57 protein-coding genes (2 of these 57 cut by a window edge) are annotated in these 55,308 nt (G+C 64.6%); 31 read left to right on the top strand and 26 right to left on the bottom strand.

From position 1 onward, the window contains the following. The 7 genes from BKY26_RS05930 to BKY26_RS05900 form a co-directional block, all read right to left on the bottom strand. A protein-coding gene (locus BKY26_RS05930) for a GcvT family protein (RefSeq protein ID WP_071689471.1) crosses the window boundary here: on the bottom strand, positions 1-1,545 show its 5' portion. 903 nt of this gene lie to the left of the window's left edge; 1,545 of the gene's 2,448 nt are visible here — the first part of the coding sequence; the start codon lies at positions 1,543-1,545; the stop codon falls past the left edge of the window. An 11-nt stretch (positions 1,546-1,556) separates the two neighbouring features. Further along, positions 1,557-2,111, bottom strand: a complete 555-nt coding sequence (locus tag BKY26_RS05925) for a helix-turn-helix domain-containing protein (RefSeq protein WP_071689470.1) — start codon at positions 2,109-2,111, stop codon at positions 1,557-1,559. A gap of 147 nt (positions 2,112-2,258) precedes the next feature. Further along, positions 2,259-3,323 (bottom strand): AbrB family transcriptional regulator, encoded by a 1,065-nt coding sequence (locus BKY26_RS05920; protein WP_227434947.1) that lies wholly within the window; start codon positions 3,321-3,323, stop codon positions 2,259-2,261. Beyond that, positions 3,320-4,231, bottom strand: a complete 912-nt coding sequence (gene trhO, locus BKY26_RS05915) for an oxygen-dependent tRNA uridine(34) hydroxylase TrhO (protein ID WP_071689469.1) — start codon at positions 4,229-4,231, stop codon at positions 3,320-3,322. Before trhO ends, BKY26_RS05920 begins: the two co-directional genes overlap by 4 nt. A gap of 73 nt (positions 4,232-4,304) precedes the next feature. Continuing rightward, positions 4,305-5,501: an alpha/beta hydrolase gene (locus BKY26_RS05910; RefSeq protein ID WP_071689468.1), complete on the bottom strand. Its 1,197-nt coding sequence runs from the start codon at positions 5,499-5,501 to the stop codon at positions 4,305-4,307. Between the two features lie 74 nt (positions 5,502-5,575). Continuing rightward, entirely contained in the window at positions 5,576-6,892 is a 1,317-nt protein-coding gene (locus BKY26_RS05905) for an NAD(P)/FAD-dependent oxidoreductase (RefSeq protein WP_245764428.1), read from the bottom strand. A 33-nt stretch (positions 6,893-6,925) separates the two neighbouring features. Continuing rightward, a complete protein-coding gene (locus BKY26_RS05900) occupies positions 6,926-8,455 on the bottom strand; it encodes a glutamate synthase-related protein (protein WP_071689466.1) in 1,530 nt (509 codons plus the stop codon). Between the two features lie 165 nt (positions 8,456-8,620). Here BKY26_RS05900 and pncA point away from each other — a divergent pair, with 165 nt between their 5' ends. Next, positions 8,621-9,211: a bifunctional nicotinamidase/pyrazinamidase gene (gene pncA, locus BKY26_RS05895; RefSeq protein ID WP_071689465.1), complete on the top strand. Its 591-nt coding sequence runs from the start codon at positions 8,621-8,623 to the stop codon at positions 9,209-9,211. Here pncA and BKY26_RS05890 read toward each other — a convergent pair. From BKY26_RS05890 to mutL, 4 genes are all read right to left on the bottom strand, one after another. After that, entirely contained in the window at positions 9,198-9,347 is a 150-nt protein-coding gene (locus BKY26_RS05890; RefSeq protein WP_071689464.1) for a DUF2256 domain-containing protein, read from the bottom strand. The genes pncA and BKY26_RS05890 overlap by 14 nt on opposite strands. A 62-nt stretch (positions 9,348-9,409) precedes the next feature. Beyond that, positions 9,410-9,607 carry a helix-turn-helix domain-containing protein gene (locus BKY26_RS20860; RefSeq protein WP_071689463.1) on the bottom strand — a complete coding sequence of 66 codons (198 nt, stop codon included), beginning with the start codon at positions 9,605-9,607 and terminating at the stop codon, positions 9,410-9,412. 84 nt (positions 9,608-9,691) lie between these two features. Continuing rightward, positions 9,692-10,858: a DNA recombination protein RmuC gene (locus BKY26_RS05880; protein WP_071689462.1), complete on the bottom strand. Its 1,167-nt coding sequence runs from the start codon at positions 10,856-10,858 to the stop codon at positions 9,692-9,694. Next, on the bottom strand, positions 10,855-12,705 hold the full coding sequence (mutL, locus tag BKY26_RS05875) for a DNA mismatch repair endonuclease MutL (RefSeq protein ID WP_071689461.1): 1,851 nt from the start codon (positions 12,703-12,705) through the stop codon (positions 10,855-10,857). The genes BKY26_RS05880 and mutL overlap by 4 nt, the downstream gene beginning before the upstream one ends. Positions 12,706-12,894: 189 nt before the next feature. Here mutL and BKY26_RS05870 point away from each other — a divergent pair, with 189 nt between their 5' ends. From BKY26_RS05870 to BKY26_RS05855, 4 genes are all read left to right on the top strand, one after another. Continuing rightward, positions 12,895-13,320, top strand: coding sequence for a BrnA antitoxin family protein (locus BKY26_RS05870; RefSeq protein WP_071689460.1), 426 nt, complete (start codon positions 12,895-12,897; stop codon positions 13,318-13,320). Between the two features lie 296 nt (positions 13,321-13,616). Further along, positions 13,617-14,498: a Hint domain-containing protein gene (locus tag BKY26_RS05865; protein ID WP_131541779.1), complete on the top strand. Its 882-nt coding sequence runs from the start codon at positions 13,617-13,619 to the stop codon at positions 14,496-14,498. 453 nt (positions 14,499-14,951) lie between these two features. Next, positions 14,952-15,188, top strand: a complete 237-nt coding sequence (locus BKY26_RS05860) for a hypothetical protein (protein WP_245764427.1) — start codon at positions 14,952-14,954, stop codon at positions 15,186-15,188. A 23-nt stretch (positions 15,189-15,211) separates the two neighbouring features. Next, complete coding sequence (locus BKY26_RS05855; RefSeq protein WP_071689457.1) at positions 15,212-15,910, top strand: nucleotidyl transferase AbiEii/AbiGii toxin family protein; 699 nt, start codon at positions 15,212-15,214, stop codon at positions 15,908-15,910. Between the two features lie 197 nt (positions 15,911-16,107). On the opposite strand, the gene ahcY is transcribed toward BKY26_RS05855, so the two are convergent. Both ahcY and BKY26_RS20185 read right to left on the bottom strand, forming a co-directional pair. Next, a complete protein-coding gene (gene ahcY / locus BKY26_RS05850) occupies positions 16,108-17,499 on the bottom strand; it encodes an adenosylhomocysteinase (protein ID WP_071689456.1) in 1,392 nt (463 codons plus the stop codon). A gap of 147 nt (positions 17,500-17,646) precedes the next feature. Beyond that, positions 17,647-17,799 carry a hypothetical protein gene (locus BKY26_RS20185; protein ID WP_158514305.1) on the bottom strand — a complete coding sequence of 51 codons (153 nt, stop codon included), beginning with the start codon at positions 17,797-17,799 and terminating at the stop codon, positions 17,647-17,649. Between the two features lie 192 nt (positions 17,800-17,991). Here BKY26_RS20185 and BKY26_RS05845 point away from each other — a divergent pair, with 192 nt between their 5' ends. Both BKY26_RS05845 and BKY26_RS05840 read left to right on the top strand, forming a co-directional pair. Beyond that, on the top strand, positions 17,992-18,588 hold the full coding sequence (locus tag BKY26_RS05845) for an HD domain-containing protein (protein WP_071689455.1): 597 nt from the start codon (positions 17,992-17,994) through the stop codon (positions 18,586-18,588). After that, complete coding sequence (locus BKY26_RS05840) at positions 18,585-19,076, top strand: GNAT family N-acetyltransferase (RefSeq protein WP_071689454.1); 492 nt, start codon at positions 18,585-18,587, stop codon at positions 19,074-19,076. Before BKY26_RS05845 ends, BKY26_RS05840 begins: the two co-directional genes overlap by 4 nt. 54 nt (positions 19,077-19,130) lie before the next feature. Here the strand turns inward: BKY26_RS05840 and BKY26_RS20180 are convergent, their stop codons facing one another. Then, entirely contained in the window at positions 19,131-19,298 is a 168-nt protein-coding gene (locus BKY26_RS20180) for a hypothetical protein (protein WP_158514304.1), read from the bottom strand. Positions 19,299-19,380: 82 nt separating this feature from the next. Between BKY26_RS20180 and BKY26_RS05835 the strand changes: the two genes are divergently transcribed. Beyond that, positions 19,381-20,286, top strand: a complete 906-nt coding sequence (locus BKY26_RS05835) for a LysR family transcriptional regulator (RefSeq protein ID WP_131541778.1) — start codon at positions 19,381-19,383, stop codon at positions 20,284-20,286. Here the strand turns inward: BKY26_RS05835 and BKY26_RS05830 are convergent. The 3 genes from BKY26_RS05830 to BKY26_RS05820 form a co-directional block, all read right to left on the bottom strand. Continuing rightward, complete coding sequence (locus tag BKY26_RS05830; RefSeq protein WP_071689452.1) at positions 20,283-20,771, bottom strand: hypothetical protein; 489 nt, start codon at positions 20,769-20,771, stop codon at positions 20,283-20,285. The genes BKY26_RS05835 and BKY26_RS05830 overlap by 4 nt on opposite strands. Positions 20,772-20,775: 4 nt before the next feature. Then, on the bottom strand, positions 20,776-21,333 hold the full coding sequence (locus BKY26_RS05825) for an ActR/PrrA/RegA family redox response regulator transcription factor (RefSeq protein ID WP_071689451.1): 558 nt from the start codon (positions 21,331-21,333) through the stop codon (positions 20,776-20,778). Positions 21,334-21,402: 69 nt separating this feature from the next. Beyond that, entirely contained in the window at positions 21,403-22,038 is a 636-nt protein-coding gene (locus tag BKY26_RS05820) for an SCO family protein (RefSeq protein WP_071689450.1), read from the bottom strand. Positions 22,039-22,138: 100 nt separating this feature from the next. Here BKY26_RS05820 and regB point away from each other — a divergent pair, with 100 nt between their 5' ends. From regB to trxA, 8 genes are all read left to right on the top strand, one after another. Next, on the top strand, positions 22,139-23,554 hold the full coding sequence (regB, locus tag BKY26_RS05815; protein ID WP_083431335.1) for a sensor histidine kinase RegB: 1,416 nt from the start codon (positions 22,139-22,141) through the stop codon (positions 23,552-23,554). A gap of 57 nt (positions 23,555-23,611) precedes the next feature. Continuing rightward, positions 23,612-25,183 (top strand): PAS-domain containing protein, encoded by a 1,572-nt coding sequence (locus tag BKY26_RS05810; RefSeq protein ID WP_083431334.1) that lies wholly within the window; start codon positions 23,612-23,614, stop codon positions 25,181-25,183. Between the two features lie 49 nt (positions 25,184-25,232). Then, complete coding sequence (gene tsaE, locus BKY26_RS05805; RefSeq protein ID WP_071689447.1) at positions 25,233-25,736, top strand: tRNA (adenosine(37)-N6)-threonylcarbamoyltransferase complex ATPase subunit type 1 TsaE; 504 nt, start codon at positions 25,233-25,235, stop codon at positions 25,734-25,736. Beyond that, positions 25,733-26,656 (top strand): aminoglycoside phosphotransferase family protein, encoded by a 924-nt coding sequence (locus tag BKY26_RS05800; RefSeq protein WP_071689446.1) that lies wholly within the window; start codon positions 25,733-25,735, stop codon positions 26,654-26,656. Before tsaE ends, BKY26_RS05800 begins: the two co-directional genes overlap by 4 nt. Beyond that, entirely contained in the window at positions 26,653-27,339 is a 687-nt protein-coding gene (locus BKY26_RS05795; protein ID WP_321184864.1) for a nucleotidyltransferase family protein, read from the top strand. The genes BKY26_RS05800 and BKY26_RS05795 overlap by 4 nt, the downstream gene beginning before the upstream one ends. Then, positions 27,332-30,286 (top strand): double-strand break repair protein AddB, encoded by a 2,955-nt coding sequence (gene addB, locus BKY26_RS05790; RefSeq protein WP_071689445.1) that lies wholly within the window; start codon positions 27,332-27,334, stop codon positions 30,284-30,286. The genes BKY26_RS05795 and addB overlap by 8 nt, the downstream gene beginning before the upstream one ends. Next, positions 30,283-33,666, top strand: coding sequence for a double-strand break repair helicase AddA (gene addA / locus BKY26_RS05785; protein ID WP_071689444.1), 3,384 nt, complete (start codon positions 30,283-30,285; stop codon positions 33,664-33,666). The genes addB and addA overlap by 4 nt, the downstream gene beginning before the upstream one ends. A gap of 413 nt (positions 33,667-34,079) precedes the next feature. Continuing rightward, positions 34,080-34,400 (top strand): thioredoxin, encoded by a 321-nt coding sequence (gene trxA / locus BKY26_RS05780; protein WP_071689443.1) that lies wholly within the window; start codon positions 34,080-34,082, stop codon positions 34,398-34,400. A gap of 161 nt (positions 34,401-34,561) precedes the next feature. On the opposite strand, the gene BKY26_RS05775 is transcribed toward trxA, so the two are convergent. Both BKY26_RS05775 and BKY26_RS05770 read right to left on the bottom strand, forming a co-directional pair. Further along, entirely contained in the window at positions 34,562-35,926 is a 1,365-nt protein-coding gene (locus tag BKY26_RS05775) for an ammonium transporter (RefSeq protein WP_131541776.1), read from the bottom strand. Positions 35,927-35,954: 28 nt separating this feature from the next. Next, positions 35,955-36,293 carry a P-II family nitrogen regulator gene (locus tag BKY26_RS05770; protein WP_071689442.1) on the bottom strand — a complete coding sequence of 113 codons (339 nt, stop codon included), beginning with the start codon at positions 36,291-36,293 and terminating at the stop codon, positions 35,955-35,957. Between the two features lie 244 nt (positions 36,294-36,537). Between BKY26_RS05770 and BKY26_RS05765 the strand changes: the two genes are divergently transcribed. Beyond that, positions 36,538-38,718 (top strand): transglycosylase domain-containing protein, encoded by a 2,181-nt coding sequence (locus BKY26_RS05765; protein ID WP_071689441.1) that lies wholly within the window; start codon positions 36,538-36,540, stop codon positions 38,716-38,718. A gap of 46 nt (positions 38,719-38,764) precedes the next feature. Here BKY26_RS05765 and BKY26_RS05760 read toward each other — a convergent pair whose 3' ends face one another. Both BKY26_RS05760 and BKY26_RS05755 read right to left on the bottom strand, forming a co-directional pair. Beyond that, on the bottom strand, positions 38,765-39,376 hold the full coding sequence (locus BKY26_RS05760; RefSeq protein WP_071689440.1) for an MlaC/ttg2D family ABC transporter substrate-binding protein: 612 nt from the start codon (positions 39,374-39,376) through the stop codon (positions 38,765-38,767). After that, on the bottom strand, positions 39,366-40,097 hold the full coding sequence (locus tag BKY26_RS05755) for an MlaA family lipoprotein (RefSeq protein ID WP_245764426.1): 732 nt from the start codon (positions 40,095-40,097) through the stop codon (positions 39,366-39,368). The genes BKY26_RS05760 and BKY26_RS05755 overlap by 11 nt, the downstream gene beginning before the upstream one ends. A 240-nt stretch (positions 40,098-40,337) precedes the next feature. Between BKY26_RS05755 and BKY26_RS05750 the strand changes: the two genes are divergently transcribed. The 7 genes from BKY26_RS05750 (at position 40,338) to BKY26_RS05720 (ending at position 46,760) form a co-directional block, all read left to right on the top strand. Continuing rightward, a complete protein-coding gene (locus BKY26_RS05750) occupies positions 40,338-42,086 on the top strand; it encodes a type I secretion system permease/ATPase (protein ID WP_071689438.1) in 1,749 nt (582 codons plus the stop codon). Then, on the top strand, positions 42,086-43,396 hold the full coding sequence (locus BKY26_RS05745) for an HlyD family type I secretion periplasmic adaptor subunit (protein ID WP_071689437.1): 1,311 nt from the start codon (positions 42,086-42,088) through the stop codon (positions 43,394-43,396). The genes BKY26_RS05750 and BKY26_RS05745 overlap by 1 nt, the downstream gene beginning before the upstream one ends. Before the next feature lie 288 nt (positions 43,397-43,684). Then, positions 43,685-44,146, top strand: coding sequence for a RidA family protein (locus BKY26_RS05740; RefSeq protein WP_071689436.1), 462 nt, complete (start codon positions 43,685-43,687; stop codon positions 44,144-44,146). After that, positions 44,143-44,895 (top strand): glycerophosphodiester phosphodiesterase family protein, encoded by a 753-nt coding sequence (locus BKY26_RS05735; protein ID WP_071689435.1) that lies wholly within the window; start codon positions 44,143-44,145, stop codon positions 44,893-44,895. Before BKY26_RS05740 ends, BKY26_RS05735 begins: the two co-directional genes overlap by 4 nt. Next, positions 44,892-45,227 (top strand): hypothetical protein, encoded by a 336-nt coding sequence (locus BKY26_RS05730; RefSeq protein WP_071689434.1) that lies wholly within the window; start codon positions 44,892-44,894, stop codon positions 45,225-45,227. Before BKY26_RS05735 ends, BKY26_RS05730 begins: the two co-directional genes overlap by 4 nt. Positions 45,228-45,276: 49 nt before the next feature. Continuing rightward, positions 45,277-46,467, top strand: coding sequence for a GNAT family N-acetyltransferase (locus BKY26_RS05725; protein WP_071689433.1), 1,191 nt, complete (start codon positions 45,277-45,279; stop codon positions 46,465-46,467). After that, positions 46,464-46,760 (top strand): 4a-hydroxytetrahydrobiopterin dehydratase, encoded by a 297-nt coding sequence (locus BKY26_RS05720; RefSeq protein WP_071689432.1) that lies wholly within the window; start codon positions 46,464-46,466, stop codon positions 46,758-46,760. Before BKY26_RS05725 ends, BKY26_RS05720 begins: the two co-directional genes overlap by 4 nt. Positions 46,761-46,847: 87 nt before the next feature. On the opposite strand, the gene BKY26_RS05715 is transcribed toward BKY26_RS05720, so the two are convergent. After that, positions 46,848-47,069, bottom strand: a complete 222-nt coding sequence (locus tag BKY26_RS05715; RefSeq protein ID WP_071689431.1) for a DUF1127 domain-containing protein — start codon at positions 47,067-47,069, stop codon at positions 46,848-46,850. A gap of 223 nt (positions 47,070-47,292) precedes the next feature. Beyond that, positions 47,293-47,781 (bottom strand): peroxiredoxin, encoded by a 489-nt coding sequence (locus BKY26_RS05710; RefSeq protein WP_071689430.1) that lies wholly within the window; start codon positions 47,779-47,781, stop codon positions 47,293-47,295. Positions 47,782-47,861: 80 nt separating this feature from the next. Between BKY26_RS05710 and BKY26_RS05705 the strand changes: the two genes are divergently transcribed. The 6 genes from BKY26_RS05705 to yaaA all read left to right on the top strand — a co-directional run bounded on the left by BKY26_RS05705 (position 47,862) and on the right by yaaA (position 53,526). Then, positions 47,862-49,067, top strand: a complete 1,206-nt coding sequence (locus BKY26_RS05705; RefSeq protein ID WP_071689429.1) for an NAD(P)/FAD-dependent oxidoreductase — start codon at positions 47,862-47,864, stop codon at positions 49,065-49,067. Beyond that, positions 49,064-49,636 carry a 16S rRNA (guanine(966)-N(2))-methyltransferase RsmD gene (gene rsmD / locus BKY26_RS05700; protein WP_071689428.1) on the top strand — a complete coding sequence of 191 codons (573 nt, stop codon included), beginning with the start codon at positions 49,064-49,066 and terminating at the stop codon, positions 49,634-49,636. Before BKY26_RS05705 ends, rsmD begins: the two co-directional genes overlap by 4 nt. Then, a complete protein-coding gene (locus BKY26_RS05695; protein ID WP_071689427.1) occupies positions 49,633-50,295 on the top strand; it encodes an HAD family hydrolase in 663 nt (220 codons plus the stop codon). Before rsmD ends, BKY26_RS05695 begins: the two co-directional genes overlap by 4 nt. Next, positions 50,292-50,621, top strand: a complete 330-nt coding sequence (locus BKY26_RS05690) for a hypothetical protein (protein ID WP_071689426.1) — start codon at positions 50,292-50,294, stop codon at positions 50,619-50,621. Before BKY26_RS05695 ends, BKY26_RS05690 begins: the two co-directional genes overlap by 4 nt. A gap of 89 nt (positions 50,622-50,710) precedes the next feature. Further along, positions 50,711-52,765, top strand: coding sequence for a DNA helicase RecQ (gene recQ / locus BKY26_RS05685; protein ID WP_071689425.1), 2,055 nt, complete (start codon positions 50,711-50,713; stop codon positions 52,763-52,765). Further along, positions 52,759-53,526, top strand: coding sequence for a peroxide stress protein YaaA (yaaA, locus tag BKY26_RS05680; RefSeq protein ID WP_071689424.1), 768 nt, complete (start codon positions 52,759-52,761; stop codon positions 53,524-53,526). Before recQ ends, yaaA begins: the two co-directional genes overlap by 7 nt. Before the next feature lie 76 nt (positions 53,527-53,602). Here yaaA and BKY26_RS05675 read toward each other — a convergent pair whose 3' ends face one another. Continuing rightward, on the bottom strand, positions 53,603-54,049 hold the full coding sequence (locus BKY26_RS05675) for a rhodanese-like domain-containing protein (RefSeq protein WP_071689423.1): 447 nt from the start codon (positions 54,047-54,049) through the stop codon (positions 53,603-53,605). A 139-nt stretch (positions 54,050-54,188) separates the two neighbouring features. Here BKY26_RS05675 and BKY26_RS05670 point away from each other — a divergent pair, with 139 nt between their 5' ends. Then, positions 54,189-54,878: a DUF4336 domain-containing protein gene (locus tag BKY26_RS05670; protein WP_071689422.1), complete on the top strand. Its 690-nt coding sequence runs from the start codon at positions 54,189-54,191 to the stop codon at positions 54,876-54,878. A 6-nt stretch (positions 54,879-54,884) separates the two neighbouring features. On the opposite strand, the gene BKY26_RS05665 is transcribed toward BKY26_RS05670, so the two are convergent. Together BKY26_RS05665 and BKY26_RS05660 are read right to left on the bottom strand one after the other, a co-directional pair. After that, positions 54,885-55,199, bottom strand: coding sequence for a DUF1244 domain-containing protein (locus BKY26_RS05665; RefSeq protein ID WP_071689421.1), 315 nt, complete (start codon positions 55,197-55,199; stop codon positions 54,885-54,887). Positions 55,200-55,213: 14 nt separating this feature from the next. Continuing rightward, positions 55,214-55,308 carry the 3' end of a 5-carboxymethyl-2-hydroxymuconate Delta-isomerase gene (locus BKY26_RS05660; RefSeq protein ID WP_071689420.1) on the bottom strand. It continues 238 nt past the right edge of the window, so 95 of the gene's 333 nt are visible here — the last part of the coding sequence; its start codon lies beyond the right edge, outside the window; its stop codon occupies positions 55,214-55,216.

Raw genomic sequence — 55,308 nt, 5'->3', positions numbered from 1 at the left:
GTCCGCGCCTTCGCCCTTCACCCAGAAGCGCGAAAAGCCGGGCAGGTCGAGAACTCCGCAGGCATCGCGCACCGCTTCGCATTCTTCCTTGATCCGGCTCTCCCACGGACCGGACCGGCCCCAGGTGTGTGTGCTCTCCTCGCTGGTATCGTCGCCGGGCTGTGCGAACCAGTTGGCCCTCTCCCACCCGTTATAGTCACCCATCACGCCGCCAAGCGCTTTCACCTTCTCATGCACCGGCGACAGCTTGCGGTCCGGCGCGGCGGGCCAGCGGTGCCAGGGGAAGTGCATGGCATATTCGTTGCCGTAGACCTCCATCCCCTTGGCGACGCAGTAGTCGTGGTCGGTGTAGTCGGTGTAACGGCGCGGGTCGCAGGCCCACATGTCCCATTCGGTCGCGCCATCGACGATCCACTCGGCCAGCACCTTGCCAGCGCCGCCACCCTGCGCGATCCCGAAGGTAAACACGCAGGCCTCGAACGCGTTTGTCACGCCGGGCATCGGCCCGAGCAGCGGCATCCCGTCCGGCGCATAGGGGATCGGTCCGTTGATGATGCGGCTGATCCCGGCTGTTGCGGCCAGCGGTACGCGCTCCATCGAATCGGCCACGATGTCCTCGATGCGTTCCAGATCATCCGTCCAAAGCTGGAAGCTGAAATCGTTCGGCACCTCGTCGGGCGAGCTCGCCCATTCCGCCTTACAATTCGGCTCATAGGGGCCGATGTTGAACCCGTGCTTCTCCTGCCGGAAGTAGTAAGACACATCCACGTCACGCAGAAGCGGCAGCTTGCGGCCGTTTTCCTTGCTCCATGCCTCGATCTCGGGGATTTCTTCGGTCAGCACATACTGATGGCTCATCACCATCATCGGCACGGTGCGCCCGCCATAGGGTTTGAACCATTCCCCGACCTGCTGCGCATAGTATCCGGCAGCGTTCACCACGTAGTCACAGGCGATATCGCCCTTGTCCGTATGGACGATCCAGCTGCCATCCTCTTTCTGCGTCACGCCCGTCGCGGGGCAAAAACGGAGGATCTTGGCCCCCATGTCGCGCGCGCCCTTGGCCAGCGCCTGCGTCAGCTGCGCGGGGTCGATATCGCCGTCGTTTGGGTCATAGAGCGCGCCCTTGATGTCATGCGTTTCGATGAAGGGGTAGCGCTCCTTCACCTCCTCGGGCGTCAGAATCTCAAGGTTCATGCCCTGTTGCAGGCCCATCCCCTTGGCGCGTTCGAACTCCTGCATCCGCTCTTTCGAATGGGCCAGCCGGATCGACCCGGTCTGGTGGTAGTTCATCGGGTAATCCACCTCTTCGCCCAAGCGCGCATAAAGCTCGGTCGAATAGCGCTGCATGTTCATGACGGCCCAAGAGGTCGAAAAGGTCGGAACATTGCCCGCCGCATGCCAGGTTGATCCCGCGGTCAGCTCGTTCTTTTCCAGCAGCACGCAGTCCGTCCAGCCCTTCTTGGCCAGGTGATAGAGGCTGGATGCTCCAACGGCACCGCCCCCGATGATGACGACCTTTGCGGATGTGGGGAAATCAGCCATGGCGGATCCTTTCAGTAGACGGGGGGTGAGATCACCCAGATTGCGACGGCGGGCTCCTCATAGGGATTGGCCCAACGGTAAGACTGGTCGCGCACGCGAAAACTGTCGCCCGCGCGGATTGTGAAAGCATCGTCATCGAGCCAGATATCCAGCTTGCCCGACATGACGAAGGCCAGTTCCTGTGTGGGGCGGGATGTCCGTTCCATCCGGCTGGAACCGGGTTGAAAGGTCGAATGCACCACCTCGAAGGAATCGGTGAGGTCCGGCGACAGCAGCGCCTCGACCAGCCCGCCATCCTGCTCGCCCACCTTCCGGCGATTGGCGGCGCGCACCACGCGGCCCATCTCGTTTTCCGGGCCGGTGGCCTTGCCGAAGAACAGCGACAGGGGCACCTCGTAGATGCTGGCGATCTCGCGCAGGTCGCTGACACGGGGGGTGGAGATGTCGCGTTCCACCTGGCTGATCCAGCCGACCGATTTGCCCAACCGTGCGGCCAGATCCTCCAGTGTCAACCCGCGCAGCTTGCGCAGGGATCTGAGGTCAGCGCCGAGGGAGGGGTGTTGCATGGTTCAGTCGACGTCCGTGAAATTTCGCTTGAAACATTCACAATGCGCCCGTGAAATTGTCAAAGGTTTTTTCATCGCCCTTGAAAATAAGGAAAAAAGCGACGCCGTTAATGTCGTTTTTGGAAAACTCAGGAAATGGAAAAGGCCTCAGCCACCGCGCCCGAGCCACCGAAAGACCAGCGGGGCGGAAAAGATCACGATCACGATCCGAACGATATGGGTCAGCGAGACATAGGCGATGTCGCCGCCCATTGCGAAGGCCAGCAGGCTCATCTCGGTCAGGCCACCGGGAGAATAGGCCAGAAAGGCCTGGCTCAGGTCAGTGTCTGTCAGCGCCGCGACCACGGCGGCAAAGCCCACCCCTGTGATCAGCATCCCGACGGTCGAAAAGAAGCCCAGGAACAGGTCATGTCCCACCTCGCGCACACTCGCCCCGATGAATCGGCAGCCGATGACTGTGCCCATGACGACCTGCGCCGCGATCACCAGCACCGTGGGCGGCGGCACTTCGACGATGTGGAAGAAATGCGCGATGCCCGACAGCAGCATCGGCCCCAGAACCGCCGCTGCAGGCAGGCGCAGCACCTTGCCCAGATACACCCCCGCAACCGCGCAGGCCGCAAGCACCGCGTAGTCGGTCAGGTCCAGTTCCCATAGCCCGACCCAGACGGCCCCACCTTGCCCGCCAGACGTCACGCCGAGGATCAAGCCGAAGAACAGCGCCACGAAGCCGATGACCAGCAGGATACGGCTGGCATGGGCCAGCGCGATGCGCTTTTCATCGCCGCCCTGTTCTGCCCCGAGGATCAACATCTCGTTCAGCCCGCCGGGCATGGCGCTGAAATAGGCGGTGACGGGGTCGTACTTTCCGATCAGCCTGTAAAACAGAAACGACGCTCCGGCGGCCACGATCAGAAAGGGCGGCAGCACGAGAAAACTGATCGCCCAATCACCAAGCGCGTCCAATACCTCCGGTGTGATGCCAGACCCGAGCATGACCCCGATAATGGGGATCACGATAGGGCGCAGCCGGGCGGGCGGCGCGATCGGGGCATGCAGGATCGCGGCGATGGTGTTGCCGATCATCGGCCCCAGCATCCAGGGCAGCGGCATGCCGATCAAATAGGCGAAGACGCCCGATCCGATACCAATCAGCAGGGCAAGCGCGGTGCGCGCGGATGTCGTTTGAAACAGGGTCGCGTCGGAACTCACACCGGGCCACCGGCTAGGTGGCGTTCACCGCGTGCCTTCGCCAGCTCGATCTGCTTCTGTCGCTCGCGGAACCGGGCGCGATCTGCGTCCGTGTGTTCAGACAGACACTGATGGCAGGACACGCCATGTTCATACTCGGCGCGCGTCTTGTCCTCGGGCAGCAGCGGACGACGGCAGGCCCGGCACAGCAGATGCGGCCCCTCTTTCAGCCCATGCCCCACGGATACCCGCTCGTCGAAGACGAAGCATTCCCCGTGCCAGAGGCTCTCATCCTCCGGCACATCCTCCAGATATTGCAGGATGCCACCCTTGAGGTGATAGACCTCCTCCACCCCCTGTTCGATCAGGTAGTTGGTGGATTTCTCGCAGCGGATGCCACCGGTGCAGAACATGGCGATCCGCTTGTTGTGAAAGCGGTCCTTGTTCTTTGCCCACCAGGCAGGAAATTCCCGGAACGTCGCGGTTTCCGGGTCCACCGCGCCCTCGAAGGTGCCAATCGCAATCTCGTAGTCGTTGCGGGTGTCGATCACCGCCACATCCGGTGCGGAAATCAGCGCGTTCCAGTCGGCGGGCCGCACGTAATGGCCCACCTTTGCCTTGGGATCGACGCCGGGCACGCCCATGGTGACGATCTCTTTCTTCAGGCGCACTTTCATTCGGGCGAAGGGCGCATCGGTCGCGGCGCTTTCCTTCCACTCCAGATCGGCGCAGCCGGGCAGGGCGCGGATATGGGCCAGCACGGCGTCGATGCCCGCGCGCGGCCCTGCGATGGTGCCGTTGATCCCCTCCGACGCGATCAGCAGCGAGCCGCGCACATCCTCAGCCTCGCACAGATCGCGCAGCGGCGCTCGCAAGGCGTCAGGGTCCTCGAACCGGGTGAAGTGATAGAGCGCGGCAATGGTGTACATGCGTTTCCCATACACCCGCCGCGCGGGGGCGTTCAAGACGGCACGCTTGATCGGGCTACGGCCATGAAGGCGCTTAGTCGCGAGCGAGAAATTCCAGGATCGCCTCGGTCTGCTCGCCCCAGGTCGGATCGGACGGCACGCAAAGGGTATTGGCGCTTTCGACAACACGGAACTCCGCATCGGGGATACCCGCGGCGATCACACGTCCCTCGGCCAGCGGATGCACGATGTCACTACGGGCATGGATGACCAGCGTCGGGGCCTTCACCCGCTCAAGATAGGGCCGCGCGTCAAAGCGGTCGATGGTCTGGCGGCTGGCCAGCACGTCGCTGATCGAGGACGCCGCAGCGATCAGCCCGATCATTGCAGTGGCCTCGTTATAGGTCAGAGTGGGCGCTGTCATCGACATCCAGGCCCGCATATACCCGTTTTGCGGATCGCCCCAGCCATCGCCACGCAGCAGATTGACGAACGGGTCATTCTCGGACGGCTCGGACGCGCCGCCCCGCAAGGCCCGCCCGCGCGCATAGCCTTGCTGGATGATCAGCCGGCTGACCCGGTCGGGGTTCTCGGCGGCATAGCGGATGGCAACCGCGGCACTGTTCAGATTGGCCAGGATCGGAAACCGGTCCAGCCCCGCCGCATCGGCCACCGCGGCCAGATCCTCTACATGCCGGGCCATGTCGTGGTCGGTCCCGGCCCCGTCCGACAGCCCGGTGCCGCGCATGTCATAGCGGATCAGCCGGTGTTGCCCCCCAAGCGCGTCGAAGAACGGCCGCCAGAACGGGCTGGCCCAATCCATCTCCAGATGAGTCACGTGGTGCGAGGCCCTCAGAAGGGGTGGCGCGTCGGCTTTCCCCGAGATCGCATAGGCCAGCTGCGTGCCATCGGCAGATGTGGTGTAGCGGATCGTCTGGCTAGCGGGGGGAGCCGGCGCCGGAATGTGTTCCTCTGCCTGTCCGACATGGCTGACCGGCACCACCAGCTCGATCCCCCGGCGCGGCACGGTACGGATCACCGCCTGCGTCTTGCCATCATCGCCGACCGCTGTGCGGGCCGCATTGATCCGGGCGCTGATCGTCGCCTCCGACACGATACGCCCGCCCCAGACCTCCTCGATCAGCTGATCCCGAGACACCAGCTTGCCTGCATTCACGACAAGCACCCGCAGAAGGTCGAACACCTGCGGTTCAACCGGCTGTACATCGCCAGTGCGAAAGAGCTTGAAGCTCTCGGTATCCAGCAGGCAATCGGCGAATTCAAATCGCATGGGTGACTCAATCTCCTTCCTTGAAGAATTGAGGAGTTCCCGCGATTTAGCAAGGAAATAGCCCGATGGAGTGGTTACAGGCCCAAGCCATCGAGCATTCGGTACTTCAGCACCGTCGCCGCCACCCCAAGCCGCCGCAGCCCGTGAAACGGAATGGGCTGTGGATCGGTCACGGGGAAATCCAGCTCCGCCTCTGGCCGTCCTGCCGCCCACTCCGCCATCAGCTTTCCCATGGCCGTCGCCTGCGCCACGCCGCGCCCGTTATAACCAAGCCCCGCCATCATCCCCGGCCCCATCCGTACCAGACGCGGGTAATGGTCCGGTGTCACGGCAACGAACCCGCCCCATGCATGCCGCCAGCCAAAGGGGGCCAATTGCGGGTACATTTTCACGCTGACCCGACGCAGCGCCTCCATCCGCGCCCGTGTCACCCGGTCGCCATAGCCCCCGCGCCCACCCATGATGAACCGCCCCGCCGCATCCATGCGGAAATAGAGCAACAGGCGCCTCAGGTCCGATGGCGCCTGCCGACCCGGAAGGATGCTCGCCGCCACCTCTGGCGGCAATGGGTCGGTCGCCACCTGAACCGAGCGAACCGGCACGACCTCCTGCGCCAAGGGTGGGGCCAGCCCGTCCGTATAGCCGTTGGTGCAAAGCAAAACCCTGCCAGCCCGGACAGCGCCACGCGATGTGCGCAGCACATGAGTGGCGCCCTCCTGCCCGGCAATGACAACACGTGACTGCCCATGCACCGCAGCGCCGGCCCGAATGGCCGCCTCGGCCAGCCCGATCGTGTAATTGAGCGGATGCAGATTACCGCCCCGCATGTCGATCAGCCCGCCAGCATAGACTCCGGTCCCCAGCATCCTGGCCAGCGCGTCCCGGTCCAGAAACCGCAGATCGGCCCCGCGCCTTTGCCACTGGTCCACCTTGCCGTGAATATCCCTCAGCGTTGCCGCGTTATGCGCCGCCCTGATCCAACCCACGGGCCGGGCATCGCATTGGATGCCGTGCCGCTCGATCAGGTCGAAGACCATCCGGGCCGACCGCCCCATGTAGTCCACCATCCGCGCGCCAATGTCGGGGCCGAACCGCGCCTCGACCTCATCCGGGTCGACATAAAGCCCCGGATCGACCTGACCGCCATTGCGCCCCGATGCGCCCCATCCGGGGCTTTCGGCCTCCAGCACCACGGCGCTGAGCCCCGCCTCGGCGGCATGGAGCGCAGCCGACAAACCGGTGAACCCGCCCCCGACGATGGCGACATCCGCCTTCACCTCGCCCACCAGAGGCGGGCAGTCGGGCGCGGCGTTCGCCGTGGCGGACCACAGGCTGTCGGCGATCACGGGGCGTTCATTGGCGATCATGTCGGGCACCTCTCTGCCCGACACCGAACACGCCCGCGCGCCGTGGGTCAATCGCCGTTACACGCTCACGCCCGCAAAGCGCACGCCGCTCAGCTCCGCCATCTCTTTCTTCCAGCTGGTCAGGTCATCCTCACGGAACCCCGACAGGCTGTTATGCCCGCAGGCCCGCGCCAGCACCTGCATCAGCTCCACCGAGGCCCCGAAGAACCGCGCCAGCCGCTCGGCGCTGACCTGCACGTCCAGACGCCGACGCAGTTCCGGCTTTTGCGTGGCGATCCCGGCGGGGCAGTTGTTGGTGTTGCACATGCGCGCGGCCACGCAGCCAACGGCCTGAATGGCCGAATTCGACACCGCCACCGCATCGGCCCCGAGCGCCATTGCCTTGGCGAAATCCTCGGCCACGCGCAGCCCGCCGGTGATGACCAGCGTCACCTCGCGCCCCGTGCGCGCATCCAGATGCCGCCGGGCACGGGCCAGCGCCGGGATGGTTGGAACCGAGATATGGTCGCGGAAGATCAAAGGCGCGGCCCCGGTTCCCCCGCCCCGTCCGTCGAGGATGATGTAATCGGCCCCCGCCTCCAACGCGAAGTCGATATCGGCCTCGATATGGTTGGCGGACAGTTTGAAACCGATGGGAATGCCCCCGGATCGTTCCCGCACCTCATCGGCCAGCTTTGCGAAATCGGCAGGCGTGGTCAGATCGGGGAAGGTCGCGGGTGAAATCGCATCCTGCCCCTTCTCCAGCCCCCGCACCTCGGCAATCTTGTCGGTCACCTTGTTGCCCGGCAGATGCCCGCCGGTGCCGGTCTTGGCCCCCTGACCGCCCTTGAAGTGGAAGGCCTGCACCCGCTCTGCCAATTCCGGCCGCCAGCCGAAGCGGGCTGAGGCCAGCTCATAGAAATAACGCGAATTCTCCGCCTGCTCCTCTGGCAGCATCCCGCCCTCGCCCGAACATATCCCGGTCCCCGCCAGTTCCGCCCCGCGCGACAGGGCAACCTTGGCCTCCAGCGACAGCGCGCCAAAGCTCATGTCGGACACGAAGAGCGGAATATCCAGCTCCAGCGGCTTCGCGGCGCGGGGGCCGATCACCACTTTGGTCGATACGGGCGCGTCATCCAGCAGCGGCTTGCGCGCCATCTGCGCAGGCAGGATCTGCAGGTCATCCCAATGGGGCAGCTCCTTTCGCGGAACGCCCATGGCCCCCATCTCGCCGTGATGCCCAAGTTGGCTGAGACCATCGCGCGCCAGCGCGTGGATACGCGCCACGGTCGGCTCCTCTGGTGTGGGTTCCGCCTTGGGCACATCGCCTTTCGGCGGTGGCGAGGCGTCGCCGGGCTCCAGCCCCTCCAGCCTGGAATGGGTCCCGTCGCAGAACGGCGCGTTTCCTGTGGCCTTGCAGCGGCACAGAAACGCCGCGCCAGTTTCCTCGGCCTTGAACGATACGGGAGTGATCCCCGTGCCGCGATGCGATCCGTCGCAAAAGGGCTGGTTCCGGGACCGCCCGCAGCGGCACCATGTATAGCTCTCGCCTTCGGTCAGTTCGACCTTGGCCGGGCTTTTCGCGGCGATGATGGGTGTTTCGGTCATGGGGTCCTCCTGCGTGCGTCTGCTCGTCAGCCTATGGCGGCCCCCTTCCCCGACATAGACGCACCCGCGCACAGCCGCTGTTCACCCCGGTGCAGCCCCGCACGTGCATTGACGGGCAGCGCCTGCCTGACTACCCCTTGAAGGAACCCGGAAAGGAGCCCGCCCATGCATGCCCTCATCGTCATCGACGTCCAGAACGATTTCTGCCCCGGCGGCGCGCTGGCCGTGCCCGAAGGCGATACAATTGTCCCCGGCATCAACGCCCTGATGGGGGATTTCGACGCCGTGATCCTGACGCAGGACTGGCACCCGGCGGGCCATTCCTCCTTCGCCTCGCACCACGGGGCCGAACCCATGACGCTGACCGAGTTGCCCTACGGCCCGCAGGTGCTGTGGCCCGACCATTGCGTGCAGGGAACCCCCGGCGCGGCCTTCCACAAAGACCTGATGACCGACCGGGCGGACCTCATTATCCGCAAGGGCTATAACCCCGCGATCGACAGCTATTCGGCCTTCTTCGAGAACGACAAGACCACGCCCACGGGGCTGGAAGGCTACCTGCGCACACGCGGCATCGACACGCTCACCATGGTCGGCCTCGCCACCGATTTCTGCGTGAACTATTCCGCTGTTGACGCGGCCCGGTTGGGGTTCACCGTCACCGTTCGCCAGGACCTCTGCCGCGCGATTGATTTCGACGGGTCACTGACTGCGGCGCTGGAGGGGATGGCCGGGGCAGGCGTCACGCTCGCCTGACGGTCTTTTCCCGCCGGCACCGATCCGAGCAATAGCGCACCTCTTCCCAGACCTTCGCCCATTTCTTCCGCCACGAAAACGGGCGCCCGCAGGTGGCGCAGGTCTTTGTCGGTAGGTTAGGTTTCTTGTGGGCCATGGCCGTGAAGATAGGGCGGGCAGGCGTTCAAACCAGAGGCCCCGTTCGCCACAGCGTCACCTTCAACCCGCCAAGGGCGACCGGCGGTCCTGCAAACCGGCTCGGCCCTCCTGCTCATATCGTCGCCACCACTTCGTAGCGGTCTTCGCAGAACAGGGGCAGACGGCCCCGGCTTGCGAAAAGGCCATCCCGGCTGCGATCATCCCAACAAGCCGCTCTCGACCCAAAGGCGTCAGTCTGGCATTCTGATGCACCTTCATTCGATCCCTTCGAACAGTGTTGAAGCTTGGTAACTCCAACCAACTCGGTCAGGATCGAATGGACAACCTGTTGAAAGCTCACAGCTAGCGATGAGGAAGTGGCACAACCTCGGCCTCGTCCTTGCCGCCCAGTTCCTCGAAATCGAAACTGTCCAGTCGTGTCGCCCGTTTTCCTGCGCGCTCGGCGGCGGTGGTGATGTCGTCCAGATCCTTGCGGGCCTGCCCGAAATGGGTGGTCAGCTTGCCCACGCGTTCCACCACCAGTTCCACATCCCGGTGCAGCATCGCCAGCTGCTTGCGGATCGCACCCGCCTGTTCGCGCATCCGCGCATCCTTCAGCACCGCGCGCATGGTGTTCAACGTCGCCATGCAGGTGGTGGGGGACACGATCCAGACCCGCGCGGCGAAACCTTCGCGCACCAGTTCGGGGAAGTTTGCATGCAGCTCCGCATAGACCGCCTCGGACGGCAGGAACATCAGCGCCCCGTCGGCGGTTTCGCCCTCGAGAATGTAACGCTCCGAGATCGCCTTGATATGCCCGCGCACGGCGGTGCGCAGGGCGCGCGCGGCCTCATCCGTATCGCGTTGCGTCTTTGCCCGGCGCAGCGCCTCATAGGGTTCCAGCGGGAACTTGCTGTCGATCACGATGGGACCGGGAGGTTTCGGCAGGTGGATCAGGCAATCGGCCCGCCGCCCATTCGACAGCGTCGCCTGAAAGGCATAGCTGTCGGGCGGCAGCGCCTTGTGCACGATGTCGTTTAGCTGAATTTCCCCGAATGCTCCGCGCGTCTGCTTGTTGGACAGGATATCCTGCAAGCCCAGAACATCGCCAGACAGCTTCTCGATCTTGGCCTGCGCCTTGTCGATCTGTTCCAGCCGCTGCTGCAACTCCCCAAGGCTGCGCGCGGTCCGGGTGGAGGTGCCGTGCAGGGTCTCGCCCATGCTGCGCTGCACCTCTTCCAGCCGCCGTTCCATCACCTCCAGCATCTGCGCCTGGCTGCGCGCCTGCAATTCGCTCACATGGGTGATGCCGCCCGATAGCTGGTGTTGCCCGTCCGACAGCGACTGCACCCGGTTGCCCAGTGCCCCCATTTGCTGCGCCAGCGGTTCCATCGCCCGCGCGGTCCGGTTCGCCGCTGCGATCGAGCGCATCACGAGGATCAGCAGCAACACAACCGCCGCCACACCGACAAGCGCCAGCATGGTCAGCGGGTCTGACAGGTCGATCTGGGTCTCACCAAGCTGGATCATGCGCGGCCAAACAGCCTTTCAATGTCGGATAGCTTCAGTTCCACATAGGTGGGCCGGCCATGGTTGCACTGGCCGGAATGGGGGGTCGCCTCCATCTCGCGCAGCAGGGCGTTCATTTCCTCGGCCCGCATCTGCCGACCGGATCGGATCGACCCATGGCAAGCAACGCGCGACAGGATCGCCTCGATCCGCGCCTTCACGGACAGGCTTTCGCCCAAATCGTCCAACTCATCCAGAATATCACGCAACATCGCCTCGGCGTTTACCGGCCCAAGGATTGCGGGCGTGGCCTGCACCGCGACGGTGCCCGGTCCGAAAGGCTCCAGCACGAGGCCGAGTTTCGACAGATCATCGGCAAGGTCGAGCAGCGTGCCCGCGTCGTTCTCGCCGAGCGTCACGATCTCGGGGATCAACAGTGCCTGCGAGGCGACCCCGTTCTCCGCCATCTGGCGTTTCAGTTTTTCATAGACCAGACGCTCATGGGCGGCGTGTTGGTCGACGATCACCATGCCGGTTTCGGTCTGGGCGATGATGTAGTTTTCATGCACCTGCGCGCGGGCCGCGCCGAGCGGATGTTGCGTGGCCTCCGGCGTCTCGATCACCGGTTCCACACGGGCAGAGGTGGAGGTGAAATCCGCAGGTTCCTCGGCAAAGCCCATGGCTGGGGCCTGCCAGTCGCGTGCGGCGCGGAGCGACCCCTGAGAGGGCCGGTCCATCTGATAGACCCGCGCAGGTCCCTGCTGTTCAGGGCGGAAGGCGCCAAGCGTCGCCTCGGCCACGGTCGAGGAGGCCCGATGCCCGGCCTCGGCCAGCGCATGGCGCAGGGCCGACACGATCAGACCACGCACGACGCCCGGTTCGCGAAACCTGACCTCGGCCTTGGCCGGGTGCACATTCACATCGACCCGCTCCGGCGGGCAGTCGACGAAAAGCGCCACCGCAGGATGCCGGTCCCGGCTGAGGAAATCCGCATAGGCCCCGCGCAGGGCCCCGACCAACAGCCTGTCTTTTACCGGACGACCGTTAACAAACAGATACTGCGCAGTCGCGGAGCCGCGTGAATAGGTCGGAAGGGCGGCATAGCCCACCAGGCGGACGCCTTCGCGCTCGGCCTCTATCGGCAGCGCGTTCTCGATGAAATCGCGCCCCATCACCTGCCCGAGCCTGGCCCCTAACGCATTGAAAAGATCCCCTTGTTCGGGGTCGGCGCGGAAGATCACCCGGTTCTGCCCATCGGTCATGTCGCGCAGGGTGAAGCCCACGGCGGGCTCTGCCATGGCCAGCCGTTTGACCACGTCGCCGATGGCCTGCATCTCGGCCCGATCCGTGCGCAGGAACTTGAGCCGCGCGGGGGTGGCGAAGAACAGATCCCGCAGCTCTACCACGGTGCCGCCCGACAGGGCCGCAGGGCGAATAACCGAATGTCTTCCGCCGGTTACAGCGATGGTATGGGCATCTCCTCCGGTCTCGGACCGGCTCGTGATCACCAGCCGCCCGACCGATCCGAGCGACGGCAATGCCTCGCCGCGAAAGCCGAAGCTGTTGATATTCAACAGATCTTTCCCGTCGATCTTGGACGTCGCGTGGCGGGCGAGGGCGAGGGGGAGGTCTTCAGGGGTCATTCCGCAGCCGTTGTCGGTGACGCGGATCAGGGATTTGCCGCCATTGGCGACCTCGACGGTGATCCGGTCGGCGCCGGAATCTATTGCGTTTTCAACCAGTTCCTTGACGGCGGAGGCGGGGCGTTCCACCACCTCGCCCGCCGCGATGCGGTTCACGACTGTTTCATCCAGCTGACGGATCACAGGGCGCGCAGAGCCGCCTATCTTGGGGTCGGGAAAAGCCATGCCACAAGGGATAGCACGCCCCCGCTCGATTCGGAAACGCCCCAAGGCGGGCGCAGGCGGCCTGTCGCCACCCGTGCACCGGGCGTACACCCCCCGTACACCCCCCGTGCAGACAAAACCGCGCCATTGACGGGATTTTAGGAAAATCCTGCCAGACTACCCGGCACATTCCCAAATCGAGGACCGGCCATGAACCTGGATGGCAAACCGCTGACCGCGAAGCAGCGGGAACATCACCACTACCTGATCGACGCGATGGCGCGCATCGACTACGACCTGCACAACCGGATCATGATCCACCGCCGCGTGCCGCATGACTGGGTGCGGATCGCGACCTCACCCAGTTCTGCTAAGAAGCGGGTGACGATCCGGGTGGATGAGGACGTGCTGAAATTCTTCCGCTCCATGGGGCCGGACTACGGCCCCCGGATGAATGACGTGCTGAAGGCCTTCATGCGGGCGCGGCTGATGGGGCTGCTGCACGGGGATGAGACCATCGACCAGTTCAAGGAACAGGAGAAGAGCGGGCCGCATAAGCGACCGAAATGGGGCTGGACGGACCGGATGATGGAGGAAGGCGACGCGTGGCTCAAAACGCGACGGGGAGAAGAGTAATGGGGAGGCGGTTGGTCATGCCCTCGCGCGGAATAAAGGCGAAGCCGCCGCGCGATCGCCGACCCGCCCCCCGGGGAGGCGATTGGTGAGGTCTCGTGCAGCATTGAGGGCGTTTGGGGCGGAGAGATAATGCGCGCCACTCAGAGGTCAGTCGTCCCCCCGCGGGTCGGTGAGCGCTCGGTTTTGGTGGGGGTATTTAGCAGGACTGCCAATCGACTTCACTAAACTTGTTGAATTGATGACAGCATGCTAACTTGCTGCCAATTTTCTATTTTGATCAAGCGCTTGGGGGGATTATGGCTAGGGACTATGGGTATTCTTCCGAGGTTAGCTACGATTCTGGTGGCAATAAGGGGCTCGCGTTTGATACCAGCGGCACCTTGGGTGGTCTCGACACGGATGACGGGTTCTGGAACGTAGGAGATCAGCTCGTAGATAGTCATCCGCTGGTTTTTGCGGGCAGCTACCAGGCAGATGGGCACCTGTTTCTTGCCTTTTCGGATGGCTTTGGCGGTCCTATCAGGAAGATATATTCGCCGACGGCTCCGTCTACCTCCAGCGGGTACCCCTCGAATGTTTCGCCACCGCCAAGCCTGTCAGCGCCGTTAGCACTTTGCTTTCTTGCCCGGACAGAGATTGCAGCTGTCGGTGGCAACAAGCTGATTGAAGATCTGCGGATCGGCGAGCGACTTCGTTCGAAGAGCGGGGAGGAAGTAACGGTCAAATGGATCGGACGCCAAACCGTCTCCACCCGCTTCGGTCCCGCAGACCGGCTGATGCTCGTGCGGTTTGCTGCCGGGTCTCTGGGTGAGGGGGTTCCGCACTCTGACCTGACGGTCACGGCGGATCACGGGATGCTGGTCGGTGGGGTGATCTGTCATGCGGGCGCGCTGGTGAACGGCACCACCATCACCCGTGTGCCGCTTGCTGACATGGGCGAGACCTACACGGTCTACCACATCGAAACCGAGGAACATGAGATTATCCTCGCCAATGGTGCGCCTGCTGAGACGTTCATCGACAACGTGTCCCGCCGGGTCTTCGACAACTTTGCCGAGTTCGAGGCGCTCTATGGGGACGTGCCCGAGATGGAGGAACTGCCTTATCCCCGCGCGATGAGCACCCGGCAGGTACCGGAACGGATCAAGGCGAAGCTCACCGGGAAGGCGGTGGCCTGACAGGGTGGTGCCAGCCTGCGATTGCTTGCCCCAAGATCACCGCGCCACCCCGCCCGAATAGCACCGCAGGTGCCGCGCGATCGCGTTCGGTAGGCTTACGCCGCGCCACTGGCGCGACGGTTCTGCCTCACCGCCCCCGCGGGTCGGCGAGGGCGTGGCTTTTTGAGGGGGAAACAACCCTTTTCGGACGTTCGACCGCAGCTCAGGATGCTGCAGCGCGGCTTGTCGAAGCCGCTATTCGTCGCAACATGTACCGCTACCTTCGGAGCTAAGTCGGCTGTGCGCGTGTGGAATTATGTTATGCAATCCTGTATGTACAGAGTTGCCCGTGTTACTCGGCGCGAGTTTTTCATTGGCCTGCCTTAGTGTTGAGCATCGGGTTCGGTGCTTGTCGTTGACCTTACCCTCGGAGAATCTTTGCAACTCCCGCAAAGTTACCTATATTTAACTGGTGTGGGTGATCATGCGATACCCGAGGATGCTATGAACGTCAGAGTGAACACATACCCGCAGCTACGCCAGCTATGCTGGAACCGTCCCGACGATGCAGTTGTGGACGGCGAAACTGCGCTCGCTCTCTATGAGCGCAACTGGCGTTTTGTCGATCAAGATGCGATCACACCACGCGAACAGAAGCTTCTGGATCGCCTTGTTGCTGAGTGCGGCAACGGGCACTTTCTGGCCGCTTGAATACTGAGCCGCAGGGTGCGGCCTTGTTCAAGCGTAAACATCATAACGATATCCTTGGCGTTCTCAGATGCCTCGATGGAGATTTGCTCCTCGATGCCGAATGCTATTTCGGCGGTGGCACGGCGATTGTTTTGAACCTTGGTGAGTATCGTGAAAGCGTGGACATCGACTTCCTCTGCGCCTCTAAGGAGGGATACCGCAAGATTCGCCAAGCTCTTTGGGGCAAGTCTGACCTCACCGGCCTCCTGCTCCCAGGCGCGGAACTACAAACATTGCGCGATGTTAGAACTGATCAATACGGCATCCGCACTCTGATCGGCGCGGCGGATGTAACAATCAAGTTTGAGATCGTCCGCGAGGCACGAATCCAGCTTGCCGGTGTAATGGATGACCGCTTCGGCGTCCCTGTTTTGACGCGGGATTACATGTATGCAGAGAAACTGCTCGCAAATGCCGATCGCTGGGCAGACAAAGCGGTTCTCAACCGCGACATTCTCGATTTGTCGATGATGATCTCACGTTGGGGACCGATCCCTGACGAAGCGTGGGATATCGCCGAAGGCGCCTACGGGGATACCGCGCGAAAAGCCTACGGCGCAGCAATCGCACGCATCCGCGACACTGGATGGCTTAATAAGTGCATGACCGGAATGGAAATGGAGCCTGATCTTGAGAGTGAGATACTAGCCCTTCATGGCGGTGCCCTCGATAAGGATTCGTGATGAATTCGTGAGAGCATCATTGCACTCGCGGTTGAGTTCGTCCCCTTGTCTGTCATCAGGCAAACAGATGTCCGCTACGAATGGGCGTGGACGGCAGTTTCGCGTCCACGCCGAAGGTCTGCACTCCCCCCAACAAAACAAAAAACACCGGCCAACGCGCGCTGGCCGGTGCTCCAAATTCGTAAGTCGAACCGCCCTCAGTAGCGGTAATGTTCCGGTTTGAACGGGCCGTCCTGCGACACGCCGATATAATCGGCCTGCTCTTTCGCCAGAACCGACAGCTTGGCGCCGATCTTGGCGAGGTGCAGGCGGGCGACTTTCTCGTCCAGCTGTTTGGGCAGCACGTAGACCTTGTTCTGGTACTGGTCGCCGCGCGTCCAGAGCTCGATCTGCGCCAGCGTCTGGTTGGTGAAGGACGCGGACATCACGAAGGACGGGTGCCCGGTGGCGTTGCCGAGGTTCAGCAGGCGGCCTTCGGAGAGCAGGATCAGGCGGCTGCCCGAGGGCATCTCGATCATATCCACCTGGTCCTTGATGTTGGTCCATTTGTGGTTCTTGAGCGCCGCGACCTGAATTTCGTTGTCGAAATGGCCGATATTGCCGACGATGGCCATGTCTTTCATCTCGCGCATATGCTCGATGCGGATCACGTCCTTGTTGCCGGTGGTGGTGATGAAGATGTCGGCGGAGGCGACCTCATCTTCCAGCGTGGTGACTTCGTAGCCGTCCATGGCGGCCTGAAGCGCGCAGATCGGGTCCACTTCCGTCACTTTCACGCGGGCGCCCGCGCCGCGCAGGGACGCGGCAGAGCCCTTGCCCACGTCGCCATAGCCGCAGACCACGGCGACCTTGCCGGCCATCATGGTGTCGGTGGCGCGGCGGATGCCGTCGACGAGGCTCTCTTTACAGCCGTACTTGTTGTCGAATTTCGACTTGGTGACGGAGTCGTTCACGTTGATGGCGGGGAAGGGCAGATGGCCTTTTTCCATCATCTGGTAGAGGCGGTGGACGCCCGTCGTGGTTTCCTCGGTCACGCCCTGGATCATGTGGCGCTGTTTCACGAACCAGCCGGGGGATTGGGCCATGCGCTTCTTGATCTGGGCGAAGAGGGCGACTTCTTCCTCACTGGTCGGCATTTCGATCAGATCGGTTTCGCCTTCCTCGACGCGGGCGCCAAGGAGGATGTAGAGCGTGGCGTCGCCGCCATCGTCGAGGATCATGTTGCAGCCGCCTTCCTCGAACATGAAGATGCGGTCGGCGTAGTCCCAGTATTCCTCCAGCGTTTCGCCCTTGATGGCGAAGACCGGGATGCCTGCGGCGGCGATGGCGGCAGCGGCGTGGTCCTGGGTGGAGAAGATGTTGCACGACGCCCAGCGGACCTCTGCCCCCAGATGCACGAGGGTTTCGATCAGCACGGCGGTCTGGATCGTCATGTGGAGGCTGCCCGCGATGCGCGCGCCCTTCAGGGGTTTGCTGTCGCCATATTCCTCGCGCAGGGCCATCAGGCCGGGCATCTCGGTTTCGGCGATGTCGAGTTCCTTGCGGCCAAAATCGGCCAGCGCGATATCCTTGACGATATAGTCGGTCATGTCGGGGCTCCTGAGAGGGCGTCAAACGGGTTTGGCGCGACATAGCAGGAGGGGTCGAGCGGGGCAATGGGCGCGGATCGCCGCAAATGGAAAACGGGGCCGCGAGCGGTGCGGCCCCGTTCTGATCGTGATGAAAAGAGCAAGCGGTTACTTGCTGCCGCCTTTGGGGGCCACGCCGCTTTGCGACGAACCCGACGCGCTGCCGCCCTTGTCGGACATGCTGCCCTGCTGGGCCGCGGGGCCCTTGGCGCTCTGGTCCTTGCGGGCGGGGGCGTTCTCGGGGGTGTCTTCTTTGGTCATAATCGGGTCCTCCAAAATAGGTTAACGCCAAGAGCCTACGCGCCGAAGGGCCTTTTCACCAAGGGGAATCTGAAACCGGTTCCATCCGGGCGATAAAATGTAGGCCCCCCGGGGCAGGCAGGCGTTGAATTTCGGGCCGGGTCTTGGTTTCTAGAGGGTCCGGGCCAAAGGGGCGCGATAGGGCGGAGAGAGATGGCAAAATCAACCGCACGAGCATGGCAAAGGATGCTGTCGGGGCGCAGGCTGGACCTGCTGGACCCGACCCCGGTGGATATCGAGATCGAGGATATCGCCCATGGGCTGGCCTTTGTCGCGCGCTGGAACGGGCAGACGCGCGGGGATTACGCCTATTCGGTCGCAGAGCATTCTCTTCTGGTGGAGCAGATCTTTGCCCGGATCGACCCCAAGGCCCCGGTGAAATGGCGGCTGGCGGCGCTGCTGCATGATGCGCCGGAATATGTGATTGGGGACATGATCAGCCCTGTCAAGGCGGCGGTGGGGCCGGGATATGGCGCGCTGGACGACCGGCTGGCGGCGGCGATCCATCTGCGGTTCGGGCTGCCCGCGGCGATCCCCAAGACGGTGAAGGCGCGGATCAAGCGGGCCGACAAGGTCTCCGCTTGGCTGGAGGCGGTGCAGCTGGCCGGGTTTTCCGAGGCTGAGGCGGACCGGTTCTTTGGCCGCCCGACGCCTGCCCTGACCGAGGGGCTGCACCTGCATCTGCGGCCCCCGGCGGAGGTGCGGGCGGATTTCACCGCCCGGCATCATGCGTTGTTGGAGCAGTTATGATCGTCAGACAGGCCACCCCGGAGGATGCCCCGGGCATCGTGTCGATCTTGCAGGCCATCGTGGACAAGGGCGGCACGACCGCCTTTCAGGGCGAAGTTCCGGCGGATTTCCTGGCCTCCGTTCTGGACGGATCCACGCCGCGTGGCGTCTGTCATGTGGCGGAGCAGGATGGAGAGCTGCTGGGGTTTCAGTACATCTTTCCGCTGAAGGATGGGCCAGAGGACCGGGCCACGATCGCGACATTCGCCAGGCTGGGCAGCACGCAGCGGGGCATTGGCGCGGCGTTGTTCGGGGCGACGAAAGCGGCGGCGACCCGCTTCGGCTTTCGCGATATCGACGCGACGATCCGGGCGGATAACACCGGCGGGCTGCGCTATTACGGGCGGATGGGGTTCGTCGATCATCATGTGACGCCGGGCGTTCCGCTGAGCGATGGCACGCCGGTGGATCGGGTGACGAAGCTGCTGGATCTGCGCGGCTCGGCGTGATCCGGGCAATGGGGTGCCACCGCCCGGATTGGCTGGTTCTACTGTTACCCTGACTTACTCAAGGCCAGTTTGGCGAATGGCACGGCGCATCCGCGCCCGTTCGGCATCCGCGCGGTGACGGCGGGTGCGATAGTCTTCATGCTGGGCGCGCCAATGGTCGGGCGCATCCCATGTATCAAGGCGCGTTGCGGTTTTGAGAGTGCGGGAGAGGAGAGAGATCATCGGGAAAGCTCCTGTTTGCTGATGGTCCAGATATAGCGGGCTTGCGATGCGGGATCGAATCAGCAATATCTTCCACATGTAAGTGGAGCTTACAGATATGGATTGGCGCGATATTCCCTCGCTGTCCGCTTTGCGGGCGTTTGAAGCGGCTGCCCGGCTGAACAGCTTTTCCGCCGCCGCGCGAGAGCTGAACGTGACCCATGCCGCGATTGCGCAGCATGTGCGGGCGCTGGAGGATCAGTTCGGGCAAGCGCTGATGGAACGGTCGGGCCGCAAGATGGCGACCACGGCGGCGGGCCGCAGGCTGGCGCAGGATCTGGGCGAGGGGTTCGGGATCATCGCGGCGGGGGTCAGGACGCTGTCACAGGCGCGGGCGGATCGGCCCGTCGCGGTCACAACGACGCTCAATTTCGCGGAGAACTGGCTGGCCCCGCGGCTGGCCGGGTTCTGGAAGGCGCATCCCGATCTGCCGGTGACCATCGCGCCCGACAATGCGGTGGTGGACCTGCGCCGCGACGGGTTCGATCTGGCGATCCGCTATGGGCAGGGCAGATGGCCGGGGCTGGAGGCGCGGCTCTTGACCCGTGCGCACCGGATCGTTGTGGCGCACCCGGATGTAGCTGCGCGACTGCCGGTGGAATACTCCGCCACCTCGCCTGACGCGATCCACGCGCTGACGGACTTCGCCTGGCTGCCGGAGCCCACGGATATGGAGATGTTCACCTGGCTGCGGGCGCTGGGCGCGGACCCGGAGACGATGCAGATCACCCGGCTGGAGGCCAACGGGCTGGTTCTGGCCGCTGTCCGGTCAGGGGCCGGGATCACGCGCCAGCCGCTGGCGGTGGTGCAGCGCGATCTGGATGACGGGCGGCTGGTGGCGCTGCTGGAGGAACCGGAATCGGAGATCGCCTATTACAGCGTCCACAACCCGGCCACGATCAGCCCGCAGGCGCGGGTGTTCCTGACATGGCTGCACAGGGCAGCTTAGCGGAAGAAGCAGGTTCTGCCGGACCAGATGGTTGTGATCTCGGGGCCGGTGTCCTCGACCAGTGCCCAGACCCCGTCGATCTCGAATTCGCGCCCGAGGGTGGTGGTGGCCATTGTGACCGGCGGAGGTGTGTCGCCCACGGTCAGCCCGCCTGCCGCCGTCAGGCCCGGTTCGGTCAGAACCCAGCCCCGGAAGTCGCCCTCGACGAAGTTCAGCGTCAGCCCGGCGCGCCAATAGGCGGCGGTCACATCGCCGCAATCGGGGCTGGTGGTGATATCGGTCGGGTCCGAGCCCAGAAGGCGCGAAACGGTCTCGATCACGCCCTCCTGCGCGCGGCCGAAGTCGATGCGCAGGTCGCTGCCCACCGGTTGCAGGCCCTCGGCATCGGCGGTGACACGGTCGAAACTGGTCGGCACGGTCGGCATCTCGACCATGGGCATGCAGGCCGTCAGACCAAGCGCGAGAAGAAGAGCAGCGGCGCGCATAGGCTTAACGCGGGCTGCGCTTGGCGAGGATGCGTTGCAGCGTGCGGCGGTGCATGTTCAGGCGACGCGCGGTTTCGCTGACGTTGCGGTCACACAGCTCATAGACGCGCTGGATATGTTCCCACCGGACGCGATCGGCGCTCATCGGGTTTTCCGGCGGCGGCGGCATGTCATCTTCCTCGGCCAAGAGGGCTGCGGTGATGTCATTGGCGTCGGCGGGTTTCGACAGATAGTCGGTGGCCCCGATCTTGACGGCAGCAACGGCGGTGGCAATCGCGCCGTAGCCGGTCAGCACGACGATGCGGGCATCGGGGCGCTTTTCGCGCAGCAGTTCCACGACGTCGAGCCCGTTGCCATCCTCCAGCCGCAGATCGACCACGGCATAGGCGGGGGGGCGGGCGGTTGCGATGGCCTTGCCACCCGCTACGGAATCGGCGGCCTCGACCTCGAATCCGCGCTTTTCCATGGCCCGTTGCAGGCGCCTCAGGAACGGTTCGTCATCATCGACGAGCAGCAGGGATTTATCCGGTCCGATATCGCGCAACGAGCGTTCCGTGGCCATTCAAGCAATCCTCTTCGCAAGTTTCTTTCATATATGAGGAAATCTGCGCAATGGTCAAACAGATCGGGGTCAGGACGCGGCGTCCATGAAACAGGAGACGCGCGTGGCCATTTCCTCGGGCGTGTCGTCGCGGCGGAAGAACTCCACGAATCCATGCTCGGGGAAGACCAGATAGGTGAAGGTCGAGTGATCGACGAGGTAGAACCCGTCTTCGCCCGCCTCCTGATGGTTGAAATAGGTGCGGTAGGCCTCTGATGCCGCCGTGGTCTGGGCCAGCGAGCCGGTCAGCCCGATCATGCGCGGGTGCATGTTGTCGGTGAAATCGGCGAGGATCTCGGGCGTGTCGCGGTCCGGGTCGATCGAGATGAAGACCGGCGTGACCATGCGGCCCTCTTCCTCCAGGATCTCCACCGCGATGGCGTTGCGCGCGTTGTCCAGCGGGCAGACATCGGGGCAGAAGGTATAGCCGAAATAGATCAGCGTCGGGCCGGTGATGACATCTGCATCGGTCACGGTGTCGCCGGTTTCCGACACCAGTTCGAACGGGCCGCCGATATCGCCGGGGCCGCCCGCCACCCGCGTGGCGCGGCATTGGGCGAAGATATCTTCGTCCTGATTGGCGCGGCCCCAGAGGATCGACAGGCCGATGCCACCCAGAAGGGCGGCGGTCAGGGCAAGGGCGCTGGCGGCATAGATGCGGTTCATGGCAAGGTCCTCGAATGCTGTGCAGCGTTGATCGTTGAAAACGACCTGTCTATCAATTCACGTCTGCGCAACTGTGACAGAACGCCCCCGCCGGAACAGGATGCCCCGCATGGCCCAGACGACCGACCCGACCCGCACCTTGTTGACGCGCGACTTGCGCAGCGGCTGGGTACGTCTGCGGACGTTGCTGGTGCTGCGCTGGTTGGCGGTGCTGGGCCAGACCGCGACGGTTGTGGTGGCCAGCCTGTTTCTGGGCCTCAGGGTGGAACTTGGCCTGTGTTTCCTGGCCATCGGAACGTCGGTCCTGTCCAACATGATCGCGATGACGGTGTTTCCGCCGAACCAGCGGCTGGCGGATTGGGATGCAATGCTGACGCTGCTGTTCGATTTGACGCAGTTGTCTTTTCTGCTGTTTCTGACTGGAGGCCTGAACAATCCCTTCGCGCTGCTGATCCTTGCGCCGGTGACGATCTCGGCCACGGCCCTGACCATGCGGTCGACGGTGATCCTGGGGCTGGCGGCCATCGTGCTGATCACGCTTGTGGCGTTCTATCATGTGCCACTGACGACGCGCGCGGGCGAAGTGATCGAACTGCCCGCCTTGTTTTTGGCCGGGTTTTGGGCGGCCATCGTCATCGGCATCGTCTTCCTGTCGGGCTATGCCCGCCGCGTGACGTTGGAGATCCATTCCATGAGCCAGGCGCTGCTGGCCACGCAGGAGGCGCTGGCGCGCGAACAGAAGCTGACCGATCTGGGGGGCGTGGTGGCCGCTGCCGCGCATGAGCTGGGCACGCCTCTGGCCACGATCAAGCTGGTGTCTACCGAATTGGCGGAAGAGCTGGAGGACAACCCCGATCTGGCCGCGGATGCCCGCCTGATCCGAGAACAGGCCGACCGTTGCCGCGATATCATGCGCGATATGGGACGCGCCGGGAAGGATGACCTGCATATGCATTCCGCCCCGTTCGGGGCCGTGGTGCGCGAAGCGGCGGAACCGCATGTGGATCGCGGTGTCGAGGTGCATTTCGAGTTCGCCCCGATGCCCGGAGCCGATGAGGCTCAACCGGCGATCTATCGTCGCCCCGAGATTATCCATGGCATCCGCAATCTTGTGCAGAACGCGGTGGATTTCGCCAATGACGATGTCTGGGTCGATGGGCTTTGGGACGGGCACAACATCTATCTGCGGCTGACCGATGACGGGGCAGGCTTTCCCCCGGATCTGATCGGGCGGCTGGGTGACCCGTTTCTGAGGCGGCGCAAATCGCCGCGCGATGAGCAACAGCGGCCGGGATATGAGGGCATGGGTCTGGGGCTGTTCATCGCCAAGACGCTACTGGAGCGGTCCGGTGCCCGTGTCGCTTTCCGCAACGCCACCGATCCGTTCCTGCTGGCCGAGGAAAGCGGAGAGAGGCGCGGCGCGATGGTCGAGGTGACCTGGCCCGCCGCAGCGATCCAACTGGCCGAGGGCGTGGCCCACGCGCCGCTGGGCGAGAACCGTCCGATTCAGGCTTAACCCCGTCTTAACCATTCATCTGTTGTTATCCACAAGCCATGCGGTGTTGGGGACGAAATGACATTGACCGATCCGACGACGATTCTGTTTCTGGTGGGGATAAGCCTGGCCGCGGGTGGATTTTCCGCCGTCCTGGGCATGTCGCTGACTCGCGGCGGGGGCGGGTTTCGCCACGTCATGCTGCGCGGGCTGGATCTGCCCCGAAGCTATGCCTTCCGTGATGGCTATCTGCTGTCGGATCTCGACGACACCGACGCGATGCTGACCGACCCGAGCGACCGGGTGGGCGCCTGGACGGAGCTGCGCGAAAGCCTGTCGGCGCTGAACCCCGATGTGGCCGCGAAGATGGAGGCGCTGCGCGACCGGGGTGACGGGTTCGTGCTGATTGGCCGGATCGGCGGGGATGAGCTGTCGATCAGTGGCCGCGTTTCCGAGGGGCGATGCCTGATCACCGTCGCCTCGCTGGAGCCGGGGCAGGACCGCAAGATGATCGACCAGGCCGGGCTGGACGCGCTGGAATCGGAACTGGACCTGTTGCGCCACGGTCTGGACGCCGGACAGATGCTGCTATGGCAACAGGATTCGGCGGGCCAGAACATCTGGGCCAACAAAGCGTATTTCGACATGCTGCAACGGGTCGAAGGCAGCGATGGGGGGCTGGTCTGGCCGATTCGCAACCTGTTCGACCCGGACGATCCTCTGACCGAAGGCCAGACCCGGCGGATGTCGCTGGACGCGGACGATCTGCTCTGGTTCGACCTGACATGCCGCGGCTATCGCAATGGTAAGCTCTTTTCGGCGCAACCCATCGACCGGGTCGTGGCCGCTGAAATCGCGCTGCGCGACTTCGTGCAGACCCTGTCGCGCACCTTTGCCCATCTGCCCATCGGGCTGGCGATTTTCGACAAGCAGCGGCAGCTGGTGCTGTTCAACCCGGCGCTCGTATCGCTGTCGACGCTGCCCGTGGACTGGCTGTCGGCCCGGCCCGATCTGTTCGCCTTCCTCGACAAGCTGCGCGAAAAGCAGAGGATGCCGGAGCCGAAGAACTACCAGGCCTGGCGCGCCGGGCTGGGAGAATTGGAACAGGCCGCGCGCGATGGCACCTACCAGGAGATGTGGAACCTGCCCAACGGCCAGACCTTCCGGGTCATCGGGCGGCCCCACGCGGATGGGGCGGTGGCCTTCCTTTTCGAGGATATCAGCCAGGAAATGACCCTGACCCGCAAGTTCCGCGGCGATCTGGACCTCTACCAATCGGTCATCGACGACAGTGCCGAGGCGATGGCGGTGTTTTCCCGCGATGGCCGCTTTGTCATGGGAAACCGTGCCTATCGGGCGCTATGGCAGGGTGAACCCGCAACAGTATCGGAGGCAACGGGCCATTGGCAGGCGGCCTGCGCGCCCACGCCCCTATGGGGCGAGATTCGCGACTTCGTCGGCGGTTATGCCGACCGCAGCGCCTGGACCGAACGGGTGGTGCTGAAGGATGGCGGATGCCTTGTCTGCCGGTTGGCCCCGTTGAAAGGCGGGGCGAGCCTTGTGGCCTTCCAGACAGGCGCCGCGCCGTTGCCTTTGCCCGGCCCGGACCCGGAGGCCGAAACAGAGACGGTGCTGATTTCGTCGGGCTGAGCGCGCGGGCGCGGTTGCGGCCCGGCGGGGCCTTGATAAACTCGCGCCCATGCCGAACCCCGTCCGCCCCGTTCTTGCCGAAACCACGCTGCCCTCGCCAGAGGCCACGTCGCGGCTGGCTCTGCATCTGGCGGACCGGCTTGCGCCGGGGGATATCCTTTGTCTCGATGGTGATCTCGGGGCCGGGAAGACCCATTTTGCCCGGTCGCTGATCCAGCACCTGCAAGCGGCCGAGGGCCGGGTGGAGGACGTGCCGTCGCCCAGCTTCACGCTGGTCCAGACTTACGAGGCTGGTGGCCACGAGATCTGGCATGCCGACCTGTATCGCCTGAGCGATCCGCAAGAGGTCGATGAACTGGGCCTGACCGACGCCTTTGACACGGCCATCTGCCTTGTGGAATGGCCCGACCGGTTGGGCGATGAAATGCCTGCCCGCGCCCTTTGGCTATCGCTGCGGATGGTGCCGGGGCAAGACGATGCGCGGGCGCTGACGATCTCCTCCGCCCGCCCCGATCTTTGGGCCGACCGGCTCAGCCTGGTGGTGCCCGCATGAGTGCCCTTGTGCAGGAGTTTCTCGACACCAATGGCTGGGGCAACGCGACACGCGTGCCGCTGGCGGGTGATGCATCGGCCCGGCGCTATGAACGCCTGACCCTGGGCGATGCGCGCGCGGTGCTGATGCTGGCCCCCCCCGAGGACCGTGCCGCCTTTGACGCGTTCCTCAGCATTGCTGCCAAGCTGCGGGCCATGGCGCTGTCCACGCCGCTGATCATCGGGTCCGACAAGGACAGGGGCCTGATGTTGCTGGAAGATTTTGGCGACCGAAGCTTTGCCACCCTGGGGCCGGATCTGATGGAAGCGGGCCTTGCCGCTGCGGATGTGCTGATCCATCTGGCCCGCCACCCGGAGGGGTGGAGCCTGCCCGCCCTGACCCCGCATGTGATGGCCGAGATGACCCGGATCGCGCTGCCGGATGGCACCGATGCGGACGCGGCGCTTTCGGAAATGCAGGCGCAGTTCGCCCGCGTCTTCACCGCGCCGCTGGTGCCTGCCCTGCGAGACGTTCATGCGGAAAACCTGCTGTGGCTGCCAGACAGGCTGGGGCTGACCCGCGTTGGCCTGCTCGATTTCCAGGACGCGGTGCTGGCCCCGCCGGGCTATGATCTCGTGTCCTTCATCAAGGACGCGCGCCGCGATATCCCTGACGATATCGCCTCTGCCATGACTGTCCGGTACACGGACGCGCTGGCTATCGACGAAGATGGTTTTGCCGAGCAATGCGCGCTGCTCAGCTTCCAGAGAAACCTGCGCATTCATGGCGTCTTCCGCCGTCTGGCGCGGGACCGGGGCAAACCCGAGTACCTGAGCCACCTGCCGCGCGTTTTTGCCCATGTCGCCGACGCGCTGGCGCACCCGGCGTTTAGCGATCTTGCCGGGGCGATGGGGCCGCTTTTGCCGGGGCTGAGGTCATGATGCCGACCGCCTGCATGATCCTCGCCGCCGGGTTCGGCACCCGCATGGGCGCCCTGACGCAGACCCGCCCCAAGCCACTGATCCCGGTCGCGGGGCGGCCCCTGATCGACCACGCCCTGGCGCAGGCGCGCGGTGCGGGTGTGGGGCGGATCGTGGTCAATGGCCACCACCACGCCGATCAGATGCGCGCCCATCTGCACGGCATGGCGGATGTGGCGTTTTCCGAGGAACAGCCGGTCATTCTCGACAGTGCCGGGGGCATCCGCCACGCCCTGCCGCTGCTGGCGGCTGACACGATCTTCACCCTCAACGCCGATGCGGTCTGGTCCGGCCCCAATGCTCTGGCAACGCTGGCCGCCGCATGGGACCCGGAGCGGATGGACGTACTGGCCCTGATGGTCCCGCAATCGCGCGCCGTGGGGCGGCAGGGGGGCGGCGATTTCGCCCGTGATACGCAGGGCAGGCTTGGCTGGGACAAGGCGGGAGAGGTCTATACCGGCGCGCAGATTCTGAAAGCGGGGCTTCTGGACGGCTATCCCGAGGGGCCATTTTCGCTGCATGACGTCTGGCGCGCGGCGATGGCGCAGGGCCGGATGTTCGGCACGCCCTATAAGGGGCATTGGGCCGATGTGGGCCACCCGGACGGGATCGGACTGGCCGAGGAAATGGTGACCCATGTTTGAAGCCCCCCCCACCCCCCGCGTCTTCGCCACGCCCTTGGGCGTCGATTTCACCGCCGCGCTGGTCAAAGGCGTGGCCGAGCGTCTGGAGGGCCAGCCGCCCCATGCCCTGGCGCGAGTGGAGATCTACGTCAACACCGCCCGCACGCAACGCCGCCTGCGCGCGATCTATGCGGAAAAGGGCGCGGGCTTCCTGCCGCGGATCAAGCTGGTGACGGACCTCGCCCGCCGCCCCGACATGACCGGCCTGCCGCCCGCGATCTCTCCCTTGCGGTTGCGGCTGCAATTGTCACAGACCGTCTCGGCGCTGCTGGACCGCGAACCGGACCTTGCGCCGCGATCCTCGCTCTATGGCCTGTCCGACAGCCTCGCCGATCTCATGGGCGAGATGCAGGAGGAGATGGTCACGCCGGATACGGTCGCGAGGCTCGACGTCGGCAACCATTCCGCCCATTGGCAGCGCTCGCAAAAGTTTCTCGGCATCGTCGCGCCCTATTTCGCGGGCAGCGAGGATCACATGTCGGTCGAGGCGCGGCAGGCCGCCGTGGTCGCCCGGTTGGTGTCGCTGTGGTCCGTGGCCCCGCCCGATCACCCGATCATCGTCGCGGGCTCCACCGGGTCTCGCGGGCCAACGGCGCGGTTCATGGAACTGATCGCAGGGCTGCCGCAAGGCGCGGTGATCCTGCCGGGCTTCGATTTCGACCAGCCCCGCGCGGTCTGGGACCGGTTGACCGATCAGATGGGCGACAGCCTCAGCGGTGGCGAGGATCACCCTCAGTTCCGCTTCGCCAGCTTCGCCGCGCGGGTGGGGATGCACCCCTGTGATGTGCAGGTCTGGGGCAGCGATGCGCCCGCGAATCCCGCCCGCAACCGGCTGATTTCACTGGCCATGCGTCCCGCGCCGGTCACCGATCAATGGCTGGAAGAGGGGCCGAGGCTGACCGAGGTCACGCAAGCCGCCGAACAGCTCACCCTCATCGAGGCCGCCAGCCCGCAGCTGGAGGCCGCCGTCATCGCCCTGCGCCTGCGCCGTGCCATCGACGAGGGCAAGCGCGCCGCGCTGATCAGCCCCGACCGGGTGCTGACCCGGCAGGTTACCGCGGCGCTGGACCGCTGGCGGATCGAGCCGGATGATTCCGCCGGTGAACCCCTGTCGCAGACCGCGCCGGGGCGGCTGCTGCTACACGTCGCGGGCGGTCTGGCCGAGCGGATGACGGCAGAGGATCTGCTGGTTCTGCTGAAGCACCCCCTGACCCATTCGGACAGCGACGACCGGGGTGATCACCTGCGCCGCACCCGCGATCTGGAACTGCAAAACCTGCGCGGCAAGCTGCCCTTCCCGACCCGTGCCGATCTGGTGGACTGGGCGGCAAAGCGCGAGACCGATCCGGGCGCGATGGAGTGGGCCGCCTGGGTCGCCGATGCGGCGCTGAGCCTGCACGCGCCGGGGCCGCAACCGCTGGCCGATCACGTCGCGCGGCATCTGGCGGCCACTCAGCTTCTGGCCACAGGGCCGGGGGCGGAGGGCACAGGGGCGCTTTGGCAGAAGGATGAGGGCGAAAAGGCCCTTGCCCAGATGCAGGCGCTGGAGCGGGAGGCCGACGCGGGCGGCACCATGACCGCCGCCGAATATCGTGATTTCGTGGGGGCCGTGCTGCGCGAGGAAGAGGCGCGCGACCCGCTGGCCCCGCATCCCGACATCATGATCTGGGGCACGCTGGAGGCGCGGGTTCAGGGCGCCGATCTGGTCATTCTGGCAGGGCTCAACGAAGGTTCCTGGCCGTCTGCGCCCGGCGCCGATCCGTGGCTCAATCGCTGGATGCGCGCCAAGGCGGGGCTGCGGCTGCCCGACCGGGTGATCGGCCTCTCGGCGCATGACTTTCAGCAATCGGTGACGGGGGCGGAGGTCTGGCTCTGCCGTGCCAAACGCGATGCGGAAACCGAAACCGTGCCCTCGCGCTGGCTCAACCGGATCGTGAACCTGATGAAGGGCGCAAGCGCGGAAAGCGCGGCGGCGCTAGAGGCGATGACCGCGCGCGGCCGCGACTGGCTTGCACTGGCTGAACGGCTGGACGACCCCGCCGCCCGCGTTGCCCCTGCCAAGCGCCCCGCGCCCGCGCCCCCCGCCGAACAACGCCCCAACAGCCTGTCGGTCACGCAGGTCGAAAAGCTGATCCGCGATCCCTACTGGGTCTATGCCCGCAAGGTGCTGGACCTACGGCCGCTCGAACCGCTGCGCCAATCGCCGGACGCGCCCCTGCGCGGCACCATTCTGCATGACGTGCTGCACGATTTCATCGAGGCCACATGGGACGGTCTGCCCGACCAGCCCGAGGCGCTGCTGTTGAGGATTGCCGACGAGGTGCTGGAGGACGCCGCCCCCTGGCCCGCCGCCCGCCGCCTCTGGCGTGCCCGGATCGAGAAGATCGCCCCTTGGTTCATTGCAACCGAGCGGGAGCGCCGCGCCCTGGGCGCCCCGTGGCGGCTGGAGGCTGAAGGCAAGGCGGAGCTTGGCGCGCCCGGTTTCACCCTGACCGGCACCGCCGACCGGATCGACAAGGCCCCGGACGGGCGCATTCTTATATATGATTACAAGACCGGTAGTGCGCCGTCGAAGGATCAGGAAAAAGCGTTCAACAAACAGCTCTGGCTAGAGGCCGCGATGGCCGCGAAAGGCGCATTCGGAGAGCCGATGGACACCGCCCTCATCGCCTATGTGGCGCTTGGGTCCGGGGGCGATGTGCGGGATCACCCCGTGACGCAAGCAGAGGTTGCCGAGATTACCGAAGGCTTTGGCAAGCTGCTCGACCATTATCTGAATGAAAGCAACGGCTTCACCTCCCGTCGCGCGATGGAGAAAGTGTTGTTCGAAGGCGACTATGATCACCTCGCCCGCTTCGGCGAATGGGATGAAACCATGGCTGCCGAAACCGTGAAGGTGGGGCAATGAGCATCCAGTTCGACGAGGCCACCACCGCCCAGATCACCGCCGCCAATCCGTCGGCCTCCACCTGGCTGTCGGCCAATGCGGGCAGCGGCAAGACACGGGTGCTGACCGACCGCGTTGCGCGACTTCTTCTACAAGATGTGCCGCCCGAACGCATTCTCTGCCTGACCTATACCAAGGCCGCCGCGTCCGAGATGCAGAACCGCCTGTTCAAGCGGCTTGGCGAGTGGGCAATGAAGCCCGATGCCGACTTGCGCGACGACCTGTTGAAGCTTGGCATGAACGCAGGCACCCTGACCCCCGCGCTCCTGTCCCATGCCCGCACGCTCTTTGCCCGCGCGATCGAGACACCCGGCGGGTTGAAAATCCAGACCATCCACTCCTTCTGCTCCGCCGTCCTGCGCCGCTTCCCGCTAGAGGCCGGGGTCGCCCCCAACTTCACCGAAATGGACGAACGCGCACAGGCGATGCTTTGTGCCGATGTGCTGGACGGTCTGGCAGAGGGCGCGGGGCAGGGTGCTGTCGATGCGCTGGCCGCCCATGTCTCTGGCGACGACCCCATGCCGCTCATCCGTGCGCTTCTGGGCAAGCGGCTGGCATTCGAACAGGACTGGCCCGACGCCGATATCATGGCCTGGTTCGACCTGCCCGCAGGCTATTCCGCCACCGACCTGATCGCCCATGTCTTCCACGGCGATGAACGCGACATCTGCCAGATCGTCCGCCAGAATCTCGACCCTGACAACCGCAATCAGGGCACCAATCACCGGCGGCTGTCAGCGATCAACTGGGACGATCCGGGGCTGAACGATATCGCAACGCTGGAAGAGGTCTTCCTCACCGGCTCCAAAACCAAGACCCCCGACAGCCCCAAGATCGGCAGTTTCCCGACGAAACCCATCTGGGCGCAAATGTCCGCGATCCATGAACCGCTGGAGGCGCTGATGCTGCGCCTGGCAGAGGCCCGCCCGATCCGCCGCGCCCTTGTCGCCGCGGAAAAAACCCGCGCGCTGCACCGCTTCGCCCAAGGCTTCCTTCCCGCCTATGACAAGGCCAAATCCGCGCTCGGCTGGCTCGATTTCGACGACCTGATCCTCGCCACCCGCCGCCTTCTGGCCAATAGCGGTGTCGCGCAATGGGTGCTCTTCCGCCTCGATGGCGGTATCGACCACATCCTCGTGGACGAAGCGCAGGATACCTCGCCCGCCCAATGGGATATCGTCGCGCAACTGGCCGAGGAATTCGCCGCCGGGTCCGGGGCGCGGGCTGATGTGGACCGGACGATCTTCGTCGTTGGTGACAAGAAACAGTCGATCTATTCCTTCCAGGGCGCCGACCCCGACGGGTTCGACCGGATGCGAGAGCATTTCGCCGCGCGCCTGCACGATGCCGAGGCGCTGTTCCAGTCCCGCGTGCTGGCCCATTCCTTCCGCTCCGCCCCGCCGATCCTGCGCCTCGTGGACGAGGTCTTCAAAGGGGCGGCCAGTGCGGGCGTCGGGCAGGACGTCACCCATATCGCCTTCAAGCAGGACCTGCCGGGGCGCGTCGATATCTGGCCCGTCGTCGAAAAGGCGGATAGCGAAGAAAAACCCGATTGGGACGATCCCGTCGATCAACGCGCCGATCACCATCATTCGGTGGTGCTAGCCCGCGCCATAGCGGGCGAGATCAAGCGCATGATACAGACCGGCACGCCCGTCACCGTCGAGGGCCAGCGCCGCCCCGTCACGGCGGGCGATATCCTGATCCTCGTGCAGCGCCGGTCTGACCTGTTTCACGAACTCATCGCCGCGATCAAGGAACAGGGCCTGCCCATTGCCGGTGCCGACCGGATGCGGCTGGCCGCTGAACTCGCGGTCAAGGATCTGACGGCGCTTCTGTCCTTTCTCGCCACGCCAGAGGATGACCTGTCGCTCGCCGCCGTCCTGCGCTCGCCCCTTTGCGGCTGGTCGGAACCGGCCCTGCATGATCTGGCTCATGGGCGCGGCAAAACCTTCCTCTGGCGCGCCCTGCAACAGCGCCGCGACATGGACCCCGACACCGTTGTGATGCTGGAGGATCTGCGCAATCACGCCGATTTCCTCCGCCCCTATGACCTGCTCGAACGCATCCTGATCCGCCATCACGGTCGCCGCAACCTGCTGGCCCGGATGGGGAACGAAGCCGAGGACGGCATCGACGCGATGCTGGCGCAGGCGCTGGCCTATGAACGGATGGAGGTGCCCAGCCTCACCGGCTTCACCGGCTGGCTTCAGGCCGATGATGTGCAGATCAAGCGCGACCCCGGCAGCGCCGGCGACCAGATCCGCGTGATGTCGGTCCATGGGGCAAAGGGGCTGGAGGCCCCCGTCGTCATCCTGCCCGACACCGCCTATCGGCAAAGCAACCACAGCGCGCCCAAGCTTTTCGCGCCCGAAAGCGGCCCGGTCTGTTGGGCCGGTCGCAAGGATGACAGCCCCGAGGTGATGCGCGACCTCTTCGATGAGGCCGCCGCGCGCGAGGTAGAGGAGCGTAACCGTCTGCTCTACGTCGCCATGACCCGCGCCGAAAGCTGGCTGATCGTGGCGGCGGCAGGCGACATCGCCAAGGGCGAAAACGAAGGTTGGTATCCCCATATCCTTACCGCCGCGCAGGCCTGCAACGCCGCGCCCTTCGCAACGCCCACCGGGCAGGGCTGGCGACTGGAAACCGGCGACTGGACGGCGATGGACCACAGCACGCAGCCCGCGCGCGCGCCCTCCGCGCTGCCCGACTGGATCGCCACCCGCCCGGCGACCCGCCCGCGCGACACGAAACCCCTGTCGCCGTCTGACCTTGGCGGGGCCAAGGTGCTGCCCGGCGATGGCGCGGGGCTGGACGAAGACGCCGCCAAACTGCGCGGCCGCCGCCTGCACCTGCTGCTGGAGCATCTGCCGGACCTTCCCCAATCGGGCTGGTACGCCGCCGCGCCCGGCATTCTGGCGGTGGAGGGGGAGCTCCCCGATGCCGACCTCGCAGAACTCTTTGAGGAGGCCACAACCTGTCTCACCACCCCGGCGCTCGCGGCGCTCTTCACCCCCGACGCGCTGGCCGAGGTCACCCTGACCGCTCCCAGCCCGACCCTGAACCGCACCCTCCTGGGCCAGATCGACCGGCTGATCCTCGCCCCGGATCACGTGCTTGCCGTCGATTTCAAATCCAACGCCACCGCGCCCGACCGGCCCGAGGACACACCTGACGGCATCCTCCGCCAGATGGGCGCCTATGCCGAAATGCTCGCCGCCATCTACCCCGACAAACGCATCGACACCGCCATCCTCTGGACCCGTCCCGCGCTACTCATGCCGCTCCCCGCCGAGCTCACCACCCCGGCGCTGATCCGCGCCCGCGACGATCTGAAGTGACACAGGCCAAGCGCACTTATCGCTCCCGCACAACGCCCCTTTCATCTTGGCAAAAAATACCTCCGCCGGAGGCATCCCGCACTCTCGACCAGAGATCCGCTCGGTCCGGCTCACAGTCCTCTCCGATATCCCGTGGCAACGCGGACCGACGAGGCCTCCCGCGTAAGCGGGGGGTTGAGGAGGGCCGCTCCCCGGTCGACGCGCGATGCGCGGCGAAACCGCGATTCATATGCACGCCCGGTGTACGGGGGGTGTACAGGGGGTGTACGGGGGGGCGCCCCCCTCAATCCCGGGCGAAATGTGCCGCGCCGATCACATGATTGCGCTTGGGTGTTTCAGTCGCTTGACCTTGTCCATCGCCGCCCATACGTTTCGCCCCTGACTCGTGAAAATTCTCTCCAGGAGGGCTAGATATGGCCACCACCGCCGTCACCGACGCAACATTTGACGCTGAAGTCAAACAATCCGATATCCCCGTCGTGGTGGATTTCTGGGCCGAATGGTGCGGCCCTTGCCGCCAGATCGGTCCCGCGCTGGAAGAGATCTCGGAAGAGATGGCCGGCAAGGTGAAAATCGTCAAGATCAACGTAGACGAGAACCCGAATTCCCCCATGCAACTGGGTGTGAGAGGGATTCCCGCCCTGTTTCTCTTCAAGGGTGGTGAAGTTGTGTCGAACAAGATCGGCGCAGCCCCGAAAGCCGCCCTGCAAAGCTGGATCGAAGGCGAAATCTAAGCGCTTTCCGGTTTTCCAAACAACCCTGCCACGCCCAGGCGCGGCGCGGTTATTTGTGTGCTGATAGGACCTTACAGGAAAAGCGGCGCCCGGATGGGACGCCGCTTTCCGCTCTGCCAATCCGGGAAATAGGGAGAGCCCGGATCAGCCATGTTACCGGTTCAGCCCTTGGAGAATTCCGGGTAGGCTTCCATCCCCAGTTCCGACATGTCGAGGCCCATCATCTCGTCCTCTTCACTGACACGGATGCCAACGGTCATTTTCAGAACGTACCAGATGACCGCGCTGCCGACGAAGGTGAACACACCATAGGCGGCAATGCCCGTCAGCTGCGTCGCAAGGCTTGCACCCTCATTGTAGAAGACCACGGCGATCGTGCCCCAGATCCCGGCGAAGAGGTGCACCGGGATGGCGCCGACCACGTCGTCGATCTTGAGCTTGTCGAGGAAGGGTACCGCGAAGACCACGATGACACCGCCCACGGCACCGATCCAGAGTGCGCCGAACAGGGTGGGGGCGAGAGGCTCTGCGGTGATCGACACGAGGCCAGCCAGGGCGCCGTTCAGCACCATGGTCAGGTCGACCTTGCCGAACATCACCTGCGTCAGGATCATTGCGGCAACGGCACCCGCTGCAGCGGCCATATTGGTGTTGGCGAAGATGCGGCTGACGTCAGAGATGTCGCCGACGGTGCCCATGGCCAGCTGCGAACCGCCATTGAAGCCGAACCAGCCGAGCCACAGGATGAACGTGCCGAGCGTGGCAAGGGCCAGGTTGGACCCGGGGATCGGGTTCACGCGGCCATCCTTGCCGTATTTGCCAAGGCGCGGCCCGAGGATCAGGGCACCGGCCAGAGCGGCCCAGCCACCCACGGAGTGCACGATGGTCGACCCGGCGAAGTCGGAGAACCCAGCCTGTGCCAGCCACCCGGTGCCCCACTGCCAGGAGCCGGAGATCGGGTACATGACACCGGTCAGGACCACGACGAAGGCCAGGAACGGCCACAGCTTGATCCGCTCCGCCAGGGCACCCGAAACGATCGAGGCGGTGGCGGCAACGAAGACCAGCTGGAAGAAGAAGTCCGACCCGACCGACGCGTAGTCGAGCGCTGCATCGGCTGCGGCGACGCCGACGGGATCAAGCACCGTCGTGTTGAAGAAGCCGCCGACATATCCCGCGATGATCCAGCCATCGGGGTATGCGCCAGTGGCCTCGTCAAAGGCCCCAGGGTACATCAGGTTGAAGCCCATCAGCCAGTACATGATGGCGGCGATGGAAAACAGCGCGATGTTCTTGGTCATCTGCATGGTGACGTTCTTGGACCGCACCAGACCGCCTTCCAGCATGGCAAAGCCAGCCGCCATGAAGAAGACAAGGAACCCCGCCATGCAGAACAGCAGGGTGGTCATGATATAGGGGCCGATCTCGTCAAAGGTCGGCACGGCTTCGGCCTCTTGGGCGAGGCCCATGGTGGGCAGCAGGACTGCCGCTAGGGCAACTGCCGGAAGAAACTTTCTGACTTGCATGGTATTTATCCCTGGTTCTGACAGTTGCTTAGAGGGCGTCGTCATTGGTCTCGCCGGTGCGGACGCGCACGGCAGCAGAGACGTCGAGGACGAAGATCTTGCCGTCACCGATCTTGTCGGTCTTGGCTGTGGTCTGGATGGTTTCGACAACCTGATCGGCCATGGCATCGGCCACCACGATCTCCAGCTTGACTTTGGGAACGAAGTTCACGGCATATTCCGCGCCGCGATAGATTTCGGTGTGCCCGGACTGAGAGCCGAAGCCCTTGATCTCGGTCACCATCATGCCCCGCACGCCGATAGAGGTCAGAGCTTCGCGGACCTCCTCCAGCTTGAACGGCTTGATTGCTGCAATGATGAGTTTCACGGTTTTACCCTTCCGTCGTTTTGGGTTCTGCGACCCGGACGTTGCCAATGCAGACCCCACAGGCGGGAAGAGCAACGAAGGGAGGGGAGTTGGAGGGCCGCATTCGAGGGGGGTCGCAAAATTTTTGCATGAAATCGGGCAAACGGTTAATAATTGGGCGCAATGGAATTTCGGCAGTGCGGCGAGAACCCTCCACAAACGACTCGAAATCCCCTATGTTGCGATCAAAAGAGCAGGATCAGGCATGAGCGCATCAGGAAACAGAGGCGGGCGGAACGCCCGTTCGGGCCGCAGGCTTGTCGCGGAGCGCAGGAATGCTGCACCTGCGAAATCTTCACGGTCGTCTGGCTCCGGCGGATCTGGTCGAAAATCAGGCAGATCGCGCCGCCGCACGCCGCACCGGCGACGGGGCGGGATACGGGGCGCCATCGGGGCCTTCTTCCGGTTCATCTGGCGCATCGTTTTCGGGATCGTCTGGCGCGCGACGCTGGCTCTTGTGCTGATCCTTGCGGGCGCGACCGCTTATATCTACTCCACCCTGCCGCCAATGACCGAACTTGTGGACGGACGCGCGCGCGGATCGGTGACGATGCTTGACCGGGACGGCAATGTCTTTGCGTGGCGGGGCGAGCAATATGGCGGGCTGATCGACACGGAAACGGTGTCGGAACATGTGGTCAACGCCATCGTGGCGACAGAAGACCGGCGCTTTTTCCGCCACTGGGGGATTTCCCCGCGCGGTATCGCTTCGGCCATCCGTATCAACCTGCGCGAAGGGCGCGGCCCGCTGGAGGGCCATGGCGGGTCCACCATCACGCAGCAGGTGGCCAAGCTGCTATGCCTTGGGGTGGCCTTCGATCCCGATGAATGGGAAACCGAAGCGGAATACGAGGCCGATTGCCGACGCGGCAGCCTGTGGCGCAAGATCCAGGAACTGCCGTTCTCTCTGGCGATGGAGCTGCGCTACACCAAGCAGGAAATCCTGACGATCTATTTGAACCGCGCCTATATGGGCGCTGGCGCCTTCGGGGTCGAAGCGGCCTCTCAGCGCTATTTCGGGCATTCCGCGGCTGAGCTCAATCCGCAGGAAAGCGCCATTATTGCCGGTCTGTTGACCGCCCCCTCGCGCTATGCGCCGACATCCAGCCTGCAACGCTCGCAGGACCGGGCGGCCGTGGTGCTGGGGCTGATGGAAGAGCAGGGATACCTGACCGCCGCCGAGGCTGCCGAAGCCCGCGCCAACCCCGCGACCCTGTCAGAGGCGGCAGAGGCGCGCGCCGGTGGCTATTTCGCCGATTGGGTGATGACGCAAGGCCCGGATTTCCTGCTGCGGGAAACGACAGAAGACGTGATCATCCGCACCACGTTTGACCCGCGCATGCAGGAGGCTGCAGAGGCCGCCTTGGTGGATGTGTTCGAAAACCAGGTGCGCGAAGGGTCCGAGGCCGAGGCCGCGATCATCGTCATGTCGGCGGATGGGGCCGTGCGTGCCATGGTGGGCGGCCGGCAGGAGGGCACCGGCCTGTTCAACCGTGCCACGATGGCGATGCGGCAGACGGGGTCCGCCTTCAAGCCCTTTGTCTATGCTACCGCGCTCGATCTGGGTTGGCGTTTCGACGATCTGGTCGAGGATGCGCCACTGACGATCAACGTGCCGGGGTCGGGGCCCTATTCCCCCCGCAACTATACCGGAGAGTTCTACGGCACGGTGACGCTGACCGAGGCGCTCCGGGCCTCGCTGAACACGCCCGCCGTGCGATTGTCAGAAGAGGTGGGCCGCGATCTGGTGCGCACCGTGGCCGCCGAGTTCGGCATCGAAAGCGATCTGGCGCTTGGCCCGGCCTTGGCGCTTGGCGCGTCCGAAAGCACACTCATAGAGATGACTGGCGCCTATGCGGGCATTCTGAACGGCGGCTCTGCCGTGACGCCCTATGGCCTTGTCGATCTGCGGTTGGTGGGGGACACGGAACCGATGATGGGGCAGGGCGGCGGTATCCGCGAACGGGTGATCTCGGAATTCGCGGCGCGGCAGCTGACTTACATGATGGCGCAGGTTGTCGCCAACGGCACCGGCCAGCGGGCGCAACTGCCCGACCGGCCCGTCGCAGGCAAGACCGGCACCACCACATCGGCACGCGACGCGTGGTTCATCGGCTTCACGGCGGATTACGTGGCCGGGGTCTGGATGGGCTATGACGACAACTCACCCATGTCGGGGGTGACGGGCGGCGGCTTGCCAGCCGAGATCTGGCGGCAGACGATGGAAGCCATTCATGACGGCATCCCGCCCCGCCCCTTGCCGATGATCGACCCGGCGGAAGAGGCGCGTCCCGAACCGATCGAGGAGGCACCGGGTCGCAGACCGGATATTGCGGAACAGATCCTGATGGAGGTTCTGGGGTTGCTAGGCGCGAACCGGAACTGACCGACCTGAACGGGGTTGCCGCCCAAATGGCAGCCCCGGTTTTCGATCAGCTTGCGTTGCGCAGATCGGCGATCATCGCGTCAAGGTCGCCACGGTTTCGGTCCAGCATCGCGCCGACCTCTTCCGCTTCGGTGGTGCGCAGGTTGATGCCCTGAATGATCAGGTTGAACACCCGCGCCTGGCCGGAGCCATCCGAGACCAGCCAGATCACGTCGAAGGGCGCTTCGCCGCGCAGGCGCGCGACCGATGTCACCTCGAAGAAATTGCGGATCGCACGTGCGCCTGTCACTTCGATCTGTCCGCCGATCAACTCTCGGAAGCGGCTGCCATATTTGCGCGAGATATACCCGCTGAAGGCATCCACGAATGCGCTGCGCTGCGCATTCGATGCGCGCCGCCAATCGACGCCCAGAACCGATTGCGCGATGATCGGCATATCCGCATAGCGGTCCAGCAAGCCCGCGAAATCGCTGAACATGCGCGCTTCGCTGCCGCCGGAATTGATGGCGTCGTAGAGGTCGCTTACCAAACGCTCGACCAGCGTCTGAGCGGCCCCGACGGTCAGCGCCAAGGCACGTTCGGGCAGGGCAAGGGCGGCGGCGCTGGCGCCGGTCAGTCCAAGGAAGGCCCGCCGGGTGAGGCTGAACTTACTGGGCATATGGATCCTCATAGGGGTCAAAATAGGAATCATCATAGGGATCGGCATACGGGTCCGCGTAATCCGTCGGCTGATTGCCTCGCAATTCGTAGCGGCGGTTTTGCAGGTAGATCAGCCGCGCCTGCGCATAGCCATCGGCACTTTCGTAATAGAGCCGGTCGATCTCATCCCCCAGTTCGTACCGGGTGTTCAGCGCGTCCGCCACATTGGCCCCGGTGATGTAGTCGCTTTCGGGCCGGGCGAAGGCCAGCCGGGTGGGGTTCATGACGCTGTCGACGATCAGCCCGGCGGTATCGCGGCTGGTCGAGGGGCCAAGCAGCGGCAGCACCACGTAAGCCCCTTCCGACACGCCCCAGACATGCAGGGTTTCACCGAAATCGGTTTCATCCGCGTAAAGCCCGCCTTCAGACGCCGGGTCCAGCAGGCCGCCCAGGCCGATCGTGCTGTTCATCAGGAAGCGGAACGTGTTGCGAAGGGCATCGTCCAGACGCAGTTGCAGGATGTCGTTCACGACATAGAGCGGCTGATTGAGATTGGACGAGAAATTGCCAAGCCCGTTGCGCACCGGTTCCGGGACGGCGGTGCCATAGCCAAGCGCCACGGGGCGCAGCACGGCCCGGTCGACCGCAACGTTCAGGTCGTGCATCGCCCGATTCGATGCCTCGGTCGGGTCGTTGATTTCGGACGCGCCGGGCAGCACCGCTGGCCCGCAGGCCATCATGGCAAGCAGTGGAACTGCGCACAGGGCGGCGCGAAGTCGGGATGTGGATGCGGCAGCAGTCAATGGGATTCTCGTCAAGGCTTTCATAGGCTATACATGATAATAAGGTCTCTCACCTCAAAACAAAGGTGGGGGCCAGAGGGCAATGGCAGATTTCCCGTTTTTGATGGATTATGTGGCAAGGCAGTCAACAATTAGTGGAACCGGAAAAGCGGATTCACCAGCGAGGCAGACACCAAGATGACGAGACAGGCACATTCCAGCCGAAACGCCTCTGCGGATGAGCTGCGGCTCGCCAGTGGCGGCAATGGGCGGCTGATAGGGGCGGTCTTCCTGTTCAGCATGTTCACCAATGTGCTGATGCTGACCGGCCCGCTTTACATGCTGCAGGTCTATGACCGCGTCCTTGGCAGCCGGTCAGAGGAAACCCTGCTGGCGCTGTCCATTCTGGTGACGTTCCTGTTCCTGATCATGGGTATTCTCGACTACGCCCGTGGCCGGGTCGCGGCGCGCGTTGGCGCGCGGTTGCAGGATCGGCTGGATGAACGTGTGTTCAGGGCCACGCTGGCGCGGGCCGGGCGCACAGGACAGCAGCATACCGGCCTGACTGATCTGGAGGCGATCCAGCGGTTCTTGTCCTCGCCCGTGTTCCTGGCGGTGTTCGACATGCCGTGGACTCCGCTTTTCGTGCTGGCGATTTTCGTGTTTCACCCGTGGCTTGGCTGGTTGGCCCTGGCGGGTGGGGCGACGCTTGTGCTGATCACGCTTCTCAACAAGGCGCGGTCATCGGGGCCTCTCAGCCAGGCCGGAGGGGCATCGCTGATGGCGGACCGGATGGCCGGGCAGTTGCAGACCGAGTCAGAGCTTGTGCGCAGCCTCGGCATGCAGGGGCGGGCTTTGGCGCGCTGGAAGATTGTGCGTGAACAGGCGCTTGGGCAAGGGATGTCTGCCTCTGACAAGGTGGGGGGGTTTGCCACCCTGACCAAGACCCTGCGCCTGTTCCTGCAATCGGCCATGCTGGGGCTTGGGGCCTATCTGGTGCTGCAGGAGGAACTGACCGCAGGGGCGATGATTGCGGGCTCGATCCTGATGGGCCGGGCCTTGGCCCCGATTGAACTGGTCATTGGCCAATGGCAGGTCATCGCCCGAGCCCGCGAGGGGCGTCAGCGCCTACAGGAATTGCTGACCGAGGAACGGCCGGACCCCGTGCGCCTGCCACTGCCACGGCCCAAGGCCCTGCTTGAGGTCAACCAGCTTTCGGTCGTGCCACCGGGGCATGCGCAGGCGACGCTGCGCGGCGTGACCTTCAAGGTGGAGCCGGGACAGGCCGTCGGGATCATCGGGCCTTCGGGGGCAGGAAAATCAACGCTCGCAAAGGCCCTGACCGGTGTCTGGAAACCGGCGGGCGGACAGATCCGCCTGGATGGCGCGACGCTAGACCAGTACGACCCTGACACGCTCGGCCAGCTGATCGGCTACCTGCCGCAAACGGTGACACTGTTTGACGGCACGCTGGCGGAAAACATCGCAAGGCTGGAGGCGGAGCCGGACCCCGCCAAGGTGGTGGAGGCGGCCAGGCGCGCGGATGCCGATGCGCTGATCCGACGCCAGAGCGAAGGCTACGACACGCGGATGATCAGCGGTGCCAACCGGTTGTCGGGCGGACAGATCCAGCGGATCGGGCTGGCGCGGGCGCTCTATGGCGACCCGGTGCTGATGGTGCTGGATGAACCCAATTCCAACCTCGACAATGACGGGGCAGAGGCGCTGAACCGGGCGATCAAGGCGATGAAGGCGGCAGGAAACGGCGTTCTGATCATGGCGCACCGCCCGGCCGCCATCCGCGAATGCGACATGTTGCTGGTTCTGGACAATGGCGGCGCACGGGCCTTCGGTCCGCGCGACGAGATCCTTCAGAAGGTGCTGCGCAACGCCGATCAGGTGCTTGGGGCCGCGAAAATGCCGGTTGTGCAGGGGGGGATCAGCTGATGTCCGACGATACGGCAAGCAAGGCTTGGTCCGTCAGGGGGCCGATCGCCTTGGGTATGCTGGCGCTTGTCGCCCTGGTCGGTGGCTTCGGGGCCTGGGCGGCCCTGTCGAACATCGCGGGGGCTGTCGTTGCCTCGGGCCAGATCGAGGTCGATCGAAACCGGCAGGCGGTGCAGCATCCCGACGGCGGCGTGGTTCTGACACTCGACGTGATCGAGGGGCAACGCGTGGCGGAAGGCGATGTGTTGTTGCGTCTCGATCCGTCCGATCTGCAATCGGGCCTGTCCGTGGCCAATGCGCAACTGAACGAATGGCGTGCCAGGCAGGCCCGGCTGGAAGCGGAGCGCGATCTCGCGACCGAGATCACCTTTCCGCCCGACCTGCTGGAGGCCGCTGCCGAGAACGCGGATCTGGCGGAGCTTCTGGAAGGCCAGCGCAACCTCTTTGCCGCGCGCGTTGAAACCCTGACCCAGTCCACCGACCAGCTGAACCGGCGCGCCGAGCAGATCGGTGCGCAGCTGGACGGCATCGCGGCCCAGAGGGCCGCCCTGACCGATCAGCGCGAGCTGGTCGAGCTGGAACTGGTCAGCGTGCAGGACCTGATCGACCGGGGGCTGGCCGAGGCCTCTCGCGGGTTGGCCCTGCGCCGGGAAAGCGCGCGCCTGCTTGGCACGATCGGGGAGCTGGAGGCCAGCGCGGCGGAAGCGGCGGGCCGGATCACAGAGATCGACCTGCAGATCCTGCAACTCGAAACCGAACGCCGGGAGGAAGCCATCGCGCAACTGCGCGAAGTGCGGGTGGAACAGGCGGAACTGGCCGAGCGGGCACGCGCCCTGAGCCGGCAACTGGCACAGACGGAGATCCGCGCTCCGGTTGACGGGGTGGTCTACGGGCTGGCCGTGTTCGGTGCCCGGTCAGTGGTGCAGGCGGCACAGCCGGTGCTCTTCCTCGTGCCGCAGGACCGGCCACTGATCATTTCGACCCGGATCGCGCCGACGAATGTCGACGAGGTCTTTGTCGGGCAGGAGGTTGTCCTGCGGTTCCCCGCCTTCAATGCGCGCACCACGCCCGAACTGTTCGGTCAGGTGCGGCAGGTGTCTGCGGATGCCTTCGTGGATGAGAATACGGGCGTCAGCTACTACGCGGCCGAGATCGTTCTGAACGAGGGTGAGGCCACGCGGCTTGAGGACGAGACGCTGCTGCCGGGGATGCCGGTCGAGGCCTTCATTCGCACCGAGGACCGCACGCCAATGGCCTACCTCCTGCGACCGCTCTCGGATTACTTCAATCGGGCCTTCCGCGAGGGGTAAGGGGTTTCGCCGCGCATCGCGCGTCGACCCGCGAACGCGCCTCGTCACCCCCCGCTTGCGCGGGGACCTCCTCGGCGCGTGCTGCCGCGGAGGCGTGGACCGGGCGGTCCACCGGTGCGGGGGGCTGTTCGGCGTGGTTGAGGCTGGACGCCTCCGGCGGAGGTATTTGGTCCAAGATGAAAGAGAAGGTCGCATTCAGGCCCTTTGCGGCGTGTTCGGATGCTTGCCGGGGCTGCGGGAGACCCCTAGGGTGCGGCGCGACGGAAACTCAGCGCGAAGAGGTGCGAGATGAGCAATTTTGAGGCCAGACTGGCCGAGATGGGGATCACCCTGCCCGATGCCCCGGCCCCGGCGGCCAATTACGTGCCCTTCGTGGTGGTGGGCGACATCGTCTATGTTTCGGGGCAGATTTCCACCGACGAGAACGGTTTGATCACTGGCAAAGTCGGTGATGACATGGCAACCGAAGAAGGGGCTGCCGCCGCGCGGCGTTGCGCGATCAGCCTTCTTGCGCAGGTCAAGGCGGCCTGTGGCGGCGATCTGGACCGGTTGGTGCGCGTGATCAAGCTGACCGGCTTCGTCAATTCCACCGCCGATTACACCGACCAGCCCAAGGTGGTGAACGGGGCCTCTGACTTCCTCGTGGAGGCCTTGGGGGATGCCGGTCGTCATAGTCGATCCGCCGTTTCCGCCGCGTCCCTGCCGCTTGGCGTGGCGGTGGAGATCGAGGGGATCTTCCAGATCGCATGAGCTTGCACCCTGCCTTCCTGGCTGCGCCGATCGCGCATCGGGGGCTGCATGACGTGACCAAGGGGCGCCCTGAAAACGGGCTATCCGCGGTGCGGGCGGCGCTCGATGCGGGCTATGGGCTGGAGCTTGACCTGCAGATTTCGTCGGACGGCGTGGCCATGGTCTTTCACGACTATGAACTGGACCGCGTCACTGGCGAGACCGGACAGGTGAAGCGGCGCAGCGCGGAGGAGCTGGGGCGGATTGCTCTGACTGGCAGTAGGGACTGCATCCCGCGCCTGTCCGAGGTGCTGGCATTGGTTTCAGGCCGCGTGCCGATCCTGCTGGAGATCAAGGAGCAATCGCGGATCATGGGGCCGGTGGATGGTGCGCTGGAGCGGGCCGTGGCTGCCGATCTGGCAGGCTATGTTGGCCCGGTTGCGGTCATGAGCTTCAACCCCGCCTCCGTCGCGGTCTTGGCGAAAGCCGCCCCCGATGTCCCGCGTGGCTTGACCAGCGGCAGCTATGGCGACCCGGAATGGGCCCCCCTGGGGCCTGCGATTCTGGACCGGTTTCGCGCCCTGGACGGATTTGACGCGACAGGCTGTTCTTTCATAAGCCATTATCACAAGGACTTGTCCGACCCGGCGGTGACAGCGCTGAAAGCGCGTGGCATTCCGGTTCTGTGCTGGACCATCCGCTCGCCAGAGGCGGAGGCCGAGGCGCGGCGGATCGCAGATAATGTGACATTTGAGGGGTATCTTCCATGACCATCCTGCGCACGACCCACAGCCTTGTTGCGGTGCTGACCTTTGTGCTGCTGCTATCGGCGTTCCGGGGGGAGTTGCGGGTTGCCCTGAATGCCGTGGACGGGCCGTCCCTCGCGCTGGTGGTCCCGGTTCTGGCCTTCGCGGCGCTTGTCACGGCGCTGACTTCTGCGGCGACCGCCCTGACGCTGGATATGGCGGCGTTGATTCTGCTTGGCCTTTACATGGCGGAGGATGGTATGGATGCCCTGCCACTGGCCGGGGCCGTTGGTCTGGTGATCATGGCAGGGCTGTGCCTTGGCCTGATCCGGCTGTCGCCCGACCTTGATGATTGATCTTCGCGCGCCCAGGCCCATCTTCTGAAGGGACGCAGGCGGGGCAATCATGGACGGCGATACCGCAATCGAGATCACGGCCTTTGCCAGCCTGTCGGATATTCCGGCAGGGGAGTGGGATTCCTGCGCCTGCCCTGAAGCTGCCGATGGTGGCCCGCCAGTGGACCCGTTCACGACGCACCGGTTCCTGAAGGCACTGGAGGACAGCGGGTCTGTCGGACCCGGCACGGGGTGGCAGCCGCGATATCTGATGGCGCGGGCAGCGGGGCAGGTGATTGCCGCCGCGCCGCTTTACGCCAAGGGGCACAGCCAGGGCGAATACATCTTCGATCACAACTGGGCCCATGCCTATGAACGGGCGGGCGGGCGCTATTACCCCAAGCTGCAAATGGCGGTGCCGTTTACCCCCGCCACCGGGCGGCGCTTCCTGACCCGACCGGGGTGGGAGGATGTGGGCCGTACCGCGCTGGTGCAGGGGGCAGTGCAGGTGGCCGAGGATAGCGGGTTGTCCTCGTTGCACATCACCTTTTGCACGGAGGAGGAGGCAGCGGCGGGTGCGCGGATCGGTCTGCTTCGGCGGACTACGCAGCAGTTCCACTGGGAAAACGCGGGCTATGGCAGCTTCGATGATTTCCTTGGCTCGCTTTCGTCACGCAAGCGCAAGACGATCCGCAAGGAACGCGCGCAGGCGCAGGGGTTCGGGGGGGATATTGTCTCTCTGACCGGGGATGATCTGCGGCCCGAACATTGGGATGCGTTCTGGCGCTTCTATCAGGATACCGGCGCGCGCAAATGGGGCAGCCCCTATCTGACGCGCAGCTTCTTCGACCTCGTGCAGGAAACCATGCGCGATGATGTTCTGTTGGTTCTGGCGGTTCGGGAGGGCGTACCGGTAGCAGGCGCGCTGAATTTCATCGGGCGGGACGTGCTTTTTGGCCGCTACTGGGGTTGCACCGAACACCACCCCTGCCTGCATTTCGAACTGTGCTATTATCAGGCCATAGATGCTGCCATCGCGCGGGGTCTTGCCCGTGTCGAGGCAGGCGCGCAGGGCGAACACAAGCTGGCGCGCGGCTATCTGCCGGTGCCCACCCATTCCCTGCACTGGATCGCCGATCCCGGCTTTTCCGAGGCGGTCGAGAACTATCTGGAGGCGGAACGCGCCGCGGTGGAGGAGGATATAGAGATCCTCACCGCCTATGGCCCGTTCCGCAAAGCGCGGGTGGAGGAACAGGAATGACCGACAAACTGAGCGAAGAGCACCGGGACGCTGCCCTTGCGCCGCTGCTGGACAGCGGCTGGCACATGGTCGAGGGCCGCGATGCCATCGCCAAGACCTACACCTTCCGCAATTTCATAGAGGCCTTCGGCTTCATGACACGCGCCGCGCTTTGGGCCGAGAAATGGAACCACCACCCGGAATGGTCCAATGTCTACAAGACGGTGGAGGTCACGCTCACCAGCCATGACGTGGAGGGGCTGAGCGAGCGCGATGTGAAACTGGCCGAGAAGATGGATGCTTTGGCGGGGTAGGCAAACTGCGGCGGCACCGATCAAGACTTCGGCGCGCCGCAGGTTTCAGGACATCGGGGCATGATCTCCGCCCCTCATGTCTGGTCATCAGGCCATGTCGGCGGCCTGTTGTGCAATATGCGGGATCTCGCTGCGGTGAAAGCCGAGATCCGCCAGATCGCGGTCGTTGAGGACCTGAAGTTCGGCCATCGTTCTGTTGTAGACGGCGCGGCGCGCGGCGCGTTTCGCCAGCGTGTCACGAAGGTCCTGAATGCGCGCTGTCAGGCCGATACGGTCAAGAAGCGTGGAGTTGCTGAGTGCATAGGCCATGTAAAGCCTCCTTTCAAATGCCGACACCGGATTGCGTCGACACAGGGAAAGATAGGCCAATGCTGCACATGCACAATCGACAAGCTTGAATTGCCGCTATGCAGCAATGTCAACGCTAACAGGTGGAAGAGGCGCCATGCAGAGCAGGGTGAGTCCGGCCTGTGTCAGGACGGCCGGACCCGGGTCTGGAACACCGGGGCGCCATAAGGCAACCCCAATGCAATCAGATCTTTTCCAGCAATTCCTCGCCCACGGTCAGCTTGCAGGCGCCCGCTTCCTCTTCGAGGTTCAACACCTTGACCACCCCATCCTCGGCCAACAAGGCGAAGCGTTGGCAGCGGTTGTAGAGCCCCACCACGGGGGCGGAGAACTCCAGCCCGATGGCCTTGGTGAAATCACCGGCAGAATCGGCCAGCATAGTGATCCCGGCTTCAGTCGCGCCGGTGTGCTGGCCCCAGGCGGTCATGGCGAAGGGGTCGTTGACGGCGATGCAGATGACCTCGTCCACGCCTTTCTCCGCGAACGCTTCGCGGGTGCGCATGAAGCTGGGCAGGTGGGTGGCGGAACAGCCACGAGTAAACGCGCCCGGCAGACCGAAGATCACCACCTTGCGGCCCTTCAGCTTGGGGCCTAGGGGCACCTCTTGCGGGCCGTTCTCATCAAAGATCAGAAAGGTGGTTTCCGGCAGTTTGTCACCGACACTAATCGCCATGGTTTTCCTCGTGGACTGATTGGTTTACGCAAGCGATATAGATCAATGGCTGGCAGGTGCCAGAGCGCGGGAGGAATTTCATGTCACATGTCGTCGTGATCGGGGCCGGTCAGGCCGGATCGTCGCTGGTGGCGAAGCTGCGGTCCTCGGGGTTCGAGGGTCAAATCACCCTGATCGGCGCGGAAAACGCCCCCCCCTATCAGCGCCCGCCGCTGTCCAAGGCCTACCTTCTGGGCGAAATGGAGAAGGAGCGTCTGTTCCTGCGGCCAGAGGCCTATTATGCCGACAATGGCATTACCCTGAAACTCGGTCAGCCGGTGACGGCAATCGATGCGGCAGCCAAGACCGTGGCCGTGGGGGGCGAAACGCTGTCCTATGATCAGCTGGCCCTGACCACCGGCTCCATCCCGCGCCGCCTGCCCGCCAATATCGGCGGCGATCTGGAGGGCGTCTTTACCGTCCGCGACCTGAAGGATGTGGACGCCATGGCCCCCGAAGTGACCGAGGGCCGCCGGGTCCTGATTGTGGGCGGCGGCTATATCGGGCTGGAGGCCGCTGCCGTCTGTTCCAAGAAGGGCATGCAGGTGACGCTTGTCGAAATGGCTGACCGCATCCTGCAACGTGTGGCCTCGCCCCAGACCTCGGATTACTTCCGCGACCTGCACAAATCGCACGGCGTCGATATCCGCGAGGGCGTGGGGCTTTCGCACCTGACCGGCGAGGGGCGCGTGTCGGGGGCAGTGCTGTCCGATGGCTCCGACCTTGCGCTGGACATGGTGATAGTGGGCGTGGGCATCGTCCCCGCCACCGGCCCCGCCGAAATGGCCGGGGTGGAGCTGGAAAACGGCATCAGGACCGATTCCCATGGCCGCACCTCCGACCCGTCGATCTGGGCGGCGGGCGACTGTGCGTCCTTCCCCTACAAGGGCGCGCGCATCCGGCTGGAAAGCGTGCAGAACGCCATTGATCAGGCCGAATGCGTGGCGGCGAATATCATGGGCGCGGATAAGGACTACGTGCCGGAGCCTTGGTTCTGGTCCGACCAGTACGACACCAAGCTGCAGATCGCGGGGCTGAACACCGGCTACGATGAAATCGTGACGCGGCAAACCGACGACACCCTGTCCTTCTGGTACTACAAGGGCGGCCAGTTCCTTGCCGTCGATGCCATCAACGATCCGCGCGGCTACATGGTGGGCAAGCGGCTGCTGTCCATGGACAAGTCGCCCGACAAGGCTGCAGTGGCCGACCCTGCGACCGAGTTGAAGGCATTGCTGAAAGCGTGAGGATCATCGCGGGGAACCATCGGGGTAAGCGGCTTGCCTCGGTCGGCAAGGGTGATGCGGGCGCGCATCTGCGGCCCACATCCGACCGGGTGCGGGAGAGCCTGTTCAACCTGCTGGTGAATGGCGGCTACGGCGACCCGCTGACCGGCGCCCGCGTGCTGGATCTTTTCGCAGGGACCGGCGCGCTCGGGCTGGAGGCGCTGTCTCGCGGGGCGTCGTTCGCCTGTTTCGTCGATGACGGCGCCACGGCACGGGCGCTTCTGCGGGAAAACATCAGACTGTGTTCCGCGCAGGGCACGTCGAAAGTCTTTCGCCGGAATGCAACGAAACTGGGGGATGCGCAGCAACCGCCCTTCGATTTGATTTTCCTAGACCCCCCCTATGGCAAAGGTCTCGGGGAAAAGGCGCTGGCGGCAGCGATCGCGGGCGGCTGGCTGGCCCCTGAAGCCCTGATCGTGTGGGAGGAGAACACCGCCCCCATCCCACCCGAAGGGTGTGAGCAGCTGGACCAGCGCCGCTATGGCGACACGCTGATCACCATCCTGCGCCATGAAGGAGCCCCCGAATGACCCGCCCCGAATTGGTGATCTTCGACTGCGACGGGGTGCTTGTGGACAGCGAGACCGTGTCGAACCGGGTCTTGGCCGAGAACCTGACCCGCCACGGCCTGCCGATGACGCTGGAACGCTGCATGGAGCTCTTCGTCGGCGGCACCATGCGCGGGGTGGGGGAACAGGCGCGCGGGATGGGGGCGGATCTGCCCGCCGATTGGGTCGATGAAATCTATGCCGAGACCTATGCGGCCTTGCGTGCAGGGGTCGACGTGATCGCGGGCATCCCGGAATTGCTGGACCATCTCGACGCCGCGCGAATCCCCTATGCCGTCGGATCGAACGGCAGCGAGGCGAAGATGCAGATCACGCTTGGCCAGAACGGCCTTCTGGACCGGTTCAACGGGGCGATCTTCTCTGCGCACACGCTGAAAACCGCCAAGCCTGACCCCGACCTCTACCTCGCCGCCGCCGCCCATTTCAGCGTGGCCCCCGACCGCGCGGTGGTGTTGGAAGACAGCGCCACCGGGGCGACCGCCGCCGCCCGCGCCGGTATGCGCTGCCTCGGCTATGCGCCCCATGGCGACGGGGCTGCGCTGAAGGCCAAGGGGGCGGAGATCATCGACAGCATGTACTCCGTGCCGGCGCTGATTGGCTTGCAAGAGGCCGCAGAATGATCCTGCCCGAGCATCACTGCCCCGGCTGCGGCGCAGCCCAAAAGGCCTTTCCCCGATACCCATGGCATTTCTGCGCCGACTGTCTCGGGCTTGCCCGCGATGGCCACGGACGGCCGCTCGAATTTGCCAATGCGTCCCTCAGCGGGGGGCTGGTCTGGCGCATCAAGGGGCAGGAGGCGTGGCACGATGCAACCCGCGTTCTCTGCCTGATCCATGACCGCCCGGTTCTGGTGCACGAGGCACGGTTTGGCGGCGTAGTGGCCGAACCCGTGCCGGAATTGCCGCTGCCCCATCTGCACGGGTTGGTTGACCTGCGCAAAGCATAGGAACAACCCCTAGCGGTCCTTGTCCCCCGGGCCACAATATGCGACCGTCCGGCGCAATCAGAACACAGCAGAGCAGCCCGACCGACCCCATGCCGGCCCCTTCCGATTTGCTATCTTCCGTCTTCGGTTTTTCCGCCTTCCGCCCCGGGCAGGAGGAGATCGTGGATGCCGTGACCGCTGGCCGCGACGTGCTGGCGATCATGCCGACGGGCGGCGGCAAGTCGCTGTGTTTCCAGCTGCCTGCGCTCTGCCGCGAGGGGCTGACCGTTGTCATCTCTCCCCTCATAGCGCTGATGCGCGATCAGGTGCGCGGGTTGCGCGAGGCGGGGGTTGAGGCCGGGGCGCTGACCTCTGGCAATACCGAGGACGAAACCGATGCGGTCTGGCGCAGGCTGGAGGAGGGCACGCTGAAACTGCTCTACCTCGCGCCCGAACGGCTGGCTTCAGGTGGCACCGAACGGATGCTGTCACGCGCAGGCGTCAGCCTCATTGCCGTGGATGAGGCGCATTGCGTCAGCCAGTGGGGCCACGATTTCCGCCCCGATTACCTGCGCATCGGCGACCTGCGCCGGGCGCTGGACGTGCCGCTGGCGGCCTTCACGGCGACAGCAGACGCCGAAACGCGGGCCGAGATCGTCACGCGGCTTTTCAGTGAGGCAAACCCGCCCGAAACCTTCCTGCGCGGTTTTGATCGGCCCAACCTGAGCCTCGCCTTCGACGTCAAGAACCAGCCGCGCCAGCAGATCCTTGCCTTTGCCGCCGCCCGCAAGGGGCAATCCGGCATTGTCTATTGCGGTACGCGGGCCAAGACCGAAACGCTGGCGCAGGCGCTGCGCGAGGCGGGGCACAATGCCTGCCAATACCATGGCGGGATGGAGGCCGGGGACCGACGCCACGTGGAAACCCGCTTCGCGCAGGAGGACGGGCTGATCGTGGTGGCGACGATTGCCTTCGGCATGGGCGTGGACAAGCCCGATATCCGGTGGGTGGCCCATGCGGACCTGCCCAAATCCATCGAGGCGTACTACCAGGAAATCGGCCGCGCGGGCCGCGACGGGGCGCCTGCCGACACACTGACCCTCTTCGGTCCCGACGACATCCGCTTCCGCCGCCAGCAGATCGACGAAGGGCTGGCCCCGCCGGACCGCAAATCCGCCGATCATGGGCGTCTGAACGCGTTGCTGGGGCTGGCCGAGGCCACCGGCTGCCGCCGTCAGGTTCTGCTTGGCTATTTCGGAGAAGACCCGGAGCCCTGCGGCAACTGCGATCTCTGCAACGACCCGCCGGAGCTGTTCGAGGGTGGGGTCGCCGTGCAAAAGGCGCTATCGGCCATGTTGCGCACCGGGGAGAGCTTCGGCGCGGGGCACCTGATCGACATCCTGATCGGGGCGGATACCGACAAGGTCCGCCAGCGCGGGCATGACGCCCTGCCCACCTATGGTGTCGGCACGGAGTTTGACCGGCGTGGCTGGCAGGCGGTGTTTCGGCAGATGGCGGCCCATGACCTCGTGCGCCCCGATCCCGACCGGCACGGCGCGCTGTTCATGACCGACCGGGCACGTCCCATCCTGCGGGGTGAGGAAGGGATCACCCTGCGCCGTGACACGATCCGCAAGGCAGCCCGCCGCCCTGCCGTCAAGATGCTGGTCAGCGAGGAGGACGCACCCCTGCTGTCGGCCCTCAAGGCCAAGCGTCGGGCGCTGGCGGAGGAGGCCGGGGTGCCCGCCTATGTGATCTTCACCGACAAGACCCTGATCGAGATGGCCGAAACCCGGCCTGCCACGCTCGACCAGATGGCCAAAGTGGGCGGGGTCGGCGCGACCAAGCTCGACCGCTACGGCGCGATATTTCTGGAGGTCATCACCGGCGAAACGCCGCAGGAGGCCCATCCGCAGCGCCGCAAGCTGGCCGGGCGCGACGCGGGCCCTATATTTGACCAACTGATGCAGGCGCAGGTGGGCCTGGCGCGCGGTGAAATGGGGACCGAGAAGTACCTCTCCTGCACCCATTCCACGATCCGCCAGATCGCCGAACGCCGCCCGGATACGCTGGAAGATCTGGCGCGCATTCCGGGCATGGGAGACCTAAAGGTGGAACGCTTCGGGACGGCGTTCCTCGATGTGATAAGGGGGCAGGAATGCTGATCGTTCTTTCACCGGCCAAGAAACTCGACTGGTCCGAGCGCGATGTGGACATGACCGCGCCGATGTTCCAGCAGGATGCCGACCGGTTGGCCGAGGTCGCACAGGGCCTGTCCGTGGCCGAGTTGCAAAAGCTGATGCATATCAGCGAAAGCCTTGGCAAACTGAACCGCGACCGCTTTGCCCGGTTCCATGATCATGCCGAAAAGCGGCCCGCCGTTCTGGCCTTTGCAGGCGACACCTATACGGGGCTGGAGGCGGGCAGCCTCGACGCCGAGGAACTGGCGTTTGCTCAGGATCATCTGCGGATTCTTTCGGGCCTTTATGGGCTGTTGCGCCCTCTCGATGCGATGCAGGAATACCGGCTGGAAATGGGTAGCCGGTTGAAGACAGACCGGGGTCGATCACTCTATGACTATTGGGGTGTCCAGATCGCCGAGGCGCTGAATGCCGAGGCGGACCGGCTGGGGACTGACACGTTGATCAACTGCGCCTCGGTCGAGTATTTCACCGCCGTGAAGCCGGATGTTTTGCGCCCCCGCGTGATCACGCCCCAGTTCCTGGAGGAAAAGCCCGGCGGCCCCAAGGTGGTCAGTTTCTTTGCCAAGAAAGCGCGCGGCGCGATGGCCCGGTTCATCATCCAGAACCGGCTGCGCGATCCCGAAGGCATTCTTGATTTCGACAACGGTGGCTATCGGTACGCACCGGATCTGAGCACGTCGGACAAGCCTGCCTTCTACCGGCCCGCGATGGCGGAAGTGTAGGGCGAGAAAGCGGTTTGCAAACCGCTTGCAAGGGCCTTGCAAGGCCCTTTAACGCGCTTCAAGCGCGTTGGCGCGCTTAACAGACCGTACAGCCCATGTCCCGCGTTGGTGCCACGGGGCTGTAGCCCTCGCGCAGCACTCGTACCATGCCGCCCGCCACGTCGATGACCGGCGCGTCAACCGCCTCCGCAATCTGCCGCGTGGCGCGCGACGTGCGGTTCCCCGTCCGGCAGATGAGCGCCAGGCTCTGACCGTCCTGCAAATGCGGACGCAGGGCGGCAAGAAAGCTGTCGCGATCGGCATAGGTGATCAGAAGCGCGCCGTCGATCACGCCGGTCTGCTGCCATTCCTCGGGGCGGCGGATATCGACCAGCAGAACCGAGTCGTCCTGGGCCAGCGCATCGCCCGACAGGGCCGCAAGGGTCAGGTTCTCCGGCTCTCGCCCTCGTCCGAAGAGAAAGCCCGCGGCGGCTATGGCCAAAGCGGCGGCGGACCCGAAAGCGAGGAAAAGGCGTCTGTCCATGTCTGATCTCATGCAATGAGGACTATCAATGCGGCGCATTTAGTCCTGCGGGGCGGCGCCTTCAACCGCACGGATCAGGTGGCATTGTCGCAGCGCCTGTGATCTGCTCTGCACCCATGAGACCAGCGAGAGGAACGCGATGACATTGATCCCATTTGGCCCTGGCCTCTGGCTGGTCGACGGAGCGGATATCCGGGCGGCGGCGGGATTTCACTATCCCACGCGCATGGCCGTCGCGCGGCTTTCGGATGGCGGTCTCTGGCTCTGGTCGCCTGTGCGTCTGACCCCCGCTCTGCTGGAGGCGCTGGAACAGCTCGGCCCTGTCCGGCACATCGTCGCGCCCAACCGGCTGCATCACATGGCGCTTTCGGATTGGGTGCATTTCTGTCCCGGGGTCCGGCTGCATGCGGCACCGGGGTTGCGGGCCAAGCGGGGGGATCTGCACTTCTCCAGCGATCTGGGCGACACCCCGAATCCCGACTGGGCCGGGCAAATTGATCAGGTGATCTTTCCAAATGCCATCGCCGATGAGGTCGTGTTCTTCCACCGTGACAGCGGCACGGTTCTCTTCACCGACCTGCTGCAACAGATGCCGAAGGGCTGGTATCGTGGCTGGCGGCGGCTGGTGGCGTGGCTGGACCTGATGACCGGGGTCGAGCCACAGGTGCCCCGCAAGTTCCGGATGGCCACGCGGGACAAGGCGGCCGCCCGCGTCGCTCTCGATCAGATCAGCACGTGGCAGCCGAAACAGGTCGTCATGGCCCATGGCACGCCCGTCACGGACAAGGCCGATACGTTCCTGTCCCGCGCCTTTTCCTGGCTTGGCTAGAGGGCCTCAGCCCTTCTTCAGCACATTCTCGGCAAAGGCCTTCTCGAATGCTGCCTGCTTTTCGGGGCTGGCCTCAGACTGGTTCTGCGCCTTCCAGTCGTCATAGGGTATCCCGTAATAGGCCTCGCGCCCCTCGTCCTTGGTCATCTCGATGCCACGCTCATTGGCGGCTTCCTGATACCAGCGCGCCAGGCAGTTGCGGCAGAACCCGGCCAGGTTCATCAGGTCGATATTCTGCACGTCCGGGCGGTCGTCCATCAGGTGCTGGCGCAGGCGGCGGAAGGCGGCGGCCTCGATCTCGATACGGGTCTGGTCGTCCATCTCTGGTCTCCTTCTCACAAGACGCGCTTGGTATAGGCGGCGCTCAGGTCCTTCACGTCGACCGACAGAGAACCGACCTCGGGCAGGTGCGATTCCAGCACGGTCAGCA

Source organism: Nioella sediminis (genome assembly GCF_001879695.1).
Taxonomy (GTDB): domain Bacteria; phylum Pseudomonadota; class Alphaproteobacteria; order Rhodobacterales; family Rhodobacteraceae; genus Nioella; species Nioella sediminis.
The sequence above is the reverse complement of the archived record's forward strand: the minus strand, read 5'-3'. Positions and strand labels throughout refer to the sequence as shown.

What these genes read in the sequence shown, in the direction of transcription:
- mutL (WP_071689461.1), bottom strand. Translation starts at nt 12,705, where the DNA reads ATGGCTTTTCCCGACCCCAAGATAGGCGGCTCTGCGCGCCCTGTGATC.
- BKY26_RS05740 (WP_071689436.1), top strand. Translation starts at nt 43,685, where the DNA reads ATGAGCAATTTTGAGGCCAGACTGGCCGAGATGGGGATCACCCTGCCC.
- BKY26_RS05845 (WP_071689455.1), top strand. Translation starts at nt 17,992, where the DNA reads ATGGCAAAATCAACCGCACGAGCATGGCAAAGGATGCTGTCGGGGCGC.
- BKY26_RS20860 (WP_071689463.1), bottom strand. Translation starts at nt 9,607, where the DNA reads ATGAAGGTGCATCAGAATGCCAGACTGACGCCTTTGGGTCGAGAGCGG.
- BKY26_RS05840 (WP_071689454.1), top strand. Translation starts at nt 18,585, where the DNA reads ATGATCGTCAGACAGGCCACCCCGGAGGATGCCCCGGGCATCGTGTCG.
- BKY26_RS05910 (WP_071689468.1), bottom strand. Translation starts at nt 5,501, where the DNA reads ATGCGATTTGAATTCGCCGATTGCCTGCTGGATACCGAGAGCTTCAAG.
- tsaE (WP_071689447.1), top strand. Translation starts at nt 25,233, where the DNA reads ATGCCGAACCCCGTCCGCCCCGTTCTTGCCGAAACCACGCTGCCCTCG.
- recQ (WP_071689425.1), top strand. Translation starts at nt 50,711, where the DNA reads ATGCCGGCCCCTTCCGATTTGCTATCTTCCGTCTTCGGTTTTTCCGCC.
- addB (WP_071689445.1), top strand. Translation starts at nt 27,332, where the DNA reads ATGTTTGAAGCCCCCCCCACCCCCCGCGTCTTCGCCACGCCCTTGGGC.
- BKY26_RS05690 (WP_071689426.1), top strand. Translation starts at nt 50,292, where the DNA reads ATGATCCTGCCCGAGCATCACTGCCCCGGCTGCGGCGCAGCCCAAAAG.
- BKY26_RS05900 (WP_071689466.1), bottom strand. Translation starts at nt 8,455, where the DNA reads ATGACCGAAACACCCATCATCGCCGCGAAAAGCCCGGCCAAGGTCGAA.
- BKY26_RS05765 (WP_071689441.1), top strand. Translation starts at nt 36,538, where the DNA reads ATGAGCGCATCAGGAAACAGAGGCGGGCGGAACGCCCGTTCGGGCCGC.
- BKY26_RS20180 (WP_158514304.1), bottom strand. Translation starts at nt 19,298, where the DNA reads ATGATCTCTCTCCTCTCCCGCACTCTCAAAACCGCAACGCGCCTTGAT.
- BKY26_RS05825 (WP_071689451.1), bottom strand. Translation starts at nt 21,333, where the DNA reads ATGGCCACGGAACGCTCGTTGCGCGATATCGGACCGGATAAATCCCTG.
- yaaA (WP_071689424.1), top strand. Translation starts at nt 52,759, where the DNA reads ATGCTGATCGTTCTTTCACCGGCCAAGAAACTCGACTGGTCCGAGCGC.
- trxA (WP_071689443.1), top strand. Translation starts at nt 34,080, where the DNA reads ATGGCCACCACCGCCGTCACCGACGCAACATTTGACGCTGAAGTCAAA.
- BKY26_RS05735 (WP_071689435.1), top strand. Translation starts at nt 44,143, where the DNA reads ATGAGCTTGCACCCTGCCTTCCTGGCTGCGCCGATCGCGCATCGGGGG.
- BKY26_RS05665 (WP_071689421.1), bottom strand. Translation starts at nt 55,199, where the DNA reads ATGGACGACCAGACCCGTATCGAGATCGAGGCCGCCGCCTTCCGCCGC.
- BKY26_RS05715 (WP_071689431.1), bottom strand. Translation starts at nt 47,069, where the DNA reads ATGGCCTATGCACTCAGCAACTCCACGCTTCTTGACCGTATCGGCCTG.
- BKY26_RS05730 (WP_071689434.1), top strand. Translation starts at nt 44,892, where the DNA reads ATGACCATCCTGCGCACGACCCACAGCCTTGTTGCGGTGCTGACCTTT.
- trhO (WP_071689469.1), bottom strand. Translation starts at nt 4,231, where the DNA reads ATGTACACCATTGCCGCGCTCTATCACTTCACCCGGTTCGAGGACCCT.
- BKY26_RS05820 (WP_071689450.1), bottom strand. Translation starts at nt 22,038, where the DNA reads ATGAACCGCATCTATGCCGCCAGCGCCCTTGCCCTGACCGCCGCCCTT.
- BKY26_RS05705 (WP_071689429.1), top strand. Translation starts at nt 47,862, where the DNA reads ATGTCACATGTCGTCGTGATCGGGGCCGGTCAGGCCGGATCGTCGCTG.
- addA (WP_071689444.1), top strand. Translation starts at nt 30,283, where the DNA reads ATGAGCATCCAGTTCGACGAGGCCACCACCGCCCAGATCACCGCCGCC.
- BKY26_RS05695 (WP_071689427.1), top strand. Translation starts at nt 49,633, where the DNA reads ATGACCCGCCCCGAATTGGTGATCTTCGACTGCGACGGGGTGCTTGTG.
- BKY26_RS05880 (WP_071689462.1), bottom strand. Translation starts at nt 10,858, where the DNA reads ATGATCCAGCTTGGTGAGACCCAGATCGACCTGTCAGACCCGCTGACC.
- BKY26_RS05775 (WP_131541776.1), bottom strand. Translation starts at nt 35,926, where the DNA reads ATGCAAGTCAGAAAGTTTCTTCCGGCAGTTGCCCTAGCGGCAGTCCTG.
- ahcY (WP_071689456.1), bottom strand. Translation starts at nt 17,499, where the DNA reads ATGACCGACTATATCGTCAAGGATATCGCGCTGGCCGATTTTGGCCGC.
- regB (WP_083431335.1), top strand. Translation starts at nt 22,139, where the DNA reads ATGCCCCGCATGGCCCAGACGACCGACCCGACCCGCACCTTGTTGACG.
- BKY26_RS05800 (WP_071689446.1), top strand. Translation starts at nt 25,733, where the DNA reads ATGAGTGCCCTTGTGCAGGAGTTTCTCGACACCAATGGCTGGGGCAAC.
- BKY26_RS05720 (WP_071689432.1), top strand. Translation starts at nt 46,464, where the DNA reads ATGACCGACAAACTGAGCGAAGAGCACCGGGACGCTGCCCTTGCGCCG.
- pncA (WP_071689465.1), top strand. Translation starts at nt 8,621, where the DNA reads ATGCATGCCCTCATCGTCATCGACGTCCAGAACGATTTCTGCCCCGGC.
- BKY26_RS05760 (WP_071689440.1), bottom strand. Translation starts at nt 39,376, where the DNA reads ATGCCCAGTAAGTTCAGCCTCACCCGGCGGGCCTTCCTTGGACTGACC.
- BKY26_RS20185 (WP_158514305.1), bottom strand. Translation starts at nt 17,799, where the DNA reads ATGACCAAAGAAGACACCCCCGAGAACGCCCCCGCCCGCAAGGACCAG.
- BKY26_RS05750 (WP_071689438.1), top strand. Translation starts at nt 40,338, where the DNA reads ATGACGAGACAGGCACATTCCAGCCGAAACGCCTCTGCGGATGAGCTG.
- BKY26_RS05675 (WP_071689423.1), bottom strand. Translation starts at nt 54,049, where the DNA reads ATGGACAGACGCCTTTTCCTCGCTTTCGGGTCCGCCGCCGCTTTGGCC.
- BKY26_RS05925 (WP_071689470.1), bottom strand. Translation starts at nt 2,111, where the DNA reads ATGCAACACCCCTCCCTCGGCGCTGACCTCAGATCCCTGCGCAAGCTG.
- BKY26_RS05865 (WP_131541779.1), top strand. Translation starts at nt 13,617, where the DNA reads ATGGCTAGGGACTATGGGTATTCTTCCGAGGTTAGCTACGATTCTGGT.
- BKY26_RS05710 (WP_071689430.1), bottom strand. Translation starts at nt 47,781, where the DNA reads ATGGCGATTAGTGTCGGTGACAAACTGCCGGAAACCACCTTTCTGATC.
- BKY26_RS05725 (WP_071689433.1), top strand. Translation starts at nt 45,277, where the DNA reads ATGGACGGCGATACCGCAATCGAGATCACGGCCTTTGCCAGCCTGTCG.
- BKY26_RS05745 (WP_071689437.1), top strand. Translation starts at nt 42,086, where the DNA reads ATGTCCGACGATACGGCAAGCAAGGCTTGGTCCGTCAGGGGGCCGATC.
- BKY26_RS05670 (WP_071689422.1), top strand. Translation starts at nt 54,189, where the DNA reads ATGACATTGATCCCATTTGGCCCTGGCCTCTGGCTGGTCGACGGAGCG.
- BKY26_RS05755 (WP_245764426.1), bottom strand. Translation starts at nt 40,097, where the DNA reads ATGATGGCCTGCGGGCCAGCGGTGCTGCCCGGCGCGTCCGAAATCAAC.
- BKY26_RS05890 (WP_071689464.1), bottom strand. Translation starts at nt 9,347, where the DNA reads ATGGCCCACAAGAAACCTAACCTACCGACAAAGACCTGCGCCACCTGC.
- BKY26_RS05795 (WP_321184864.1), top strand. Translation starts at nt 26,653, where the DNA reads ATGATGCCGACCGCCTGCATGATCCTCGCCGCCGGGTTCGGCACCCGC.
- BKY26_RS05870 (WP_071689460.1), top strand. Translation starts at nt 12,895, where the DNA reads ATGAACCTGGATGGCAAACCGCTGACCGCGAAGCAGCGGGAACATCAC.
- BKY26_RS05830 (WP_071689452.1), bottom strand. Translation starts at nt 20,771, where the DNA reads ATGCGCGCCGCTGCTCTTCTTCTCGCGCTTGGTCTGACGGCCTGCATG.
- BKY26_RS05810 (WP_083431334.1), top strand. Translation starts at nt 23,612, where the DNA reads ATGACATTGACCGATCCGACGACGATTCTGTTTCTGGTGGGGATAAGC.